This is a genomic window from Aquimarina muelleri DSM 19832 (assembly GCF_000430665.1).
Taxonomy (GTDB): Bacteria; Bacteroidota; Bacteroidia; order Flavobacteriales; family Flavobacteriaceae; genus Aquimarina; species Aquimarina muelleri.
Genome location: NZ_AUML01000043.1, coordinates 1 through 41,495, shown reverse-complemented (window position 1 = coordinate 41,495; position 41,495 = coordinate 1). Strand labels below are relative to the sequence as shown.

Genomic DNA, 41,495 nt, shown 5'->3' with positions numbered 1-41,495 from the left:
AGTTTTGAGGCGATATCCTCGGGCATCCAAATACTACCAGAACCAGAAGTAGATTTTCCTGAAGCACATCCGCAAATAGCAACGGTAGTATCTAACCAAGACCCAAAACAAAAAGGACGAGTACAAGTACAGTTTCAATGGCAAATCGCAGAAATGAAAACTTCGTGGATACGGGTAATGACCCCCGATGCGGGTAGCAGTAGTACTCATGCACAAAACAGAGGACATGTATTTATCCCAGAGGTAGGCGATCAGGTAATGGTAGGATTTCGATATAACGATCCTAACCGCCCCTTTGTAATGGGTAGCCTTTTTAACGGATCTACTGGTGCAGGAGGAAGAGACCAAAACAACTATAAAAGTATCATTACTCGTAGTGGACACACTATAGCCTTTAATGATACGGATCGTAGCGAGAGTATAACCATTACAGATAAAAAAGGGAACCACCTTATTATAGATACCGCAGGCGAAACTATTACGATTAATGCCTTAAAAGATATTAATATTAATGCAGGAGAGAACCTTAATATAACTGCAGGAAAAAATATTAGAGTAAATGCAGGAGAGAATATTGATGAAAGTGCAGGACGCGATATTACCTCTAATGCAGGAAATGATATTTTACAAACAGCATCTAAGGATATTAAAGAAAAGGCAGATAATATTAAACAAATTGCAGATAATGTATTTGATATACAATCAAAAGAATCAACAGAATATGCAGATAAAATAAATATACAAAGCTTAAAAGAAGAAATAAATATGTTGAGTGCAAAAAAAGTGCATATCAATGCAAAAGAAAAATCTAATCTGTTTTAGTATGGCTATTATAAAAAGGGCACTAAATATAAAAAAAATAGCGTATCAAAAATATGTTATAAAAGCTTCAGAATTAAATAAAATTTCAGAAAAAGCAACTGTAGAATCTGCTAAAGAAAATATGACACTTGCAGGAGCAACCAAAGTAAATATTAAAGCGGATAATTAATACTACTGTAATATAAAAAAAATGGACGAAAATGTTTTAATCATAAGTACTATCCTATTACTAGGATGTATAGTGTATACTTTTATTTTTAGGGCTTCATTAAAATTAAAAATGAATACTAATGTTTACTTATTATCGGTAACATATTTTATAGCACCAATGTCATTACTACTTACGCTACTAGTTTTAACTTTTACACTCTATCAAACACATACTGTAAAAACCAAGTTGAATACATTTATTTTTTGGTGGATTTTAATCAATACGGTATTTACTATTGTGCCTTATGCAGTAGACAACCTATCTAATGATTTACGAAATTTTAGTACTGATCCTGCAGGGAGTGTAATGGCTTCAGGATTGGATTTTATAATACAAGTAGTTTTTCAATCCATAACATTAGTAACAACCATTATTATTTTTTTCGTACACAAAAATTATGTTCAAAAAAGAAAAGCAGGTATACATGAAAATTAAATACGGTATAGTAGTGGTGCTTTGCGCGCTAACTTTAATAAACTGCAAAAGCAACAAAATGAATAAAAAATATAAATGGTCTGTATCTGTAAATGCACCCAAAAATTTTCCTGCAACCTTACATTATGGATCTTTAGGAGATACAGGTATTAGAGGCAAAGGCACATTAAATAGCGGTTGGGGGCTAACAGGTACTTTTACAGGCTCTCAAGAAAAAAGACCTTTGCCCAAAAAACTCGATTTGGTATGGATTTCTTATTTAGAAAATCAATTTTATGAGGGGCATTTTGAGTTAGATCATAAAAAAATAGCGCAAATATTCGAAAAAGGGTTTAAAATTAGAAGAAAAGGAGAAATTTTAATGTCTCATGATTTGTTTTTCGTTATTAATGTAGCTCCTGGCGGTACTGTAGCTGTTTGGTTAACAGGTATTGATGGGTTTCAGCGCGAAGTAGGTTTTTACCAAGCCAAAAAAACCGAAGTGGACTGGAAAGAATACAATCCCCATGGCGAACAGGATAGAGAAAAATCAGTTAAACTATATGTAGACCGTATCCCTGCCGAAATAGTAGCGCAATATAAGGCGGGTACGCTTTCTTTAAAAAAATGGAAAACCTATAGACAACCTTTTACTTGGGATATACATATAAAAGGGGATCCACATATGGTGTTTTTAAATGCGTATGCATTTAATGGGGAAGAGTATAGAATAGAGGATAAATTTTTAAATATTAAAGAAGATACTATATATAGTGCTTTGCCAAAAGAATTCAGAATGCAATGGGAAGAGCCAGACCAAGTAAAAGAGGCTTTTACAGCAACTTGTGTTTTTAAGGATAGTGATTATCAAGCCATGGCAACTGCTTTTAAAGAAAATAACAATACTGGTAGTTTTGAGATAGAAACGTATGTAGAAAACAACATAAAAAAACTAAAACTCTACCTGATAACAGGAGCCAATAAACAAGAAATACACTTAGAAGAAAATACAGTAAAACGATTTTTATATAAATCATAGTATGAGCAGAATTATTTTTGGAGAATACGAGCAAACCAGAACAACTATAGAGCGAGGCAATAGCATCGTAATAGGAGTGTTTTTTGATGGTACAGGCAATAACCGTAAAAATGTACGTGCTTATAAAGCGTATAAAGGCGAAGCCATAGAAATGGATGAAGGCGAAGATATCGAAACTTATAAAAAGGCGTACAAAAAACATGAAGATGACAATCATGGCGATAATAGTTATAACTCAGACGAGTCTAATGTATCCCGTCTAGAACCTCATTATTTAGCAGATGATCCCAAAGTATTTAAACTTTATATAGAGGGTATCGGCACCGAAAATTTTAAAGGAGATGCAGGTGCGGGTTCTGCTTTTGGTCAAGGGAGTACAGGGGTTCCAGCAAGGGTAGAAGAAGCCTGTAAGCGAATTGTAAGTGAAATTTTACCAAAAGTTAAATCTGATCCTAAAGATGAAAATGGTTTTAAGCTTATAGATCAGGTATATTTTGATGTATATGGTTTTAGTCGTGGCGCTGTAGCGGCGCGGCATTTTGTATCGCAAGTAAAAAAAAGTGCTTCGCATTATGAGTATTATAGCCGAGAAGAAGCAGAACTACAGGTGATCGATATTCCTGCCTATGGATATTTAGGAAAAGCCCTAGAAGAAGCAGAAACAGCAATAAACACCATAAAAATAGGATTTGCAGGCTTATACGACTCAGTATCCGCTTATGGGATGAATCATTCTAAAGACCATACAGATTTGCAATTAAACCAAATGTACCATGCTAATAAGACCGTACATTTAATAGCGCAAGACGAGATTAGATACAACTTTGATTTAACAGGTATAGAAAGCGCAGGGGCAAAAGGAATAACTATTAGTTTGCCTGGGGTACACTCTGATATTGGTGGCGGATATCTAGAAAATATTTCTCAAGAAGATACATTATTGTGGGATTTAAGCAATAAAGAAGAAAAAGCAGAAAGTGTAAGGAGCAGTTTTATTGCAGAAGGCTGGTATAAAGGGCATGAAATAAATATAGAAGATGGTTGGGTACGAGATGAAGTATGGGGTAGAAGAAAAAACCTAACCAATCAATATAGTGTAATCGCACTACAATTAATGGCTAAATTATCGACAAAGCATCTTGCTAAGATTAATACCGCAACATTAAACGATAAGTTTAAAGTAAAAGGCGATTTACTAACAGAGGTACAAAAACGTTTACAAACAGAGTTTAAGGCAAAAAATACGAAAGGCACTCTAGCTATAGATTTATTGAAATTTAGTAGCAAGCAAAATGAAAAAGAACTGTTAGAACAAAAAAATGAAAAAATAGCTAAGTTTATAAAAGAATACAAAACAAAGGAGGCAAAAAAAACAAAAGAGCGTGTGCAAAACAACTCTTTGATCATAGATTCTAAAATGCTAGAACATCCAAAAGATAACACAAATGTTGTGTCACCAGTGCGCAAAGAATATCAATTAAAAAAACTCGTAGAAAAGGTAGATTATAAAACACTAAGCGATACGCAATTAGTAAGAGCATTACGAAACCAATACCTGCACATATCGTTTTCATACAAAAATATTGAACCATCTAGTTGGTGGCATTACACCCCTGTTATACATGAAATACTAAGGCTTCAAGAGCCTATGCAACCTAGAAAAGATGGAAAACGAGAAATATACGACGACACAAAATAATTTCGAAAAATAAACAATGCCAAAAAAGCCCTTTTCAATATTGATAGATGATGGTAATCATTCAGAAATTCCAGTTTCTTCTCCCCAAAGAGACAAAAGACCGCATTTTTCGCTATCTACAGAAAAAATTGAAAAACCATCTGAAAAAATTCCCTTTTCAAGGAAACTACAGTATTGGCTAATAGAAAATAAAACTAGGTTTTTGCATCGCACATATGGTATATACATTAATTATAATGACCAAAAAACAATACAATATCTATTTGAAGTAAAATGTACAGGTTATAAAAAAGGACTACGGTATTATACCTTATCCCGAAAACGTTTTTTTAAAGACGGTAAACAATTAGAAGGTTTTATGGAACAACTGGCAGAGCAGAGTGCTAATTGTTTATATCCTTTGCAAGTAAGTGTCAATAAGCATGGGCAAATAATAAGTGTAGATAACCAAGAGGCGATAAAAGAACGATGGGAAACCAAGCAAAAAGAACTTGCTAAACGATACATAGGAGTACCGTTTATAAATCATTGCAAAAATATAACCAATGCTATACATAGTCCCAAAAATTTATTAAAAAGCCTTCATAACGATGTCGTTTATGATATACTGTTTTCAAAATTATATATAAACTATACCAACAAGTTTACACAGCCCTTAGAAAAGCAATTTAAGTGGTTTTCGGGGATTCATAAACTACATTTTTATGGCAATCAAACGGTGAGTCCTATTATTAAGGAGAACAACCGTATAGTGATCCATTATCAAGGAGGTATGCAGTCTGCAAGTGGTTTAGATCAGGGAGAAACGGCAATAGGATATGAGTTAGATGCAAAAGACCATACCCTACTAAGAGTAGATGGTACTGTTAAGTATACACAACATAATACCGATAAGACCATACAATTCAAAGCCATTTGGCAAAAAGACATGGATCAAACAGAGCAACGTAAAATAGAAGATGAAAAGAAAAATGGTATTTACATAGATCCTAATGTCGAAAAAAAATGGTATGAATTCTGGAAATAATTTTTTTAATTAAAAACTATGGGAAAAGCAATAGTATGTCAAGAAGCAGAGTGCGAGTGCCAAAATGGTACTATGCCCGATAAAATAGTATCAATAAGCCAGCATAAGCAGTATGTAAACGATGCAGAAGGCGAAAAAAAGATGATCGTTTCTACAATGGATATCGGACAACCTTTTCAAAAAAAGACCTTTGGGCAATGTAAACTACAACCCACACCCAGTGGGTATAAACCCTGCCAACCCATGATTACAGAATGGCAAGACTTTTATGAAAAAGTAACCTTAGATAATGGTGGCAATCCAATACTCGAGAACAGTAAAGCTACTTGCCCCATAGCAGGAGCACCTTGTATACGTATTACGTTTCATGGGCAAACCGCAGAAGCTACCCAGCAGCATCAAGAAGAAGCCGACGAAGATGTGATGGCTCAGGTAAACCCGTTGGCATGTGAGGATACAACGGTATTAGAAGAAGTTAAACACGATATAAACTCGGTAGAATGAAAACAGGGCTATCAAACTTAGAAGAAAATAAAGTAAAAAAAGAAAAAAATTATGCTGATAAGGAAATCACAACCGATGATAGCGCTGCCAGACGAGAAGTTTATCAAGGCTATTATGTGTATTTGATCCCTAAAAACAAAGCAGTTAATTTTAAAATATTAGCCTTAAAAGCCATTAATACCCAAGCCACACAAAAAAACGTGTATTGGATAGCGCAACCTTATAATAAATTTAAAACAAACAAATGGCTAAATTTTAAAGTAAATAAAGAAACAGTAATACAACCAGAAACGTTAGCCAAACACTTAACTGCTTTAAACAAATATTCTAAAAAATATAAAGATGTTGTATACTCAGAAAAAGACACCAGATATGTGGGTAAACAGTACACCATGGCTACCTATAAAAAAGTGATGGGCAAAGATACCTTTGGTAGTATCGATTATAAATCCAATAAACTGGGTGCAGGGATATGGCTAGAGGGGATTAATTATCGCCCAGGATGGATGTCTCAAGGGGCTTTTATAATAGCTGTACAAGAACCACAAATCCTATCTTTTTATGCAAAAAAGCGAGAAACAACTCAAGAAAAAGATATAAAATTTATAAGCAAAGATATTCAAGCATTAGAAACAGAGCTAGAATATAGCAATATAGTAGATGTACATATGGCATTGCACAATGTACCCTATTATGATATAGAACTACTCATTACTGTAGATGGCAAAGAGTTAGAAAAAGAATGTATTTCTTTAGATCGAAATATAGACAACCCTGTTTTGGACTATAATGTAGAGCAACGTTATGAGCTATACATAAAACCAGAATGGATAGAAACCTTGGATCACGAAGAAGGGAAAGACAATCAGGATTCTATAAAAGAAGGTAAACTAAGTATAACCCTAGTACCTAACCGTGCTATACTACATGCCCCTTATACCGAAGAGCAAGTAAAAAATCTGAAAAAAGAAATTACCTTTACCATAAACTATAGGGATGAATGGGCTGTAGATGAAGATGAACAAGAATGGATACCGCAAATAGCAGAAATACAAGAAGCTACACTAGTTACCCAAAGTTATGAAGAATGTGGGTTCACTGCTATCAAGATAACCGACGATTACGGCAATTTTCATATTTTAAAACAAGCAGAAGATGGTAGTTTAGAAATAAACAACACCACTCCCATACTCGAGTATGTTGCAGGTGGTAACAAAACCCCACAAACCATCACCATAGATCTAGAAGAGGTACAAACTGCCGAGTGCCTGCAAGCAGGTTTTGATAATACACAGGATAGTAGCAATACCCACACCAATAATACTTTTGATACCACACACTTACCTACAGAGACTGTAAATAGTGAGTTGTTTGGTAGTATAACCCCTGTAAAAATCGTAAGTAAAACAGAAAACAAATTACAGATTAAGCTAGCCTACCCATACAAAGCAGATACCTATTTAGAAGTATTTGCAAAGTATATGTTTGGCGCAAAACATATACCCTATCCAGTACTTATAAAAAGTTGCAGATACATACGTACCCCTATTTTTAATATCTACCCAGATTTGCAATGGGCGGTACATATAAACTATGCCGTAAAAAAGGTATTATTTTATAAAGCAGAAGAGGTAAAATTGATAGAGTTTAACCAAAACTTGTATGATTATCTTAAACCAGTAGTAGAGTTTTTGTACACAAAGGTCATGAAACCTATAGAAGAGCTTTTGGCAGCGCATAAGTATTTGGCAAGCAGCGACGAAGACGAATTTAAATTTTTAAGCGATGACCTAGAAGGTTTGGTAGAAAAATTTATAGAAAGCGAAAACGAAACCATACAACTAGGGTATCACCATAAAATGAATGGGGAGCTTATTAATTATGCAGAAAAACAACCGAATAATTATTTTTTATACTACTACGCCTTTCAGTTATCTTTGATGACCTTGGCATTAGACTTGGTGATCCTTTATTTTGTAACGGGCAGAATGAAGCTTAAATCACTTAAAAAAGCAAAAAATATAAAACAAGCCATAAGTAAAATTAGTAATAAAAAGATAAGCTTTACCTACCCTAAGGTAAGTTGCAATTTTGGATATGAGTATGAGCAAATGGCAGATGGCAAGATAGCGCTGATCATACGGTTTACACTACAAGCAAAACCTTTTTTGGGCGTAAGTATTAATGAAGAACTTACCCCAGAAGGCAAGCTAAAAGACAAATTAAAAGCCAGTTTTAAGTTAGGTGTAGAGGCTAGTGCCGATATTAACGTAAAATACAATTGTTTAACCAACACATGGAGTCTTAACGAAAACGCAAGCGACCAGACTAAAGCGCTACATGTGGTAAAACAAAACAAAAACCTAAAGGTAAAAGGAGGATTAGGTTTTGCACCACCGCCACCCGAGGTTAAAAATGGCGAAGCGTTTATTGAGGGCGATGTGATTCGTACAGATTTAAAAGTGAAAGGAGAGGCTATACTTGAAGGAGAATTGAATAAAAAATATTATTTAGTAGATTTTGATGCTTCGTTAAATTTGAAAGGAAAAGCTATATCATTTATAGGGATGGAACGTATTATTGGTTTTGATAGTCAAAAAGGCCCTTTTACACAAGAACGAATCTATTTTTCGGGCTTACAATACGAGTTAAAAGCTGAATATAAGGTAGGGGCTTTTGGCTATTATCCAGAATTTTTAAATGACGAATACGAGAGTAAAGGTAATTTTATAGAACCCTTCGATTATAATACCAAACGCATGCATATTATGCAATTTTTTAATAAATAATCATGAAAAAAGTAAAGATAAAAACACTACTTTTTATAGTATTAGTTAGTACAATAAGTTGTGGGCAAAATAAAAAAGAAAATAATATGGGAAATATAGATTTTAAAGAAAAATTGTATGAAATAGTTGAGAATTCAACGAAATATAAGAAAGCTTCCCTTTTCCTATTCGATTATAGTCATTCTCAAGTTAATATAGAAGTATTGGTAAATGATAAACTTCTTAGTAAATCTTCTATACATAATAAGCAAGAACAAGGCTACAAGTTTATGAATCATTTATTGTCAAAAAAAAATAAAAAGCAGTTGGTTAAATTGAGAATAACTTCTTTAGATAAATTATCTAATTTTGATAAACATAACAGTTATTTTAGCTTTAATTTGAGTGAGATGAATAGACTAGAATGGAGTAATGATAATTTCGAAAATCAAAATTATTTTATAAAGTATAGTAATTATGGTTTCAAAAAAGATTCTAAAGGAGAACTTATTAGAGACCTTAATGGAGATGTGATTAGAAAAGATAACTTAGATAACTTAAATTTTTTTGAAAAAGAATTTGAATTTGAGGCAGAAATGCCATTTGAAAATGAAGCTTTACAAAACAGTAAAGATTTACGAGAAGTAGATAGTACTGCATTAGAGCAAAAAGTACTTGGGCAATACCATGCTTTTATTAATAGTGTAAAAAACAAAGATGAGGATAGGTATTGGAAGCTATATTATAACAAAGTAGCTTATTGGGCAAAAGCTAATTTCTTTACAAAAAAAGATATAGACGACCTTATAAAAGAGGGCGAGATGTATTATAATATGATGTCTTATCAGCCTATAGAAAACTATGAGATGGTCTTTTATGATGAAGGGCGATTGGTATGTTTTGAGAGTAAGAGTAACGATTTAGAGTTTAAAGGGAAATCACCACTTATAGCTACAGCGGTTAACCCTAACGACCCAAAAGATGTGTTTAGAAATCCTATTCAGTTTTACTTCTATATGCCAAAGGATAGTAACGAGTTAAAAATAATGTATTAAAAATAACAAGAATGTTATATTTAAAATATTTGTGGTTTGTTTTTATCTGTATGGTCTGTATGTCCTGCAATTCTCAAGAGAAAACAATAACCCAAAAGGAATTAGATGTTGAAAGAGCGAAACTCACAGATGTAGAGAGTAAAATACTAAACAATACTTTTGAATATGTTAGTGATATGTCTTTAAAAGAGCTTAAAATAGAACTTCATAATAACCTACAAAAATGGTCTAAGGTAGAGTTCAAAGAAAAGTTATTTCTTAAGACAAATATACTTATAGAAGATGAAGAGTATAGTCATCCATTTCAATTATATTTAGAAGGAATAAAGAAGCAAATTAAAGTCCTTAAAGAAACAACTACTTTTGAACAGAACTTTAAAAATGACACTGCATTTATTAGCTTTGATGCAGAGAATAAATACAAAACAGGAAAATATTTTAAAGATACGTACAAAGCTCAACAAATATATTATCGCTCTAAAGATAACCATCCTAAATTTAAAGAGGGGTTAGATTTTTCTCTGGATTACTCTGAGATTGCTTATGGAAAGGCAAAATACATAGATAGTGTAGTTATAAAAGCAAGATTCGATTATGTCACTAAATACGATACAATTGTTTTTTGCAAAGATGAAATGCTTCAAAAACAAAATTTTAAGATCAATGATATTAAAGGAAACTATGTTTATTTTGAAGTCGATAATAATGAACGTTTTATGCAATTTGAAGCGTATAATGAAGAAGGAAAAAAACTATCTTATAAAGACAGTTTTAATTATCATCCTGGTACATACGAAAAAATTAAAGAAGAAGAACTGATATTAATAGAAGAAAAGGTGCAAAGTATTCAAATAACAAACTCACTATCAGAAGCAATGAGGATTTTAGAAAAGTTATGGATTGATTTAATTATAAAAGGGAGAGAAAAAAATGCTTATCAATATAGTTTTAGAGGGAATGTAGATAAAGTGAAATTTTATATAGAAAAAGAGCGTAAAGATGATGAGTTTATTTTTACAGCAAAGGATATGTTTCCTTCATCATTCTATTTAAATGAAAAAAATAATGAGACGTGGGTGATGAGCAGTAAATCAAATAAATTGCTTTTTAAACTACCAGAAACAAATCTAGATTTTTTAAAATACGATAATTTTAATCAAATAAATAGTTTTTATCTAGCTAAAGATAATAACGATGGATCTGAGCAATATTATTATTTAAATGTAGAAAAACAAATCTTTACAAAAACAGATAAAGGTAAAGCGATTACAGAAAATTTAGTTTTAATATATGGTGAAGGCGATTTAGATGCTATTTATGATAACGATAATAATAATGTTTCTGGATTTAAGTATCTAGAGGTAGAAACATATAGGCACAATAATAAATGTTATATTATAGGAAAGCAAAAAGATAGAACTTATGTTTTAATTAATTCAAATGGAAAAGAAATAGGATCTATCAGCAAGGAAAAGGTATTAAGTTTTTCTGACTAAATGTATTCGCTAGAGATTGAACAGGCACTATAGAAAATTATGAAATGATATTCTATGATGAAGGACGTTTGGTATGCTTTGAGAGTACAGTAGATGATTTAAAATTAAAAGGAAAATCACCTCTAATAGCAACTGCAACAAATCCTAATGACCCAAAAGATATTTATAAAAAACCCATTCAATTTTACTTCTATATGCCAAAGGGTAGTAACGAGCTATAAATCATGTATTAAAAATAACAAGAATGTTATATTTAAAATATTTGTGGTTTGTTTTTATCTGTATGTCCTGCAACTCACAAATCCATAAAGCCGATATGTATAAATATAAACAAACCAATACCTTTTTATGAAAAAAACACTTTTTGGAGTTATACTCTTTTGTAATACTCTTTTTTTACAAGCACAATTTCTTAGACAAGAACAATTTAGAAGTGACATTTTGAAGATTCAAGAAACAGAAATTAGCTATTATGAAGAACAAAATGTCACAATTGGTGATTTCAGTAAAGAAGATAATATAAAGGCTAAGGTAAAGAAAGAGTTTTCTAAAAGTTTTTATAAGTTTAAGAATAAAAAACTTATATCTGAGATTAACAAGTATAATGATAGTGTTGTATATGTTTATGAAAATGATAAACTAATTAGCTTTCAGATTTATGGATATGAAAATAAAGTTGATTCGTATAAATTAGTATATAATAATGATAGAGTCATGATTTATTCTGACAACAATTTAGTTGCAGAGAAAATATATGACAACAATAAGAATATTATAGAAGTTACATTGCACGAGTCAAAACACAATACTTCTACAGCTAACTATTATTATAACAAAAAAGAGCAATTAATAAGTATCGAATATGCAAGCCATGTTATAAATGTAGAAAAACCCGTTCATCAAGTCCAAAATATTATAAGATTAGAATACGATGACAAAGGTATTCTTGTTAAAGAAATTGATCATTATGGAGAAAAGTTATATATATCTGATGAATTAGGTAATTGGATAGAAAAGATAGAAACCAAGAATTCTGAATACTCTAATACTATAAGAATAGTAACAACGCGAAAAATTAAATATATAAATTAAAAGCCAGTTTTTCATTAAATCTAACAGTTAGTGCAGATATTAATGTAAAATACAATTGCCTAACCAACACATGGAGCCTTAACGAAAATGCGGGTGACCAAACCAAAGCGTTGTATGTGGTAAAACAAAACAAAAACCTAAAGGTAAAAGGTGGGTTAGGTTTTGCCCCACCACCACCCGAGATTAAAAACGGAGAAGCGTTTATTGAGGGAGATGTGATTCGTACGGATTTGAAAATGAAAGGAGAGGCTATACTTGAAGGAGAAGTAGCGTATAAATATTACTTAATAGATTTTGAGGCTAAAGCTGCTATAGATGGTCAAATTTCTTCATTTATAGGTTTAGAACGCATAATTGGTTTTGATAATCAAAAAGGCCCTTTTACACAAGAACGGTTATATTTCTCTGGTTTACAATATGAAGTAACAGGAAAAGTGAAATTAAAATGGTTTGGAATGGGTTTAGATGAAGATTTTGACGACAAAGGTAACCTATTAGAGCCTTTTGATTATAAAACTAACCGTATGTATATCATGCAAAATTTTAAATAATTCATGAAGACAGCAATATTAACAATCTTATTATTTGTCTTATTTACAATAGGATGCAAACCACAAAATAAAGAAAGTATGAATACTATAATCTATAAGGAAAAATTTATAAACTTATACGAAGAGGTCAAAACAAAGCCAGAACCCCCTTTATATATATATGAATTTAACTATAGTGATGTAAATATTGAGATTTACATTAATAATAAGTTATTTTTTAAATCATATGCTTATAGTGACGAAACACAAAATTATCAATTAATCAATCACTATTTAAACAATGAGTTAACACAAAAATTAAAAATTGTAGTTAAGCCTCTTGATGGTGAATTGTTTAGTGAACAATCCTATTTTACATTTAGGCTATCTTCATTTGAAAAAAAATCCTATTATGATGATGATATATGGGATAATGAACAAAAAATAATAAATTATTCGACAGATGAATTTGGTAGAGATTCTAATGGAGATTTTGCTGTAGATAAAGATGGGAATACTATAGGGTATATAAAAGAAAAAAGATTAGAAGGCAAACCTTATTTTGAAAAAGAATTTGAATTTGAGGCTAGTATTCCTTTTAAACTACCCAATGTATTAGAAACGAGCAAAGATTTACGAAAATTGGATACGGTAGTATTAAAAAAACAAGTAGTTACATATTTTAATAGATTTATAAAAAGTGTTAATAATTCAGATGATGACGCATTTTTCTGGGAAACGATGTATAGAAAAGCCTATTTAGAATGTATGGCAAACTATAGAAGCGAAGAAGAAATAAATGAGTTATATGAAAATGCTGAATTTGTGTTTTCAGACAAAAGAGTAACGTTTTTGCCATTAGAAGATTATGAAATGGTGTTTTATAATGAGGGTCGTTTAGTTACTTTAGAGAGTACGTCTTCAGATCTTAAGAAAAAAGGAAAATCGGTACTTAATTTAGAGTTAAGACAGGAAGGTAAAGAGGTGAAAAAATCTAATAAAATGCAATTTTACTTTCATATCCCCAAAGATAGTAAAGAACTAGAAGTTATTTTTTGAAAAAAAGATAAGCGATAGTAATTTAAGTTTTACCTACCTCAACGTAAGTTGCAATTTTGGATATGAGTATGAGCAAATGGCAGATGGCAAGACAGCGTTGGTCGGTATGTCCTGCAATTCTCAAAACAATACAAAAATGGCCGATGATTATAAAAATAACTATAGTCAGTATCTAGCTCTAAACAATATTTCAATTAGAACTTAACCATCAAATTTTATACTTGAAAAACGGTATATAGGAGGACTAAAAATCATCAACGATACATTAATAGGTTATTAGGCCTATAATAAGCCAATTTTAATTAAACGTAAATATTTTAAAATTAAAACACTGAAAATCAATATTTTATGAGATTTTTTTTAAAAAAAAACGCAAAACGAATTTATTATTCTAATCAAATGTTGTACCTTTAAAAAAGTTTTTTAAAAGATACTTTAGAGTATGTGAGTTTTAAAAAATTACTTACCCCTTCCCTTATTTTAGTTAAAGAAGAGAATTGATTCATAGAAATCTACTAATAAAAATAGATTGTGAGTCATATGGCGAAGCCTTTCTAATAATTGAACAAAATGATATACTAATCAAGTATAGATTTTGAAGTTATAGCACCTTTCTTAAAAATTATTTTTATATAAATCTATGAAAAAGAAATGAAGTATTTCTACGCATTCAGGTAGCAAAAAAAATAAAAGTAAACCAAGAATTTCTTATTCTATTATAGCCTATAAATCATGGCTTTATCTAACTAAAAAATTAAGAAAACTAAAAATAGTAAACACACTTATACAATACTATAATATTCCTTCGAATAGAGTCTATACAGTATAAAGATACAGAGGTGGCTTTTTCCAGAATTTATTAAAATTAAAAAAAGAAGAATGTTTTTTTAAAACATTCTTCTCTTGTGTATGGAGTATAATAATATTCCGATCTATCACGATAGATAATAACTACTTGTAAATATAACAGTATCTATAAAGATCACTTCTGGTCTTTATAGATTTTTTGGCTTTAAACAACTAAAAAGACCTAATCACAATGTTACAAACAAACCTATCCTCTTCAAAAGAGATATTTGAAGAAGAAACATTAGTAAAAGTATTAACACATCATGTGATACATACTCCAGATAAAACCCTTTACAGATTTCTTGAAAACGGAGAAGAGCAAACAGATTCTCGTACTTATTTAGAACTATATGACAGAGCAACAACCGTTGCATCTCATATTTTAGAATATGTAAACCCTGGGGATCGAGTTCTGCTATTGTACCCTTCAGGATTGGATTTTATGGACGCGTTTTTTGGATGTCTATTGGCTGGGGTTATTGCTGTTCCAGCATTTCCACCACAAGGAAAAAGACGAATAGGTAGGCTTGAAAAAATAGTAGAAGACTGTAATGCAATGTTAGTTTTGACTCAAGAAGCCATTCATGCAAAAAGTAAGAAATGGTTTAGTGATGAGGTTTTTTCTGAAATAGAATGGTTAGAAACAGATAAGTTGGATCAGAAAATCTCAAAAGATTTTCCGAATATAGTTCCAGAAACAGTTGCTTTTTTGCAATACACTTCGGGATCTACAGGAAATCCTAAAGGAGTTATTGTAGACCACTCGAATGTGATTGATAATAGTAAATTGTTTAAAAAATGTTTTCAGAATACACCTGATTCTGTAGGTATATCGTGGTTGCCTATATACCATGATATGGGATTGATAGGTAATATCATACAAGCATTTTATGTCGGTTTTGAGCTTGTTATGATGCCTCCAACGGCATTTGTACAAAAACCAATTAGATGGTTACAAGCATTTTCTAATTATAAAGGGACAATTAGTTGTGGTCCTAACTTTGCGTATGATTTATGTGTAAATCAAATTCGGAAAGAGGATCTAGAAGGAATAGATTTAAGTAGTTGGAGAGTTGCAATTAATGGTTCAGAACCAATTCGACCTGAAACATTTGAGAACTTTATTGCACGTTATAGTGCTTATGGACTTAAAAAAGAAGCGTTGTTTCCAGGGTATGGTTTGGCTGAAGCAACTTTAACTGTGAGTGGTTGTTCATTTAATTCAGCTCCTATAATTCTGGGATTAGATAAAAAGGCATTTAATGATAAAGAGGTAAAAATTGTAGAGAAACCTATTGAAAATAACGAAGTACATCGCATAATGGGTAATGGCCCTGTAATAGAAGGGTTAATAGTAAAAATTGTAGACCCTCATACCAAAAAACTTTGTGATAAAAATAAAATAGGAGAAGTTTGGGTTAGTGGAGCCAGTGTTGCAAAAGGATATTGGAAAAAGGAAGCTATTTCTAAAGAGATATTTCAGGCATATATTGAGATAGATACAAAAGAAGGAAAAGATGTAGAAGGACCATATTTGAGAACTGGTGATATGGGATTTATACATAATGATGATTTATATATCTCGGGAAGATTAAAAGAAATGATGGTCATTAATGGAGTAAATCATTTTCCACAGGATATAGAGAGAAGTGTGCAATACTCGAGTTCGGATTTGCAAAATAATGCAGGGGTAGCCTTGAGTATATTACACAAAGGAAGTCAGCAACTGGTAATCGTACAAGAAATTAAACGAACCAGTATTAAAAAGTATGATTTCCCGAGTATAGTAAAAAATATTTGTGATGCCGTTTATGAAACGCATAATCTCCCTGTTTATGGGATTGTGCTAGTTAGCCCTGGGCGTATTCCAAAAACATCAAGTGGTAAAATTCAGCGTGTTGCTACGGCATCATTTTATAAAGAAAACATAGTAGATGGAGTATTAGAACGATGGGATTCGAATGAAGTAAATAGTGTTCAGAAAAGCAATAAAGCTACAGAAGAAAAAGTTGTTTCATTAGCGGACACTCCTATTGAAAAATGGTTTAGAAAAGCAATAGCCAAACAATTAGAACTTTCCTTAAATCAGGTATCATTAGATAAATCATTTGCCGAACTAGGGATTAATTCTTTACTTGGAGTTAGGTTATCTGGGATGCTATCAGAATATTTAAACCGTTCTTTTTCACCTACTCTTATTTTTGAGTTTCCTACATTAAGAGCTTGTGCCTCTTCAGTAGAGAAAAAACTGGAACTACAAGAAGAGGATAAAGTCGAAAAGTTATCATTATCCCATATAAAAAGGGAAGATTATCAGAATAAGATTCCTGCTTCATTTCAACAAGAAAGTTTATGGTTTCTAGACCAACTAGGAGGTAGTAAAGAATATCATGTTTACAAAACAATTAAGATTTCGGGAGTATTAGATCTGAAGATTTTGGAAAAGGCAACGATTGAATTGGTGTCAAGACATGAAGTGTTTAGAACAGTACTTTTTGCTGATGAAAATGGAAGTTTATTTCAGAAATTACTAGATAAAAGACTATTTAAAATAAGGTGTTTTAATCAAAATGATCCTATTGATATTGATCAAACAATACAAGAAGTTATTTTTAACCCTTTTAATCTTTCAGAAGATTTTAGTTTTAGATGTTCTGTTATTGAGATCAACAAAGAAGAGAGTATACTCATTTTTGTAATTCATCATATTGCCGCAGATGGATTTTCAGAAGCGATCTTATTAAACGAGTTTAGTACCCTTTATGAAGTCTATTCAAAAGGAAAACAACCAGAACTTCTACCATTACCGATTCAGTATTCGGAATATGCTATTTGGCAAAGAAATTATTTGAAAGGAAAATTTTTGTCCACTGCATTAGATTATTGGGAAGAAAAATTAACAGGAGTTTTGCCTTTGAATTTGCCATACGATTTTTCAAGTCCTTATCCTGTTGAAAAAAAGGGGAAAACCTTAATTTTTACCTTGGATGCAACTTTGAAAACATCGTTAAAGGAACTAGCAAAAGAAGAAGGAGTTACTCTTTTTATGACATTACTATCTGTATTTAAAATATTATTATTTAGGTACTGTGGTCAATCAGATATCTGTGTAGGTACTCCAATAGCTAATAGACATCAACATGAATTAGAAAGGCTGATAGGGTATTTTGTAAATACACTTGCAATGAGAGACGAATTGGATGGCAAGGCAACTTTTAAGGAAATACTACATCAAGTTAAACAAACCAGCTTAGATGCTTATAAAAATCAGTCTGCTCCTTTTGAAGAAGTTGTAAAACGAGTAACTACTAGAAGAGAGATAGGGGTTTCTCCTATCTACCAGGTAATATTTGCATTACAGCAGTCTTTTGATTTAGAAGAATTGAATTTAGGAGGACTCTATTGTGCTCCTTATGAGGTAGAAAATACAACCTGTAAATATGATATCACTTGTATTATAGATGAAAAATCTGAAAATTTATCGATGATATTAGAGTATGATACGCATCGATTTAGTGAAGAAACCATGCATCGAATGGCTCTACACTATCAAAATTTACTGCATAGTATAGTTGAAAACAGAAACCATTCGATTACTGCATTATCGATGTTGTCAGGAACAGAAACCCAACAAATATTGAAAGGATTTAATGATACAGTTGTATCATATCCAAAAGAAAAGACAGTCATAAGCTTGTTTCTAGAGCAGGTTATGATTACTCCTGATACAATAGCTGTTATTGGAGATGAGTATAGTTTAACTTATAAGAAGTTAGATGAAGAATCAAATCAACTGGCTAATTATCTATCAAATAGTTGCGATGTAGTTTATGAGGATCTTATAGGGATTAGCCTTGAGCGAACAGAATGGTTAATTATTTCTATGTTGGCAATCTTAAAAACAGGAGCAGTGTATGTTCCTATAGATCCAAATTATCCAGCAGCAAGAAAGGACTATATCGAGAAAGATTCTAATTGCGCACTGACCATTAACACAGATGTTATAGAAAATTTTAAGAGAATAAAAGAAACGTATAGTGTTGTTTTTTCGGCCCCGATATATTCTTCAGAAAGTTTAGCATATGTATTGTATACTTCAGGATCGACAGGAAATCCAAAAGGGGTAATGATAGCCCATAAAAGTATTGTAAGATTATCAAAATCTTGTGATTATGTAGATTTAAATACAGCTACAGTTTGGTTATCTACGGGTTCTATATCTTTTGATGCGACGACAATAGAGTTTTGGGGAACTTTACTAAACGGAGGGAAACTGATCATAACGGATACCTATAAACTACTGAATACAGCACACCTAAAAACAACGATAGAAAAAAATAGCGTAAATACATTATGGATGACGGCTTCTTGGTTTCATCAAGTAGCAGAGGAAGATAGTACTGTTTTTGAAAACATTAGTAATCTTTTGGTAGGAGGAGACAAAGTACTTTTTAAGTATACAGATAAAATATCTCGTGCATATCCAAATATTTTAATTATCAATGGATATGGTCCTACAGAAAACACTACGTTTTCTACAACGTATACAATTACAGATATAAAAGAAAAAGATATCCCTATTGGTAAACCTATTAATAACAGTCAAGCGTATGTATTTGATGAGACTTTAACTTCTTTACAACCTATTGGAGTTATAGGTGAATTATGTGTAGGGGGAGATGGTTTGGCAAAAGGATATTTGAATAAAGAAGAATTAACAAGAGAAAAATTCATACCTAATCCTTTTGTGAAAGGTGCCCGAATGTATAGAACAGGAGATCTTGTTCGTTGGTTACCAGACGGAAATTTAGAATTTGTTGGTAGAAAAGATGATCAGGTAAAGATAAGAGGGTATAGAGTAGAATTGGGAGAAATAGAAAATGTTCTTTCTTCGGTTCCAGGAATTACAAACTGTTGTGTTCTTGCAAAACAAGACATAACCACAAATAAACGCTTAGTTGGGTATATCGTTAAGGAAGATGTTTTTTTAGAGAAAGAGGATATAGAACGACAATTAGCATTAGAATTAGCAGACTATATGATCCCAAAGTTGTGGGTTGTATTAGATGATATGCCTTTGACAAAAAATGGGAAAACAGATAGAAATGCTCTTCCAGACCCAGACATGTCTCAATTATCTGTAAAGGCCTATGTAGCCCCAAAAAACGAAACACAGAAACAGTTAGTCAGAATTTGGAAAGAATTATTGTCTGTAGTACAAATTGGTATTCAGGATAATTTCTTTGAACTAGGAGGAGACTCTATCATCACGATTCAGGTAGTTAGTAGAATGAAGCGCTTAGGGTACCAGCTACAACCAAGAGATGTATTTGAATACCAAACCATACAAGAGTTATCAGAAAAGATAACTCTTGAAAATGATAAAATATTAGGAGAACAAGGAGTATTAGAAGGCGTATGTGATTTATTGCCAATTCAGAAATGGTATTTTGAAGATATTTATGTGGCTAAGGAACACTTTAACCAATCATTACTTTTAACTATTGAGAAGTCAGTTAAGGAATCTCACCTATTAACAGCTGTGCAAGCATTGATTCAGCGTCATGATGCACTTCGGTTTCAGTATAAAAAAGAAAATAATAACTGGAGACAACAGTATCGAGAATTACAAGAGAAAATAGCAGTTGTGGATTTTCAATTTGCAGTTTCAGAAGAGGAGTTGTCTGAATTGATAAAGGATTGTTATGATATATACCAAAAGAAATTATCTGATATTGAAGAAGGTGTTTTTAAAGTAGTTTTAATTAAAACACCAACGGATGAAGAAAAAAATAGAATACTATTTATTGCGCATCACTTAGTTGTAGATGGAGTTTCATGGCGAATTTTGATGGAAGATTTGGACGTGCTATTAAACGCCTTGTATCAAGAAGAAAACATAGATTTGGGAGTAAAAGGAAGCTCATATCGCCAGTGGGTAGCAGTAATGAAGCAGTATGCTAATAGTGATTTACTTTTAGCACAATTACCGTATTGGCAAAAAGTGATTTCTAATTTTATACCCCTTAACGCCAATAGTACTTCAACAATATCTCAACAAAAGAATGTTACTACATATCATAGTACTTTAAGTGTTAAGCATACAACATCTCTATTAAAAGAGGTGCATAATTGTTATGGTACAGAAGTAGAGGATATATTGTTGAGTTGTTTAGGGTTAACGATTAGCAAATGGGCAAAAAGAGATAATGTAGTAATAGGATTAGAAGGACATGGAAGAGAAGATATTTCCAGAACAATTGATACTACCAATACAGTAGGTTGGTTTACTAGTTTATATCCAGTTTCTTTATCGGTATCTCCAGAAATTTCTTTAGGAAATTTGATAAAATCTGTAAAAGAGCAATTACGTAATATTCCAGATAAAGGATTAGGGTACGGTGCATTACGATATTTAAATGACTCAAAATCAGTAAGAAATAACCTTGCAGGAAAGCATTGGGATATTGTGTTTAATTATTTAGGACAATTAGATAACATTTTTAAAACAAATAAAAGGTTCGGTCAAGCAGGAGATACGATTGGAGAGGCAGAAGTTGGTAGAAATACCCCATTTCACAATAGTTTAGTTATTAATAGTTCTGTAACAGCAGGAAACTTAGTTATTTCTTGGGATTATTCAACCTTAGAATTTGATCAAAAAAATATTGAAGAATTAGCAACAGTATATCAACAAACTTTAGAGCTAGTAATAGAACATTGTTGCAAGCATAAAGACAAGGAAATGACTCCTTCAGATTTTGGACTGCAAAAGGAATTGACTTATACCGAGTTTGATGCTTTTGCTAAAACCATAAAGGATAAGAAAATAGTACCAGAATCCATATATAAATTAAGCCCACTTCAAGAAGGGATGTTGTTTCATGGGCTATATGATACTGATGCAGGTTCATACATTGTACAATTGGGATTGTATTTTAAAGAAAAGGTACAAGTAGATATATTACAATCCTCTTGGAACTATTTAGCGAAAAATCACAGTATTCTTAGAACTGGTTTCTTTCATAAAGAACTAAGCACCCCTGTACAATTAGTAAAAGATGAAGTTCAAATACCTATTACAGAATTAGATGTTAGTTCTTATACTGATGAAGAGCAGGAAATAATGATAGCTTCTTTCTTAAAGAAAGATCGAGAATTAGGTTTTGAGTTTGATACTTTTCCTCTGGTACGGATTACTCTAATAAAAACTGCTTCGGTTTCTCAAAGAATGATTTTTACAAATCATCATATCTTGCTTGATGGGTGGTCTATGTCAGTTTTAATACAAGAATTTATAGAAACGTATGCTACTTTGTTAAAAGGAGACATACTACCAGATATAAAAGAAGATTTATACGAGGACTATATTCAATATATAACAAAAAAGAATACTAATATAGAAGAGACTTTTTGGAAGGAGTATATTAAAAAACTTACTGCTCCTACTATATTACCATTTTATAAGGGGGGTGTATCTGGAAATAAAGCAAACGGAAGTTTTGAAGAATCAATATTACCTATAGATACAGTACTGACTAAAAAAATTCTTAGATATGCAAAATCAAACCATGTAACGGCAAATACAATTTTTCAAGGAGTATGGGCAATGTTGTTGTCTAGATATACTTCTGAAAAAGAAGTTGCATATGGAGTTACAGTGTCAGGAAGACCAACAGATTTAGAGGCTTCTGAAAAACGAGTAGGTTTATATATTAATACAATTCCTTTATGTACGTCTTTAAACGCAGATGATAAGATTTTAGAATGGCTTATAGCTCTACAACTTAATCATACTTCTTGTAGAGAATATCAGTATACTAGTTTAGCAAAAATCCAGAGTTTAAGTGAAATAAAAGGAGATTTGTTTGATACGGTTTTTGTTTTTGAAAATTATCCGATATCAGAGGCGTTAACAAAAGCAGAACATTTATTAGAAATAGATGCAATACAAGTAAAAGAACAGACCAATTATCCTTTGGCTATTGCAGTGACTTTACAGAAAGAGGAGTTTACTCTAAAATTTATCCATAATACTTCTATACTAGAAGAATCCATAGTTAAACAAATTCAAGGGCATTTTATTGAAGCACTTACGCAGTTCGTAGAATTACCTGTATCTAGTACTTTTCAGCAAATTTCGATAGTTACTTCAAAAGAAAAAAAATTGTTATTAGAGGTTTATAATGATACTTTTTTAGAAGAGAATGAGAAAGAAAATATAGTCAGTTTATTTAAAAAACAAGTAGAAGAAAAACCAGATGCTATAGCGGTTGTAAATGAAGGAAGAGTTTTGACATATAAGGAATTGGACGAACAATCCAATCAATTAGCAAACTATCTTATTACTGAATGTGGAGTTGAAGAGGAAAGTTTTGTAGGGGTTAAAATAGAGCGTTCAGAATGGTTGATTATTTCACTTTTAGCAATACTTAAGAGTGGAGGAACCTATATTCCTATTGATCCAAATTATCCAGAAGACCGAATCCAATACGTTGAAAATGATAGTCAATGCAAAATTATAATAGAAGACACCTTACTTTTTGATTTTATAAATAAAAAAGAAAAATACTCCAAAACATTTGAAAATATAAATATTCATCATCAAATGTTGGCATATATTATTTATACATCTGGATCAACAGGACAACCTAAAGGAGTAATGATATCCCATAGTGGGATTGTAAACACAATTATGTCTCAAGTACGTAAGTTAACGGAAGATACCAAAAGACATTGTTTACAGTTTGCAAATCAATCCTTTGATGCTTCTATATGGGAAATACTTATAGCACTTTTTAGTGGTTCCAGCCTTTATATTATAGGAGAACTCGTGAAGAAAGATACTCGGTTGTTTATTGAATTTATACAAGAAAATGCTATTACATGGGCGACTTTGCCTCCTGCATATCTTAAATTATTAAACATAGAGGAACTAGAAAGTATTGATACTTTAATTACTGCGGGAGAAGAAGCTCCAATATTAAAGGCGAAGGAATTTGCAAAAATAGGGAACTATAGTAATGCTTATGGACCAACAGAAACTAGTATATGTGCAACAGTATTTAATGGAGAGATATTCGATAATGTTCCTATAGGAAAACCTATTACGAATACAAAAGTGTATATTCTTTCAGAAGATTTACACCTACAGCCGCAGGGGGTCATAGGAGAATTATGCGTTGCAGGAGTAGGTGTTGCGAAAGGATATTTAAATAGAGAAACTTTAACAAAAGAAAAATTTATTACAGATCCTTTTTCTTCAGGATGGTCAATGTACCGTACTGGTGATTTGGCTAGGTGGTTACCTGATGGTAATATTGAATTTGTAGGACGTAAAGATGATCAGGTAAAAATCAGAGGTCACCGTATAGAGCTTGGAGAGATAGAATATGCATTAACAAAAATAAGTACAGTAAGCAGTTGTTGCGTAATAGCAAAATCAGATGAACAAGGAACGAAATATCTTGTAGGCTATTTAGTGACTGAAGATACATTCGACAAGAAAAAAATTCAGGAAAAATTAAAACATACGTTACCAGATTATATGGTGCCTCGTTTGTGGGTTACTTTAGATACCATGCCCTTAACCAGTAATGGGAAAGTTGATAAAGCAAAATTACCAGATGAGCTTGCTGTAGGAGAAAGTCTTTTGAAGTATGCACCTCCCCGAAATAAAGTAGAAGAGCAACTTGCTCAAATATGGGAGCAGTTATTGAATGTTAAAAAAATCGGGATACATGATGACTTTTTTGATTTAGGCGGACATTCATTATTAGCAACCAGATTGGTATCTATCATTAGACAAGAAATACAAGTAGAGATAACTATTCGAGATGTCTTTGCATATACTGTTCTTTCAGAATTAGCTCTTTTTATATCGACTAACTCTCTAAAAGAATTGATGCCTCCAATAATACCAATAAGATATCAGGATCATATACCCCTATCCTTTAGTCAGGAAAGATTGTGGTTCTTAGATCAGATGAAAGGTAGTGTTGCTTATCATATGCCATTGGTTTTACGATTTGAAGGAACTGTTGATAAGAAAGTGTTGGAGACCAGTTTTCGAGAAATCGTTTCCAGACATCAGATTCTTAGAACTGTTATTGAAACAGAAGAAGGAATTGGATATCAAAAAGTCATATCTGAAAAAGAATGGTCGATGGAACACCTTGCTTTGGAGGCTCATGAACTGGATAAAGAATTAGAAAACTTTATAGCTCGTCCTTTTGATTTGCAAGAAGATTATATGCTTAGAATATGCCTGTATGAAGAAGGGCAAGATTCCTGGGTCTTAGCAGGAGTATTTCATCATATAGCTAGTGATGGATGGTCTAATACAGTTTTTATTCGAGAGTTTATTACAATTTATGAAAGTTATTCAAAAGGAAAATCATTGAGTTTAGCTCCTCTGTCATTGCAATATGCTGATTATGCAGTATGGGAGCGAACCTATATTCGAGGAGAAGTATTAGAAAAACAACTTGCATATTGGGAGCAACAATTGAATTCAGTTGCACCACTATCTTTACCTTATGATTATGTAAGACCATCTGAGCAGAGTACCAAAGGTGCAAGTATGCGATTTTCTTTAGATAGTAAAATAACAAATGATCTAAAAGAGATATGTAAAGAGGAAGGAGTAACGCTATTTATGCTGTTACTTTCTGTATTTAAGATATTGTTATATCGCTATAGTCATCAAGATGATATTTGTGTTGGGACACCAATTGCGAATAGAATTCAGAAAGAATCTGAAGATCTGATAGGTTTTTTTGCTAACACGCTGGCTTTGAGAACTGATTTTAGTCAAGATTTGACTTTTAGAGAAGTTTTACAACAAGTAAAAGAAACCACACTCGCAGCATATAATCATCAACAAATTCCTTTTGAAAAGGTTGTAGAACGTGTGATAAATCATCGGGATACAAGTATGACACCTTTGTTCCAAGTCTTATTCGTATTACAGAATGTATCAGATCAAAAAGAATTAAAAACGAATGATTTTGAGATATCTTCATACGATTATGATAGTACGACTTCTAAGTTTGATATCACATTGATGGCTATGGAGGGAGATGCTGGGATTTTTCTAGGAGTAGAGTATTGTGTTGATTTATTTAAGGAAGAAACGATACAAAGAATGTTACTCCATTATAATGAGTTATTACATCGTATTGTTGATGATATTGATCAAAAAGTATCTGTTGCTTCTTTATTAACCCGATCAGAAGAATATCAGCTATTGAATGTATTTAATAATACTTCTGTTTCTTATCCTAAAGATAAAAATCTAGTGGATTTAATCTCTGATCAGGTTCTGTTAGCTCCAGATGCTATTGCGGTTACATTTGATAAAGAACACGTGTCTTATAAAGAACTGGATTATAGATCTAACCAATTAGCACATTATTTGATAAAAAAAGGAGTTAGTAATAATGATTTAGTAGGTATTTGTATAGAGCGTTCAGTGGAGATGATTATTGGGATTTTAGGAATACTAAAATCAGGAGGAGCCTATGTGCCAATAGATCCAGAATATCCAGAGGATCGCATAGCGTATATTATAGAAGATGCTAGTTTACAACGGATGGTAACTACCGTTTTTGCGAGTAGTAAAATTAAGAATAAAGTACCCGATCTGATTTTACTGGATAAAGATAAAGAGGATATAGAAAAGGAGATGCCTACATCCGTAAAAAGAAAGATAAAGATAACAGACACGGCTTATGTTATTTATACTTCGGGCTCTACAGGAAAACCTAAGGGGGTTTTGATATCACATCAAAATGTTGTTCGATTATTTAAAAACGATGCAGCCTTATTTGACTTTGATCAAAATGATGTATGGACTTTGTTTCACTCTTTCTGTTTTGACTTTTCAGTTTGGGAAATTTTTGGAGCTTTATTATTTGGAGGGCGTTTAGTAGTTGTGCCTAAAACGATAACTAAAGATACTATTGCATATAGTGAGTTATTAAAAAAAGAACAAGTTACCATATTAAACCAAACACCAAAATCATTTTATGTACTTCAGGAAGAAGTATTACAGGAGGTATCTGATGTTGTATTGCGTTATGTTATTTTTGGAGGAGAAGCTTTAAATCCACTACAGTTACAACAGTGGAAGAGAGACCTTCCGAATTGTAAGTTGGTTAATATGTATGGAATAACAGAAACTACCGTACATGTAACCTATAAAGAGATTACAGCAGCAGATGTACTTAAAACAACGAGTACTATAGGAAGCGCCATTCCTACCTTGTCTTGTTATATATTGGATGATGCTTTACAATTAGTTCCAGTAGGCGTAATAGGAGAAATTTGTGTCTCTGGAGCAGGTTTATCAAAAGGATATTTGAATAGAACGACCTTAACAAGTGAGAAGTTTGTTCTTAATCCATTTGAACCTGGAGAACGACTGTATCGCTCTGGCGACATAGGAAGATGGCTTGCTGATGGGACAATAGAATATATAGGACGTAAAGATGATCAGGTAAAAATCAGAGGGTATCGAATAGAACTGGGAGAGATAGAAAGCGTACTTTCTGAAATCGAAGCGATTAACAGTTGTTGTGTTTTAGCAAAAACAGATTCTGAAGGAACTGCTTTTTTACTTGGGTATGTAGTCGTTAATGAAAATTTTGAAAAAGAAAAAATTAAAGAAAACCTCAGAGAGAGATTACCAGAATACATGATTCCTGAATTATGGGTTTTCTTAGATGAAATGCCGTTAACTAGTAATGGTAAGATAGATAAGAAAAACTTACCCACTCCTGATAGCGCTATACGTTCTTCTAAGAAGTATGTAGCGGCTAATAATTATACTCAAAAACAACTAGTTACGATATGGGAAGAGATTTTAGCAATAGAAAAAATAGGAATATATGATAACTTTTTTGAATTAGGAGGACATTCGCTATTGGCAACACGATTGGTTTCTTTGATTCGAAAAAGGATGAAAACAGAACTAGCGATTCGAGATATTTTTTCCAAACCAACAATCCTAGAGTTAGGAGAACATTTAATCCATTCATCAACATCCATCGTACCTGTAATTAAGCCCAGAAACAATAAAGAAAGACTTCCATTATCCTTTAGTCAAGAACGGTTATGGTTTATAGATCAATTAGAAGGAAGTATAAACTATCATATGCCAGTATCCTTATATCTAGAAGGGGTATTAGATATAGTTGCTTTGGAGGCTTCTCTAAAAATAATAGTATCCAGACACGAGATTCTTCGTACTGTTATTAATGAGGAAAATGGTATTGGCTATCAAGTGGTACGCTCTCCGGAAGATTGGAGTTTGAAAAAAGTAATTGTAAAAGATTGTGAGTTATTAGAAGATCAGATTAGCGAATTTATAGCGACCCCTTTTGATCTATCTAAGGATTATATGTTTAGAATGTGCTTGTTCCAGTTGGAAGCCGAGTCTTTTGAACTGGTAGGAGTATTTCATCACATATCTAGTGATGGATGGTCTAATAGTATTTTGGTTAATGAGTTAAAAACAATATATAAGGCATTAAAGCTTAATCAAGAAATAGAATTAAAGCCATTGGCAATTCAATATGGAGATTATGCGATATGGCAACGAACATATATAGATGGAACTGTATTAGAGCAACAATTACAGTATTGGGAAAACCAATTAAGTGGCATAGCTCCTTTAATGCTACCTTTTGATTATTTACGCCCTTCAATACAAAGTAAACAAGGTGCAAATTTTTCATTTATGTTAGATGAAGAGCTATCAACTGCATTAAATGATTTCGCTAAAGAGGAAGGTGTAACTCTTTTTATGGTACTGTTAAGTGTTTTTAAAGTATTACTATATAGATATAGTGGACAAGAAGATATTTGTGTAGGAACTCCAATTGCGAATAGAACCCAAGAAGAAACAGAAAATTTAATTGGTTTTTTTGTTAATACATTGGCATTAAGAAGTGATTTAGGGAATAACCCTTCGTTTAGTATGTTGTTAGAAAAAGTAAAAGCAACAACTATCGAAGCATACGAATACCAACAGACACCTTTTGAGAAGGTAGTAGATCGGGTAATTGAATCTCGCGATATGAGTATGAGTCCTTTGTTTCAGGTATTATTCGTATTACAAAATACCCCTGAAATGGGAGAAATACAATTAGAAGGTGTTGGAGTACATATGAACGAATTAGAAATTAATTCTTCTAATTATGATTTAACACTATTAGTAGAAGAAAAAGGGTCCAGAATAGCATTAGATATTACATATTGTTCTGATTTGTTTACAGAGCAAACTATTAAAAAGATAGCAGGCCATTATAAAAAATTGGTGTCAGAATGTATTACAAAGCCAGAAGTAGGTATTGCAAATACTAGTATGTTATCTGAGTTAGAAAAAGAACACTTACTCATTACATCTAATGATACTCAAACAGTAGGAACTTCTCACGAAACATTAGTTTCATTATTTGCTAAACAGCTGGCTAAAACACCAAATGAAATAGCTGTTGTCTTTGGAGAACAAGAATGGACATATTTTGAACTTGATAGTATATCCAATAAGATTGCTAATCATTTAATAAGTGAATATGGTATAACTACAGCAGATTTTGTTGGAGTAAAATTAGAACGTAGTAATTGGTTAATAGGGGTTCTTTTAGCAATACAAAAAATAGGAGCTGTTTATATCCCAATTGATCCAGGATATCCAAAAGAACGAATTGATTATATAGAAAAAGACAGTAATTGTAGAGTTGTTATTGATCCTGAGTTTTTAAAGAAATACGATCAAATTTCTGATCATCTCGATACTAGTATTCCAAAATCCGTAGTAAAAAAAGATATGTTATCATATGTGATTTACACATCAGGATCTACAGGTAAACCAAAAGGAGTTATGATTGAGCATCAGGGAATTGTAAATACCATAGTTTCTCAGATTACAGCTTTTAATATTTTAGAAAAAGAAGCCTGTCTTCAATTTGCAAATCAATCTTTTGATGCTTCTATCTCAGAAATATTTGTATCCTTATTATCTGGTGCAAAGCTGGTTATTATAGAAGATATATATAAATCAGACAAAGATTATTTTGTTAGTTTTATAAAAAAACATGCTATTTCCTGGGCAACAATTCCTCCTGCTTTTCTAGAAATAATAGCAGTGGATGATCTAAAAAATATAAAAACTTTGGTTACTGCAGGGGAACAAGCTCCTTTAGCTCAAGTAAAAGAGTTTTCTAAATATGGAAAATATTGTAATGCTTATGGCCCTACCGAAACAAGTATATGCGCTACTATCTTTGAAGGAACAATTAATACCAATGTTCCTATTGGGAAACCAATACATAATACAAAAGTATATGTCTTATCAGATACATTAGAGTTACAACCTCAAGGAGTAATAGGAGAACTGTGTATTGCAGGAAAAGGTTTAGCAAGAGGATATTTAAACCAAGAGACGCTCACTGCAAACGTGTTTGTAGAAAACCCGTTTATAAAAGGAGAACGGATGTATCGTACAGGAGATTTAGTGAGAATGCAAGAAGATGGAAACATTGAGTTTATAGGCAGAAAAGATGATCAAGTTAAAATACGTGGATATCGAATAGAATTAGGCGAAATAGTACATGTAATAACATCAGAAACCTATATAGATAGTTGTAGTGTCGTTGTTAAAAAAGATAAGAAAGGAAATTCATATTTAGTAAGTTATGTAGTAACAAATAAAACCTTCGAAGTAGACGAAATTAAAGAGCAGTTGGCGTCAAAATTACCAGAATATATGATTCCTCAGTTTTGGGTCTTTTTAGATGAAATGCCTATAACAAGTAATGGAAAAATAGATAAGAAAGCACTTCCGGATTTTAACCATGACAGACATATCACTAGTTCATATACCGCAGCAAGAAATGAAACAGAAGAGCAATTAGTTGCGATTTGGCAAGAACTACTTGAAAGAGAAAAAATAGGAGTTACGGATGACTTTTTTGAATTGGGAGGACATTCTTTGTTAGCTACTCGGATGGTTTCTGCGATTCGTAAAGAGATGGCCAAAGAAGTAGCGATTCGTGATGTTTTCATATATCCTACAATAGCTAGGTTGAGTTTTTATATCAGTACGCAAACACAGCAAGAGCAGTTACCACGCATAATACCACAACAACGAGAAGGACAATTACCATTATCTTTTAGTCAGGAACGTTTATGGTTTATCGATCAGTTAGAAGGAACGTTAGATTATAATATGCCAGTAGTTCTAAAATTAACAGGCGTATTGGATGTTCAAGTTCTAGAAGCCGCATTAAAAGAAATTGTACGGCGACATGAAGTACTGCGTACTGTAATCAAAACAGAAGATGGAAAAGGATATCAGGAAGTTAAGGCATTTGAAACATGGAGACTAGATACTATCGAAACACTTGTGTTAGAAAATCAGGAACAGCTTATTCATGAATTTGTTGCTAAACCTTTTGATTTATCTCAGGATTTTATGCTTCGAATGCGTTTATATGAAGTCCATGAAAATGAACATATTTTGGCAGGAGTGTTTCATCATATAGCAACAGATGGATGGTCCAATAGTATTCTTATTAAAGAATTAATCACATTATATGATAGCTATAAAAATGGAAAAATAAACCCTCTTACCCCTTTATCAATACAATATGCAGATTATGCTATATGGCAACGAAATTATATCGAAGGCACGGTATTAGAAAAACAATTGTCGTATTGGAACCAAAAACTAAGAGGTGTATCTTCTTTGATATTACCATTAGATTTTCCTCGCCCGACGATTCAAAGCACAAAGGGAAAAAGTTTTACTTTCTCACTAGACAAGGAATTAAGCAACTCCTTAGATATAATATGTAAAGAGGAAGAAGTAACATTGTTTATGTTATTGCTATCAGCATTTAAAATCTTGTTATATAAATATAGTGGACAAAAGGATATTTGTGTTGGTAGTCCAATCGCTAATAGAACCAGAGAAGAATCCGAAGCATTGATAGGATTTTTTGTTAATACCCTAGCATTAAGAAGTGATCTATCGGGTAATCCAAGTTTCAAAGATATTCTTCAACAGGTTAAGGAAAATACATTAGAAGCATATGAGCATCAGCAGGCCCCTTTCGAAAAAGTGGTAGATAGTGTAGTAGAGGTAAGGGATCGAAGTATAAGTCCTTTATTTCAAGTAATGTTTGTTTTACAAAACACCCCTCAGCAAGAAATTGATTTAGATGGACTTACGATAACAAATATACCATATGAAGTAGATAATTCTAAATACGATATTACACTCGCAGCTATAGAAGATGAATCTGGTATTCTGTTAAACATGACCTATTGCACGGACCTTTTTAGAGAGGATACAATCCGACAAATGGCAGAACATTATAAAATGTTGTTATGTAATTTGGTAGAAGACACAAAGAAGCGCATAGGAAGTATTACCATGATAACAGCTTCAGAAAAACATCAGTTACTTACTCTGTTTAATGATACAAAACTGGACTATCCAGATCAAACAACTGTTCTTGATTTGTTTTATCAACAAGTTGAAAATACCCCAGATAAAATAGCGGTGGTTTTTGAAAATACAAATCTTACTTATCAAGAGCTAGATACTAAGACCAATCAATTGGCCAGACATTTACAAAAACAAGGAGTTAAAGAAAATAGCTTAGTAGGTATTTGTATCGGACGATCTTTAGAAATGATTGTTGGAATCTTAGGTATTCTAAAAGCTAAAGGAACTTATGTTCCTATAGATCCGGATTATCCAGAAGATAGAATCACGTATATTCTACAAGATGCCAAAATATATTTTGTTGTGTCTAGTTCGATTCATATAGAATTATGGAAGGATAAAGAAAACATTGGGCTTACCTTGTTGGATACGGACTGGAATGAAATTGCAGAAGAATCTTCAGATAGGATTTCCCAACTCTTATTACCAGAATGTTTAGCCTATATCATCTATACCTCTGGATCCACAGGAAATCCAAAAGGAGTAATGGTTACGCATGCTAATTTGACTGGCTTAGTCTTTTCAAAGATTGCTTATTATGGCACTGTAGAGGGAATGATTTTACTTCCTTCATTTGTTTTTGACCCATCGGTATCCGTTATTTTTGGAACCTTGTTAACAGGAGGACGTCTTATAATACCTTCAAAAGAAGCAATTCATGATGCTTCACAAATGAAAATATTACTACAACAAAATGTTGATTTACTGTTATGTGTTTCTTCTTATTATAATTTCTTATTAAGTGAAGGGTTATTAAATAACACTCAACTTAGAGGAGTAATTGTAGGAGGAGAACAACTCAATAAAAAAGTTGTAGAAAGGCATTATGAGTCGTATCGTTCTATTACTATGTATAACGAGTATGGCCCTACAGAATGTACTGTCTGGGCATCTGTATCAGAGGTACAGGAAAATGAAGTTATAGATATTGGACGTCCTGTATCAAATACACAAATTTATATACTCGATCAGGAACAACAACTTGTTCCTAGAGGAGTAGTAGGGGAATTATGTATTTCTGGAGTTGGTTTATCAAATGGATACCTGAATAGAGAAGAACTAACTAAAGAAAAATTTGTTCCAAACCCATTTGTGACCGGAAAACAAATGTATCGAACAGGAGATTTGGCTAGGTGGCTACCAGATGGTAAGATAGCATTTATAGGAAGAACAGATGACCAAGTAAAAATAAGAGGATATCGTATTGAATTAGGAGAGATTGAAACAGCATTATTAAAAGTTGTTGATATAGAAAATTGTTGTGTTGTTGTAAAAGAAGATGACCAAGGAGCAAAACAATTGGTTGCCTATATAGTTGTTGAAGAGGAGTTTGATATAAAAGCGGTTAAACAGGAATTAAAGTTGAGCCTACCAGAATATATGATTCCAGTTTTATGGATACCATTAGAAACAATGCCATTAACCTCTAATGGAAAAATCGATAAAAAAGCACTTCCTGATTTGGACATGTCTTTGTCTCTTAAAGAATCTTATGTAGCCCCCAGAAATGAATTAGAAAAACAAACATCCATTGTTTGGCAAGAGTTATTAGGAGTAGAGGAAATAGGAATTCATGATAACTTTTTTGAATTAGGAGGGGATTCCATTATTACTATTCAAGTAGTAAGTAGAATGAATCGTTTAGGATATACAATGCAACCAAGAGATCTTTTTGAATATCAGACAATCTCTGGATTAGCGAACTATATCGCTTTAGGAACTGGAGAAATAATTGGAGAACAAGGGTTTCTGAAAGGGGAAAGCGATCTGCTACCCATACAGCAATGGTATTTTGACGAAATATATTCAGAAGGGGTACATTTTAATCAAGCTGTTTTGTTATCCATATCCAAAGATATTAATGAGATATCGCTAAGAAAAACGGTAGAGGTATTAACAACTCATCACGATGCTTTGCGTTTTGTTTACCAACAGAAAGATCAACAATGGACTCAAACCTATGGTAATGAAGTATGTGTAGTAGAGGTTGTAGATTGGAGTACAGTGGCAGTAGTCGAAGAAGAGTTTTGTGAAACATCAATTACTGTTATATGTGATAATTATCAAAAGCGGTTATCATCTCATAAAGGACAAATGTTTACAGTAGTTCTTATTAAAACGCCTAGTAATATCCATGATGATAGATTGTTTCTTTTGGCAAATCATTTAGTCATCGATGGTGTTTCATGGCGAATCTTATTAGATGATTTTGGACGTGTTTTAAAAGAAATCGAAACAACTCAAGAGATAGACGTTGATTTAGGAAAAAAAGGAAGTTCTTATAGAGAATGGGTACAGGTGCTTAAGGAGTATGCAAATAAAAACTCAGTGTTAGCACAGCAATCTTATTGGTCATCTATGAGTATGGATTATACCCCGATTCCAACAGATATAAGAGGAGAAGCTTCTAATCGAAATGAAGTATCTAACTATAAAACCACATTAGATGTAGCAAATACAACAGCTTTATTAAAAGAAATTCATCAAAGTTATGGAACAGAAATAGAAGATATTCTGATCAGTTGCTTAGTAATGACAGTACATGATTGGTCAGGAAAAAGTAAAGTTATTATTGGTTTAGAAGGGCATGGTAGAGAAGATATTTCTGATGAGGTAGATATTAGTAATACAATTGGTTGGTTTACCAATGTTTATCCAGTAGCTCTTATTGATGAATCAAAAGGTATTTTAGGAAATCTAATAAAATCGATTAAAGAACAATTACGTAAAATACCAGATAAAGGATTGGGCTATGGTGCATTGTTAAACTTACACCCTTCAAAAGAAGTTCGCAAACGGATTTCAAGAATACAATGGGATATATTGTTCAATTATCTCGGACAATTGGATAACCTAACAACAAATGAAAGTTGGTTCGATATTGCTCCAGAATCTTGTGGAACACCAATAGGAGATAGCATTCCTTTTACTAATAAGCTAGAGATTAACAGTTCGGTTACAGGAGGACAATTACAATTAGAATGGAGTTATTCAGAGAAAGAATATAAACCAGAAACAATTAAAAAATTAGCAAATCAGTATCTGTCTAATATTAAGACAATCATAGAACATTGTAAAAATCAAGAAAACAGAGATTTCACTCCTTCTGATTATGGATTGGAAAAAGAAATAGAAATAACAGAATTAGATGCATTTTTTGATGAAGAAACGGCCTCAGATTCAGAAGAAGTTTTTAAAATATAATAGCACATTCACATGGAAAGTTTTATAAAAAAGTTAAAAGGCTTGCATTTCTTTTTGATTGAAAAAGAAGGAGAACTCATATTAAAAAAGAGTAAAAATAACTCAAAAAGTGATCCTTATGACTTTAAAAAAGATAAAGAGGATATAAAAGGTTTTTTAAGAAAACATAAAGAAGAGTTAATTGATTTTTTACAAAATAAAAAGAAGGCTAAAAAGGCATCTAATGTATTGTATAAATTAAGCCCGCTTCAAGAAGGAATGCTGTTTCAGGGACTTTATGATAAAGAATCTAATGCGTATACAGTACAATTAGCAATCGATTTTATAAGCGGAGTTGATGCTCAGGTCATGAAGTCCTCTTGGGAGTATGTATTTAAAAACCATAGTATATTAAGAACTGCATTTTTTCATAAAGAATTTAGTATTCCAGTACAGCGTGTTTATGAAGATGTTGTTTTGCCTTTTAGAGAGTTAGATTACAGTACATATTCTCCATCAGAACAGGCTATAAAATTGAATACTTTTTTAATTTCTGATAGAGCGGCTGGTTTTACGTTTGATGAAGTTCCTCTGTTACGAATTACACTTATAAAAACAGGAGAAAAATCCTATAAGATGGTTTTTACAAATCATCATATTTTAATGGATGGATGGTCACTATCGATTGTTTTAGGAGAGTTTTTACAAGCGTATGAAGCATTTTATAAAGGAGAAATCCCTCCACAGAAAATAACCGATACGTATGAGGATTATGTAAAGTATATAGCAAGTAAGAATGTTGAAAAAGAAGAGGATTTTTGGAAAACATATATGGAAGGGCTATCAGCTCCTTCTTTAGTGCCTTTTTCAAAAACAATGAGTTCAGGATTGGGGATAACAGAAAACTATAAGGATGAATTATTGTCTTTTGATTCAGATTTTACTTCTCAATTGGTCGCCTATGCAAGGCGAAACCATATTACTGTAAATACAGTTGTTCAAGGTGCTTGGGCATTATTGCTAGCTAACTATACTGGTAATAAAAATGTAGTATATGGAGTTACAGTTTCAGGACGTCCTAAAACATTAGAAAGAGCTGAAGAGAGAGTAGGGTTATACATCAATACCTTGCCATTACATGCTACTATAGAAGAGGGAAAATTATTATCTGAATGGCTATCTGAGTTGCAATTAGGACATACCGAAGCCAGAGAGCATCAGTATACTAATCTTGCTAAAATTCAACATTTAAGTGGGATAAAAGGAACGTTGTTTGACAGTCTTGTGGTATTCGAAAACTATCCAGTAACAGAAGCACTCAAAAAAGAGCAAAGATTATTAAAATACAAGAATGTCGAAGCGAATGAGCAAACAAGCTATCTTTTAACCTTAACTATTGGGTTAGGAACGGTGTTGGATATAAAATTCACACATAATGAAAATGTATTAGCTTCTTCTGATGTTTTGTTGATTCAAGGACACTTTAGAAAAGTACTGGAACAATTCATAGAATTGTCTGAAAATAGTAAAATAACAGATGTAGATATTGTTTCTAAAAAAGAAAAGGAGAGGTTACTAGAATTTAATACAACATCAGTTTCTTATCCAAAAGATAAAACCTTATTAGACTTAATTCAAAATCAGGTATTACAAACCCCATATGCAGATGCGGTAATTTTTGAAGAAAACAGACTAACTTATAAAGAGTTAGATGAACGCTCTAATCAATTAGCACATTATTTGATAGAACAAGGAGTAGTGACAGAGTCCTTAGTAGGGATTTGTTTGGATCGTTCATTGTCTATGATGATTGGAATATTAGGAATTTTAAAATCTGGAGCCGCATATGTACCTATAGATCCTGATTATCCAGAAGAACGTATTCATTATATCCTACAAGATACTGCTTCTAAAATAGTGTTGTGTGATCATAGATCTGAAGAAATATTACAGTCAATAAAAGAAGAGATTAACTGTCTTAATATATCAGATTCTTTGCTTATTAAAGAATATCCAACACATCCAACTTATGTGAAACTGTGTCCTGATAATCTAGCATATGTAATTTATACATCAGGAAGTACAGGCAAACCAAAGGGAGTGATGAATGAACATAGAGGAATTGTAAACCGTCTTTTATGGACTCAGGAACATTATCAATTAGAAGCAGAAAAAGATATTGTATTACAAAAAACAACTTTTTGTTTTGATGTTTCTGTGTGGGAATTGTTTTGGCCTTTGATAGCAGGAGTACCTATGGTTTTTTTACGTCCCGAAGGTCATAAAGATATCAAATGTTTAAAAGAGGCGATTGATAGTTATAAAGTAACGACACTTCATTTTGTTCCTTCTATGCTTTGGATCTTTTTATTAGAGATAAGCCGCGGAGATTGCCAATCTTTAAAAAGAGTCCTATGTAGTGGAGAGGCACTTCGTTTAGATCAAGTAAATTTATTTAGAGAAAAATTTCCTGATGTTCGTTTAGATAATTTATACGGTCCCACAGAAGCTGCAATAGATGTTACTTCATGGCAGATGCCAAAAAACAAACAGTTATTTAAAATTCCTATTGGTAAACCAGTAGCCAATACAACTCTGTATATATTGGATAAGAAACACCGTATTGTACCTATAGGAGTTCCTGGGGATCTTTATATTGGAGGAGTACAAGTAGCCAGAGGGTATCTCAATAAAGAACTTTTGACAAAAGAACGATTCATCGAAAATCCATTTATTGAAGGTGAACGAATGTATGATACAGGAGATGTTGCTCGTTGGTTAGTTGATGGAAATATAGAATATATAGGAAGGTCGGATCAACAAGTGAAGATTAGAGGTTATCGAATCGAGTTAGGTGAGATAGAAACAATATTGTCTGAGCAACCAAAAATACTTGGAAGCTGTGTTTTGGCAAAAAAAGATGCAGGAGGAAGTCAGCAATTAATAGGATATGTAGTGACCCAAGGAGAACTTGATAAACAAGAGTTACAAAAAGCACTAAAAAAGAAACTACCAGAATATATGGTTCCTCAATTGTGGGTAACTCTTACTGAAATTCCTTTGACAAGTAATGGTAAGATAGATAGAAAATCATTACCAGATCCCGAATTATCAGATCTTTCTAGAGGAGTTTATGTAGCAGCACGAGATGAAATGGAAGAAGAATTAGTTGGTATTTGGCAAGGGATACTTAATATCGATAAAATAGGAGTACAAGATGATTTTTTTGATCTAGGAGGACATTCTTTATTAGCTACTCGCTTAGTATCAGCGATACGTAAAAAAATGGAAATTGCTTTAGAAATAAAAGATATTTTTATCTATCCGACTATCGAGAGTTTAAAAATACACATGTTTAATCAAGGCAAGGGAACGATCCTACCAGCACTAGTTCCTCAACAAATAACAACACATATACCATTATCTTTTAGTCAAGAACGGTTATGGTTTATTGATCAATTAGAAGGAAGTATCCCATATCATATTCCCATGATATTACGTCTTACAGGGGATTTAGATGTACATAAATTAATACAGTCATTATATCAGATAGTATCCAGGCATCAGGCATTACGAACAGTAATTAAATCTGAAGAAGGGGTGGGGTATCAAAAGATCATTTCTGCTGAAAATTGGAGTATGGAACATGAAGTTTTAGATGTTTCTAAGGATGATATTTCAAATAAACTTAAAAAATTTATATCTAAACCGTTTGATTTATCTTCTGATTATTTGTTTCGAGTATGTTTATACGAGTTAGGAGATAATAATTATATACTAATAGGAGTATTTCACCATATTGCCAGTGATGGATGGTCTAATGGAATTTTAATTAAAGAATTTTTAGAGTTATATACGTCTTTAAAAGAAAATAGAACAACTACGTTACTTCCTTTACCAATTCAATATAAAGATTATTCAATATGGCAAAGAACACATATCGAAGGGGACGTACTAGATAAAGAACTTTCTTATTGGGAGAGTAAGTTAAAAAAAGTGTCTCCACTAGTTTTACCAACAGATTATACACGTCCTTCAATTCAGAATACAAATGGAGCTGATATAGCTATTTCTTTGGATGTTAAAACCAGAGAGAGTTTAAAAAATATTTGTAAGGAAGAAGGAGTAACTATGTTTATGGGATTGTTATCGATATTCAAAGTATTGTTATATCGATATAGTGGACAACACGATATTTGTGTAGGAACCCCGATAGCCAATAGGACACAATCAGCATCAGAAGGAGTAATAGGTTTTTTTGCTAATACCTTAGCTTTGAGAAGTGATATAAATCATGAAATGTCATTTAGAGAAGTGTTGGAGCAAGTAAAAAGAACAACTTTAGAAGCGTATGACCATCAGCAAGCTCCTTTTGAAAAAGTAGTAGATCGTATTATAATGACTAGGGATATGAGTATGACACCTTTGTTTCAGGTCATGTTCACTTTACAAAACGACACTGATAATGAGGTAATAACATTACCAGGGTTAGACGTGAGTCCATACCCTTATGAAACAAGTACCTCTTCGTTTGATCTAACATTAACAGTCACAGAAACTATTGCTGGTCTTGGACTAAACTTTACCTATGCAACAGCATTGTTTAGCAAAGAAACAATACAACAGCTAGCACAGCATTATAAGACATTAGTAATTGAGTTTATTGGAAATCGTAATCATTCAGTAGATACCGTACCGATGTTAGAGGTATCTGAAATAGAGCGATTATTAAAAGAGTTTAATACCACAAAAAAAGATTATCCTTTAGATAAAACGGTTGCTGAACTTTTTGAAGAACAAGTGCAAAAAACTCCAGATGAGGTTGCTATAGTTTTTGATCAAGATACTATTACATATAGCGAATTAGATAAGCGAGCCAATAAATTAGCTAATTATCTTAACAAAAAAGAGATAAAGAAAGAAGAGTTAGTAGGGATTTGCATGAATAGATCATTAGAAATGGTCATTGGGATTTTAGGAGTTTTAAAATCAGGAAAGGCTTATGTGCCGATTGCTCCTGATTATCCAGAAGATAGGATTTTTTATATTCTGGAAGATGCTAGTATTTCTTTAGTATTGAGTAAAGAAAACGAAGCAATAAGTTTTTCGAAAAAACAAAATGTTCGTGTTATTCTGATGGATAAGGATTGGAACGCTATTGCAAAAGAAACAATAGAAAAACCATCTGTCCAAATAACAGCCAATCATTTGGCTTATGTTATTTATACATCAGGTTCTACTGGAAGACCAAAAGGTGTTATGATTGAGCATAAAAGTGTAGTTAATTTTTTATGTGCAATGATTGAAAAACTTCATTTGGGAAGATTAAAATCACTATTATCAGTAACCACTTATACGTTTGATATTTTCTATTTAGAATTATTTGCACCAATTATTCAGGGAGCAAAAACAATTTTATTAAATGAAGAATCAACATTGGATGCATATAAGTTGAAAGAAGCAATTGCAAAATATAGTCCTGAGTTTATGCAAGCGACTCCTTCTACTTGGCAGATGCTGATAAGTAGTGAGTGGAATAATGATGAAAATGTTACTGTTTTATGTGGAGGAGAAGCGATAAAAGAAGATTTAAAAAATAAGCTTACGGCTGTTAGTGATACAGTTTGGAATTTATATGGACCAACAGAAGCAACAATATGGGTTACAGCACAACAATTAAATGCTTCTGAGAAAATAAGTATAGGAAAACCTATTGATAATGTGAGAGCTTCTATTTTAGACAGAAATGATGCCTTGGTTCCTATAGGTGTTGTTGGGGAATTATGTTTTTCTGGAGTGGCGATTGCACGAGGATATGTAAACAAACCGGGATTAACTTCGGAGAGATTTATATTAGATCCATTTATTTCAGGAGGGAGGATGTATCGTACAGGGGATTTGGCACGATGGTTACCAGATGGTAGTTTAGAGTTTTTAGGACGTAAGGATGATCAGGTAAAAATACGAGGATACCGTATAGAATTGGGAGAGATAGAGAATGTTTTATCAGAATTAGAAGGGTTAGATAGTTGTTGTGTTTTGTCTAGAGAGGATGGCTCAGGAGTAAATCGTTTGATTGGTTATGTAGTAAGTAGTACTGATTTTGATAAGCAAGAAGCTCAGGCATTTTTAAAACATCGTTTACCGGAGTATATGATCCCTCAGTTATGGGTTGTTTTAGAAGCAATGCCATTGACAAGTAATGGTAAGATATCAAAAAAGGATTTAC

At 32.4% G+C, this 41,495-nt stretch carries 16 protein-coding genes; all 16 read left to right on the top strand.

The features are described 5' to 3' along the window. Positions 1 to 822, top strand: an 822-nt coding sequence (locus tag H527_RS22380) for a phage baseplate assembly protein V (RefSeq protein WP_035088468.1), incomplete at its 5' end; no start/stop codon positions are given. A gap of 1 nt (position 823) precedes the next feature. Further along, positions 824 to 991, top strand: coding sequence for a hypothetical protein (locus H527_RS24050; RefSeq protein ID WP_155837925.1), 168 nt, complete (start codon positions 824 to 826; stop codon positions 989 to 991). A gap of 21 nt (positions 992 to 1,012) precedes the next feature. Continuing rightward, on the top strand, positions 1,013 to 1,468 hold the full coding sequence (locus H527_RS0116005; protein WP_155837924.1) for a hypothetical protein: 456 nt from the start codon (positions 1,013 to 1,015) through the stop codon (positions 1,466 to 1,468). 58 nt (positions 1,469 to 1,526) lie between these two features. Next, positions 1,527 to 2,486, top strand: a complete 960-nt coding sequence (locus H527_RS0116000; RefSeq protein ID WP_027413633.1) for a DUF2931 family protein — start codon at positions 1,527 to 1,529, stop codon at positions 2,484 to 2,486. A 1-nt stretch (position 2,487) separates the two neighbouring features. Next, positions 2,488 to 4,185 carry a phospholipase effector Tle1 domain-containing protein gene (locus H527_RS0115995; RefSeq protein ID WP_027413632.1) on the top strand — a complete coding sequence of 566 codons (1,698 nt, stop codon included), beginning with the start codon at positions 2,488 to 2,490 and terminating at the stop codon, positions 4,183 to 4,185. 16 nt (positions 4,186 to 4,201) lie between these two features. Then, positions 4,202 to 5,212 carry a hypothetical protein gene (locus tag H527_RS0115990; protein WP_027413631.1) on the top strand — a complete coding sequence of 337 codons (1,011 nt, stop codon included), beginning with the start codon at positions 4,202 to 4,204 and terminating at the stop codon, positions 5,210 to 5,212. 18 nt (positions 5,213 to 5,230) lie between these two features. Then, positions 5,231 to 5,716 (top strand): DUF4280 domain-containing protein, encoded by a 486-nt coding sequence (locus H527_RS0115985; RefSeq protein ID WP_027413630.1) that lies wholly within the window; start codon positions 5,231 to 5,233, stop codon positions 5,714 to 5,716. Beyond that, positions 5,713 to 8,505, top strand: a complete 2,793-nt coding sequence (locus H527_RS0115980; RefSeq protein WP_027413629.1) for a hypothetical protein — start codon at positions 5,713 to 5,715, stop codon at positions 8,503 to 8,505. The genes H527_RS0115985 and H527_RS0115980 overlap by 4 nt, the downstream gene beginning before the upstream one ends. Positions 8,506 to 8,507: 2 nt before the next feature. After that, positions 8,508 to 9,539 carry a hypothetical protein gene (locus H527_RS0115975; protein WP_027413628.1) on the top strand — a complete coding sequence of 344 codons (1,032 nt, stop codon included), beginning with the start codon at positions 8,508 to 8,510 and terminating at the stop codon, positions 9,537 to 9,539. Between the two features lie 11 nt (positions 9,540 to 9,550). Continuing rightward, the gene (locus H527_RS0115970) at positions 9,551 to 11,035 is read left to right on the top strand and encodes a hypothetical protein (protein ID WP_155837923.1); all 1,485 of its coding nucleotides are present in this window, start codon (positions 9,551 to 9,553) and stop codon (positions 11,033 to 11,035) included. Between the two features lie 44 nt (positions 11,036 to 11,079). Beyond that, positions 11,080 to 11,256 (top strand): hypothetical protein, encoded by a 177-nt coding sequence (locus H527_RS24045; protein WP_155837922.1) that lies wholly within the window; start codon positions 11,080 to 11,082, stop codon positions 11,254 to 11,256. Between the two features lie 127 nt (positions 11,257 to 11,383). Continuing rightward, the gene (locus tag H527_RS0115960) at positions 11,384 to 12,127 is read left to right on the top strand and encodes a hypothetical protein (RefSeq protein ID WP_027413626.1); all 744 of its coding nucleotides are present in this window, start codon (positions 11,384 to 11,386) and stop codon (positions 12,125 to 12,127) included. A gap of 116 nt (positions 12,128 to 12,243) precedes the next feature. Then, positions 12,244 to 12,678 carry a hypothetical protein gene (locus tag H527_RS0115955; protein WP_035088463.1) on the top strand — a complete coding sequence of 145 codons (435 nt, stop codon included), beginning with the start codon at positions 12,244 to 12,246 and terminating at the stop codon, positions 12,676 to 12,678. 3 nt (positions 12,679 to 12,681) lie between these two features. Continuing rightward, positions 12,682 to 13,716: a hypothetical protein gene (locus H527_RS0115950; RefSeq protein ID WP_027413624.1), complete on the top strand. Its 1,035-nt coding sequence runs from the start codon at positions 12,682 to 12,684 to the stop codon at positions 13,714 to 13,716. A gap of 1,039 nt (positions 13,717 to 14,755) precedes the next feature. Continuing rightward, positions 14,756 to 35,287, top strand: a complete 20,532-nt coding sequence (locus tag H527_RS0115945; RefSeq protein ID WP_027413623.1) for a non-ribosomal peptide synthase/polyketide synthase — start codon at positions 14,756 to 14,758, stop codon at positions 35,285 to 35,287. Between the two features lie 12 nt (positions 35,288 to 35,299). Next, the coding region (locus H527_RS22375; RefSeq protein WP_051316821.1) for a non-ribosomal peptide synthetase at positions 35,300 to 41,495 on the top strand (6,196 nt) is incomplete at its 3' end.

What these genes read in the sequence shown, in the direction of transcription:
- H527_RS24050 (WP_155837925.1), top strand. Translation starts at nt 824, where the DNA reads ATGGCTATTATAAAAAGGGCACTAAATATAAAAAAAATAGCGTATCAA.
- H527_RS0116005 (WP_155837924.1), top strand. Translation starts at nt 1,013, where the DNA reads ATGGACGAAAATGTTTTAATCATAAGTACTATCCTATTACTAGGATGT.
- H527_RS0116000 (WP_027413633.1), top strand. Translation starts at nt 1,527, where the DNA reads ATGAATAAAAAATATAAATGGTCTGTATCTGTAAATGCACCCAAAAAT.
- H527_RS0115995 (WP_027413632.1), top strand. Translation starts at nt 2,488, where the DNA reads ATGAGCAGAATTATTTTTGGAGAATACGAGCAAACCAGAACAACTATA.
- H527_RS0115990 (WP_027413631.1), top strand. Translation starts at nt 4,202, where the DNA reads ATGCCAAAAAAGCCCTTTTCAATATTGATAGATGATGGTAATCATTCA.
- H527_RS0115985 (WP_027413630.1), top strand. Translation starts at nt 5,231, where the DNA reads ATGGGAAAAGCAATAGTATGTCAAGAAGCAGAGTGCGAGTGCCAAAAT.
- H527_RS0115980 (WP_027413629.1), top strand. Translation starts at nt 5,713, where the DNA reads ATGAAAACAGGGCTATCAAACTTAGAAGAAAATAAAGTAAAAAAAGAA.
- H527_RS0115975 (WP_027413628.1), top strand. Translation starts at nt 8,508, where the DNA reads ATGAAAAAAGTAAAGATAAAAACACTACTTTTTATAGTATTAGTTAGT.
- H527_RS0115970 (WP_155837923.1), top strand. Translation starts at nt 9,551, where the DNA reads ATGTTATATTTAAAATATTTGTGGTTTGTTTTTATCTGTATGGTCTGT.
- H527_RS24045 (WP_155837922.1), top strand. Translation starts at nt 11,080, where the DNA reads ATGATATTCTATGATGAAGGACGTTTGGTATGCTTTGAGAGTACAGTA.
- H527_RS0115960 (WP_027413626.1), top strand. Translation starts at nt 11,384, where the DNA reads ATGAAAAAAACACTTTTTGGAGTTATACTCTTTTGTAATACTCTTTTT.
- H527_RS0115950 (WP_027413624.1), top strand. Translation starts at nt 12,682, where the DNA reads ATGAAGACAGCAATATTAACAATCTTATTATTTGTCTTATTTACAATA.
- H527_RS0115945 (WP_027413623.1), top strand. Translation starts at nt 14,756, where the DNA reads ATGTTACAAACAAACCTATCCTCTTCAAAAGAGATATTTGAAGAAGAA.